Raw genomic sequence first — 56337 nt, 5'->3', positions numbered from 1 at the left:
TCAAGGGCCGGACAGAAGCCGGGGACGGTCCGGCGGAGGACTGACGCCGCCACGCGACCGAGCCCCCGCGCCGCCCGGCCAACAAAAAACCCCCGCCGGGGCGGGGGTTCTTCGCGTCTCGATCCGAAGGACGGCAATCAGCCGTCGTAATCGCCGCCGACATTCTGGTTGCGCGCCGGGGCAGCGGCGGTCAGGCGCAGCGCCTCTGCCGTGCTGGCCAGGTTGCCGATTTCGTCCGGCGCTTCCTCATCGTCGATCTGCACGCGCTGCAGCGAACCGACCAGTGCATCTTCCAGATGATCCGGACGCACCGTCTCCTCGGCAATTTCACGCAGGGCAACGACCGGGTTTTTATCGCGGTCGCGATCCAGGGTCAGCTCCGCACCGCCCGAAATCTGGCGGGCGCGCTGAGCGGCCAGCAGCACCAGATCGAACCGGTTCGGAACCTTGTCGACGCAATCTTCGACGGTAACGCGCGCCATTCAACGCTTCCTTTAATGCGACTGATGTCTTGGAGATGTCACGGTATAGGTGTGCATGACCGAAAAAGTCAATGTTTGCGGATTCGAACTAACGGCTCTTGCCCTGCGCCAGGTTCGGGCCTTCTTTGGACAGCCATGACAGGACCGGACATCAAAGCCGCAGCGCTGACCGCCTATCGCCGCGGCGATCCCGCTGCGGCGACCCTACTGCGCGATGCGGTGCTCAGTGATCCGCATGACGGCGCAATCCTGATCGCCGATGCTGTCCTTGCCGTTCAATCGCGCCGGCCGGGTCCCCTCGCCCGGCTGGATGCCATGCTGGAACTGGCGCCCGACTGGATCGACGGGCATGTAGCGCGCGCCGAACTCGCATGGGCAATGGGCGACCGGCATGGCTGGCTCGACAAGATCGAGGGTGCACTGATCCGTCTACCCCGACATGGCGCGCTCTGGGTGCGCCTGATGAGCCTGCTTGCAGGCACGGGTCAGTCCGGCAGAGCTGCCGACATCGCGGCCAGGCTTCGCCGCGAAGGGGGCGACGCACCTGCCCTGCGCTTGATCGAGGCTCGGCATGCCGGAACCGAAGGGCAGTCGGAACGGGCCGGCGCCCTGCTAGCCAGCATTCCGCCCGACATGCCGGAATCGTGGGTCGATCGGGGCCGTCACGCCCTTCGTCTGGGCCATCCCGAACATGCGGATTTCTGGCTGGCGCGTGCCCGTGAAGTCATCGATGGCGATCCGGCAGCTTGGGCGCTGACTGAATTGGTCTGGCGGGCTACGGGCGATGCGCGGCATCGCTGGCTGCTCGATCCCGAAACCATGATCCGCCGAGTGTCGATCCTGACGGATCATCGCGAGCTGGACCGGCTCGGCATGGTGTTACGAGCGATCCATCGCAACGCCCTGCCGCCGATCGGCCAGAGCGTCCGATCAGGGACGCAGACCCGCGGCTCGCTTGCCGACCGGGGCGAACAGGAAATCGGCGACCTTTTCCGCGATATGACATCGGGTCTCGACGATTTCAGGCGCAATTTGCGCCCCGCCGATCCATCGCATCCGATCCTGCGCCATCGCAACCGTCCATGGAAGATTGCGGCCAGCTGGTCGATCCGGCTCACGGACGGCGGCTACCATGTCAGCCACCTTCACAACCACGGTATCTTGAGTTCAGCGCTTCATGTCGCCGTCCCGCAACCCCAATGTGACAAGCAGCAGGAGGGCTGGCTGGAGCTTGGCCGACCACCCGCCGGCATTGATCTTGCCCTCGGGCCGATCGCGACCGTCAAGCCGGAACCGGGCACGCTGATCCTGTTTCCAAGCTTTCTTTATCATGGAACGCGACCGTTTCCGTCGGGTGAGCGTCTGACTGTCGCCATAGACGTCGCACCGTCCAATTGACTTCAGGCGGTTTTGCTGCCATGTCCTCGTGCGCAGCGCGGACTTTTTGCAGCGTGATCGGGTGGCATCAAACCATCCAGGCTCCACCGCACTGTTCACCGGCTTCCCATATCACGCGGGTTGTCACGTTGTTGACACCCAGCCCTTCGCTCCGCGTGCGTCCTTTTGCATCCGGGTGAAGAAGCCGATTATTCAAGGATTCCCATGACATTTCAATCGCTCGGGCTTTCGCGGTCCGTTCTCGACGCGCTTGCGCAGAAGAATTACGACACCCCGACCCCGATCCAGCAACAGGCCATTCCGGCCCTGCTCGATGGCAACGACCTGCTCGGCATCGCACAGACCGGCACCGGCAAGACGGCGGCCTTCATGCTGCCGTCGATCGACAATCTGGTTAAGGCGAATATCCGCCGCAAGCCGATGCGCTGCCGGATGCTGGTCCTTGCGCCGACCCGCGAACTGGCCAGCCAGATCGCCGACAGCGCCCGCGCCTATGCCAAGCATACCAAGCTGACCGTTGCCACCGTGTTCGGCGGCGTGCCGATCGGCCGCAACCGCCGCGATACCGCGGCCGGTGTCGACATCCTGGTCGCAACGCCGGGCCGCCTGATGGACCTGATCGATCAGCGGTGCATGAGCCTGGCCGATCTCGAAATCCTCGTCCTGGACGAGGCGGATCAGATGCTCGACCTGGGCTTCATCCACACGCTGAAGCGCATCATCAAGATGCTGCCGGTCGATCGCCAGTCGCTGTTCTTTTCGGCCACCATGCCGAAGGAGATCAAGGCGTTGGCCGACGGCTTCCTGACCGATCCGGTCACGGTTCAGGTGACGCCCGTCGCCTCTACCGCCGAGCGCGTCGAACAGTTCGTCACCTTCGTCAATCAGCAGGAAAAGCAGGCACTGCTCACCCTGTTCTTTCAGAAGAACGAGATTGATCGCGCGCTGGTGTTCACCCGCACCAAGCATGGCGCCGACCGCGTCGTGAAGCTGCTGGCATCGAACGGCATCGTTTCGCACGCCATCCATGGCAACAAGAGCCAGCCGCAGCGGGAAAAGGCGCTGGCCGATTTCCGCGCCGGCCGGGTCAAGATCCTGATCGCCACCGATATCGCGGCGCGCGGCATCGACGTGTCCGGGGTCAGCCATGTCATCAATTTCGAACTGCCCAACGTGGCCGAACAATATGTCCACCGCATCGGGCGCACCGCGCGTGCCGGGGCGGACGGCGTGGCGTTCAGCTTCGTCGCGGATGATGAAAAGGCGTATCTGCGCGGTATCGAGAAGCTGACCCGTCAGAAGATCGAAATCGTACCGCTGCCCGCCAATTTCATGGCCGAGGTGGAGCGGATCAAGTCGAGCCGCGTCGGGCCGGTTCCGGCGGAACGCCCCGATCGCCCCATGCGTCCGCGCCAGGAACAGGGGCCGCGCCGTCCGCGCGCGACCCACGCCGCGCGGCCGGCGGGTTCAAAGCCTGCCGGGGACAATCGCGGCGGTCGCCCCGGCGGCAATCGCCGTCGTGGCGGCGGCGGCGGCCGTCCGCAGCGCGCCCAGGGCTGATCCAGCAGACGGCCGGCGCCGGTGACGGCGCTGGCTATCGGGACAGGGGGGATGCTATGCAAGCGCTCACATCCGAATGATGGAGCGTTTCATGGCCAAATCCCCCCTGCCCGGCGTCGCCGCCCTGGCTGCTGCCACCCTGTTTCCCGCCGCAGCATCGGCGGACGCACCGGCGCAGGCGCCGTTCATCCATCATGTCTATTTCTGGCTGAACAATCCCGACAGTGCCGAGGACAAGGCAAAGCTGGTCGCCGGTCTGCGCAAGATGACGGGCATCGCCACGATCAAGAGCTGGCAGATCGGCCAGCCCGCCGGCACGCCGCGCGACGTCGTCGACAACAGCTATCAGGTCAGCTGGACCGTCAGCTTTGCCAGCGCCGCGGATCAGGACGCCTATCAGGTCGATCCGGTCCATCTTCAGTTCGTGAAGGACAATGCCGCGCTGTGGCGCAAGGTCGTCGTGTACGACACCGTCCCTGCGGCGGAATAACCCCCCAAAAACCCCAGCTTGCGCGCCACTGACGTCGGCCTATACCTTTTCCCTTCCTGGCCCTGCACGGACCGACAGAGTCCGGCAGGCCGGACAGCAGGGGAAGGATGCCAATGACAATCGTGACGATTGCCCTGACGTGCGGCGTCATTGCCGTACTCTATGGGGTTTTGACCAGCCAGCAGGTGCTCAGGGCATCGGCGGGCAACGAAAAGATGCGCGATATCGCCGCCGCCATTCAGGAGGGGGCACAGGCTTATCTGGGCCGGCAATATCGAACCATTGCCATCGTCGGCGTGATCGTCGCGGTGATCCTTGTTCCGGCTCTCGGGCCGCTTTCCGCCATCGGCTTTGTCATCGGCGCGGTCCTGTCGGGCGTGGCGGGCTATGTCGGCATGAACATCTCGGTCCGCGCCAATGTCCGCACGGCAGAGGCGGCGCGCAGCAGCCTTCAGGGCGGGTTGACACTCGCCTTCCGCTCCGGCGCGATTACGGGGATGCTGGTCGCGGGGCTGGGGCTGCTGTCGATAACTGGCATCTTCTGGTATCTGACCGGCCCCGGCGGCCATGCGCCCAATGACCGCGAGATCATCGAGGCGCTGACCGCGCTCGCCTTTGGCGCATCGCTCATCTCGATCTTCGCCCGGCTGGGCGGCGGCATCTTTACCAAGGCCGCCGATGTCGGCGCCGATCTGGTCGGCAAGGTGGAGGCGGGCATCCCGGAGGACGATCCCCGCAACCCCGCCGTCATCGCGGACAATGTGGGCGACAATGTCGGCGACTGCGCCGGCATGGCGGCCGATCTGTTCGAAACCTATGTCGTCACCCTTGGCCTGACCATGGTGTCGATCGCGCTGCTGGTCACCGGCAGCGATGCAGAGCTGACGGCGCTGATGAGCCTGCCGCTCGGCGTGGGCGGGGTGTGCATCATCACCTCGATCATCGGCACCTATGCCGTCCGGCTGGGTGGCGGCACCAACATCATGGGCGCGCTGTACAAGGGGTTCTGGACCACCGCGATCCTGGCCGTCCCGGCGATCTGGTGGATCACCAGCTATGCGCTGGGCGACCTTAGCGCCACGATCGGCAGCGCCGGGTTCCTGGATGCGGCCAGCGACACGCTGTCGTCCGAACCGCTGGGCACCAGCGTCGCGGATGCGGGCGCCAGCTTCACCGGATGGGACCTGTTCTGGTGCATGATGATCGGGCTGGCCGTCACCGGCCTGCTCGTCTGGATCACCGAATATTATACCGGGACCAATTTCCGCCCGGTCAAATCCATCGCCCATGCCAGCCAGACCGGCCATGGCACCAACGTCATTCAGGGGCTGGCGATCAGCCTTGAATCGACCGCGTTGCCGACGCTCGTCATCGTGGTGGCAGTCATCGCCACCTATCAGCTGGCCGGGATCATCGGCGTCGCCTTTGCCGCCACCTCGCTGCTGGCGCTGGCCGGCATGGTCGTCGCGCTCGATGCCTATGGCCCCGTCACCGACAATGCCGGCGGCATTGCCGAAATGGCCGGCCTCGACGACAGCGTTCGGGAAAGAACCGACGCGCTGGACGCGGTCGGCAACACGACCAAGGCGGTGACCAAGGGCTATGCCATCGGCTCCGCCGCGCTTGCCGCGCTGGTGCTGTTCGGTGCCTATACCGAGGATCTGAAACGATACTTCAGCGGTGTCGAGGTCGATTTCAGCCTGTCCAACCCGTATGTCATCGTCGGGCTGCTGCTCGGCGCGCTGCTGCCCTATCTGTTCGGGGCGTTCGGCATGACGGCGGTGGGCCGCGCGGCAGGCAGCGTGGTCGAGGATGTGCGGGATCAGTTCGCCAGGGACCCAGGCATCATGGCGGGGACCAGCCGGCCCAATTATGCCCGCACGGTCGATATCGTGACGCGCGCGGCAATCAAGGAGATGATCGTCCCGTCGCTGCTGCCCGTCCTGTCCCCGATCGCGGTCTATTTCATCATTACCGCCGTCGCCGGACAGGCCAATGGCTTTGCCTCGCTGGGCGCGATGCTGCTGGGCGTCATCGTGTCCGGCCTGTTCGTCGCGATATCGATGACCAGCGGCGGCGGGGCATGGGACAATGCCAAGAAATATATCGAGGACGGCCATTATGGCGGCAAGGGTTCCGAAGCGCACAAGGCAGCGGTGACCGGCGACACGGTGGGCGATCCGTACAAGGATACGGCAGGCCCGGCGGTCAATCCGATGATCAAGATCACCAATATCGTCGCCCTGCTGCTGCTGGCGGCACTGGCGGGCGGCGGCGCCTGAGGGGTGGACAATTCGCCCCGATGACAAGCCGGGGCGAAGCCTTTAAGGGCGCGGACGTGGCAACGCTCCGCGCCCTTGTTTCGTCCAGCCCGCGCGTCCTTTTCGCGCTGATGCTGGCCGTGCTTGGCGCAAAGCTGCTGGTGCCTGCCGGGTACATGGTCATGCCCGCCACGCCGGGCGCGCTGTCGTTCAGCGTCGGCGTGTGTAACGCCATGGGGCCATCGACGCTGACCGTGACCATCCCGATGGACGAACCGCATCCCTCGGATCAGGACGGTACGACAGCGGAAAAGCCCTGCGCCTTTGCCGGACTGGGCCAGCCGATGCTGCCAGGCACTGACCCGGTTCAGCTTGCGCTGGCCATCGCTTTCATCATCGCCCTGGGCTTTGCCGCGCTTCCGGTCCTGCGCCTTGCCGCAAGTCCGCGCATCCTGCCGCCCAGCCACGCACCGCCCATCCTGAACTGAGCCCTTATCGCTTGTCCTTCGGGTGCTGCCAGGCGGCATCCGGCAGGGCGGATTTCCATGCCGCACCATCGGGCACGCCCGGGCGCGGCATGAACGAAGCCACTGGCTTTTTCAGTTCAGGAACACCCAATGTCCTTCTCCACCCTTGCGCTGGCGGCCGCGCTGGCCGCGCCCGCCACAGATCCCGTCGCGGTCGAAAATACCGACACTCAGGTCATCATCGTCACCGCACCAGAGGCCCGCGATCAGGCCGAGCGCGAAACCGCCCGCACACCCGGCGGCGCGGATACCGTCGGCTATCAGGATTATGCCGACCGGACGGTCATTTCGCTGCGCGATGCGCTGGCTTTCTCGCCCGGCGTCTATCTTCAGCCGCGCTATGGCCAGGAAGTGCGGATCAGCATCCGCGGATCGGGCATTTCGCGCGGTTTTCACATGCGCGGGCTGACGCTGCTTCAGGACGGCGTGCCGATCAACCTGGCCGACGATAACGGCGATTTCCAGGAACTGGACCCGGTGTTCTTTTCCAGCCTTCAGGTGTTTCGCGGATCGAACGCGCTGCGCTATGGCGCATCCACGCTGGGCGGCGCGGTCAACGGCATCACGCCGCGCGGCACTGAGGCGGAGGGCGTTTATGCCCGCGCCGATGGCGGCAGCTTCAATACCGCGCGCCTGCTGCTGACCGCTGGCGGCACGTCCGGCCCCGGCGATTTCTGGGTCGGGGTCAGCGGCGACACATCGGACGGCGACCGCGATCATGCCCGGCGGCGATCCGTCCGGTTCAACGGCAATGCGGGGATCGAGGTCGCACCCGGCCTGACCACCCGCTTCTATGGTTCGGCCAATGCCATTTACCAGCAGCTGCCCGGCGCGCTGACCCGATCTGTGGCGCTGACGGATCCGACGCGCGGCAATTTCGTCGGGGACCAGCGCCGCGACATCGCATCGATCCGCATCCAGAACCGCACCACGCTGACGCTGCCCGATGGTGAGCTGAATGTCGGCATCTTCATGAACGACAAGCAGCTGTATCACCCCATCTTTGAAGTGATCGACAATGACAGTTTCGACCGCGGTGCCTATGCCCGCATGGAATGGGCGCGTGGGCCGTTCGAACTGACCGTCGGCGGTGAGTTCCGGATCGGCAACACCGACGCCAAGCGGTACGTCAACGTCAATGGCCGTCGCGGCGCGCCGACATTCCAGGCGGATCAGCGGGCACGCACCAGCAATGTCTATGGCGAGCTGCGCTTCCGCCCTGTCGATCCGCTCAGCCTGATCGCCGGGGTCGTCTGGACGGACGGCTGGCGCGAACAGCAGATCAAGTTCAGCCGCGGCTTCACCAACCAGTTCGGCCGGGCCGAATTCAGCGAGGTCAGCCCAAAGCTGGGCGTCCTGTTCGATATCGGCCAGGATATCCAGCTTTACGGCAACATCAGCCGGTCGGCCGAATTGCCGGGTTTCAGCGAACTGGGTCAGATCACGACCTTCGTCAATCTGGATGCCCAGCGCGGCTGGACGAAGGAAGTGGGCACCCGCGGCACTCTGAACGGCCTGGAATGGGACGTCAGCTATTACCGCGCCGACCTGACCGGCGAACTGCTGCAATTCACGGTGGATCAAAGCATCCCGGCCAGCACCTTCAACGCCGATCGGACGCTGCATCAGGGGGTCGAGGCTGGGCTGACGGTCGCGCCCAGCGACTGGCTGCGCCTGCGCGGTACCTATTTATGGTCGGATTTCCGCTTTGATGGCGACCGCCAATATGGCGACAACCGCCTGCCCGTCGTGCCGGTCCATATGCTGCGCGCAGAGGTGCGGATCGGAACCGATTCGCTGCACGTCGCGCCCAATGTCGAATGGGTGCCAAGGGGCGCGTTCGCCGATTATCGCAACACCACCCGCGCGCCCGATTATGCCCTGCTGGGCGTGACAGCGGGGGCCAGCGTGACGCGCGGCGTCGACGTGTTCCTCGATGCCCGCAACCTGACGAACAAGCGCGCGATCGGCGATATCAGCGCGGTCGTGCTGGCAAACACCGGATCGGCGATCTATCAGCCCGTCGAGCGGCGCGCCCTGTTCGGCGGCATCCGGACCCGCTTCTGATGGGCGCGGGCCTCTATCGCACGATCTGGCGCTGGCATTTCTATGCCGGGCTGTTCGTCGTGCCCTTCATCCTGATGCTGTCGGTGACGGGCGCGGTCTTTCTGTTCAAGCCGCAGCTGGACCGGTGGCAGGAACGCGAATGGCTGGCGATGCCGGTCCCGCAAACCGCCAGCCCGGACGATCAGGCCCGCGCCGCGCTGGCCGCCAATCCGGGCGCGCGCATCCGCCATTATCGCCTGCCCCAGGCACCGGGCGATGCTGCCATGATCCAGCTCGACCTTCCGGGCGGCGGCATCCGCAACGTCTATGTCGCGCCGGACGGACGCGTGGCGGGCGCGATGGCCCCGGCCGACCGGATCAGCGCCATCGTCTCGCGCATTCACGGCACGCTGATGATCGGCACGGGCGGGCGATTGCTGGTCGAACTGGCGGGCAGCTGGGCAATCGTCATGGTCCTGACGGGCCTCTACCTCTGGTGGCCGCGCGGGCGCGGCGCGGCGGGCGTTGTCTGGCCGCGCCTGCACCTGGGCGGCCGCACGCTGCTGCGCGATCTGCATGCCGTTACCGGATTCTGGGTCGCTGGCCTTGCCCTCATCCTCCTGTTCACCGCCCTGCCCTGGACAGAGGCATGGGCGACGGCGTTCCGCGCCGTGCGGGCGGAAATGGGATGGGTGAAACAGGCGCAGCAATGGGAAGGGGGAGACGACCTGCACGGCGATCATGACCATGAAGCGATGCTGCGCGCCGCCGCCGCCCCGGCAAAGGCCCCTGTCGAACAGCAATCGCTGACCGCCATCGTCGCTCGCGCCCGGGGGGAGGGGATGCCCCATCCCGCCATCCTGTTGCCGCCCAACGCGCCGATGCGCTTTGGCCCGCCCAACGGCCCCAACTGGCGCCTGACCAGCGAAACGCAGGACCGGCCGGAAATCCGCACCGTCGAATATGATGCCGCAACCGGCACGGCCGTCGCGCGCAGCAGCTTTGCCGATCAGCATCCCATCGACCGCGCGGTCAGCATCGGCATTGCCTGGCATGAGGGGCAATGGCTGGGCTGGATCAACCAGGCGATCGGCGTCCTGACCGCGCTTGCCCTGATCGTGCTGGCGGTATCCGGCACGCTGATGTGGTGGCGCAGGCGCCCGACGGGCCAGCTGGGCGCGCCGCCCGCCCCGCGCAATCCGGTGCGGATGCGCGGCGTCGCTGTCATCACGCTGGTGCTGGCGATCTTTCTGCCGCTGCTCGGCGCATCGCTCGTCGTCCTGGCGGTGATCGACCGGCTGGCGCTGCCGCTGTGGCGGCGGGCGCGGATCGCTTGAGCCGAACCGCCCGGTGGACGGCTTTCCTTTTGCCCGATTCGGGCTTATGGGCCGTCCACCTTTATTTTCGAACGACTGAGGACGATTTTTGGCCAAGGAAGAACTGCTTGAGATGCGCGGACAGGTCGTTGAGCTGTTGCCCAACGCCATGTTCCGGGTCCGCCTGGAAAACGATCACGAGATTCTGGGCCACACCGCCGGCAAGATGCGCAAGAATCGCATCCGCGTGCTGGTCGGTGACGAGGTGCTGGTCGAACTGACGCCGTATGACCTGACCAAGGGCCGCATCACCTATCGCTTCATGCCCGGTCGCGGCGGCCCCGGCCCGTCGTCCTGATTCCCGCCTGAGGCTTCGGTCCCGTGCGGCTTGTGCTCGCCTCCACTTCGCCCCGCCGGTTGCAGCTGCTTGAGCGCATCGGCGTGACGCCGGACCGGGTCGTCGGACCCGATATTGACGAGGAACCGCGAAAGGGCGAGCTTCCTCGCGTCTATGCAACCCGTCTTGCCGAAGAAAAGGCCCGCGCCGTCCCGCGTGAGGCGGATGAAATCGTCATCGCCGGCGACACCACAGTCTCGGTCGGTCGCCGCATCCTTAACAAGCCTGCCGATGCCGACGATCATCGCCGGATGCTGGAGCTGATGTCCGGCCGCCGCCATCATGTCTGGTCGGGCGTCTGCGTGATCGACCGCGACGGCCGCGCCCGCACGCGGCTGACCGACAGCATCGTTGCCTTCAAGCGGCTGAGCGCAGCTGAAATCGACTGGTATCTCGCCAGTGGCGAGGGCTGGGGCAAGGCAGGCGGCTACGCCATTCAGGGACGGGCAGAGGCGCTGGTCCGCTTCCTGTCGGGCAGCCATTCCGGCGTCGTCGGCCTGCCCCTGTTCGAAACCCGCGCCTTGCTGGAAGCCAGCGGCTATCGCTTTGGCTGACTGGTGGGTCGAACGCGGGATCGGGGAAACCCGCGCGATCCTGATCGGCGGCGACCGCATCCTTGAAGCACGCATCGAACCAGACGGCGGGCTGACCGCCGGGACGGTGATCGACGCCCGGCTGGTCCGGCGCATCCCCGCCCGCAATCAGGGGATCGTCGAATGGGCGGATGGCCAGGCGCTGGTCAGCCCGCTGCCCCCCGGCATCACCCAGGGCGCGATGTGCCGCATCGAAATCACGCGCCCCGCCACGCCAGAACCCGGCAAGCCAAAGCGTGCCCGTGCGCGCCCGGCGGCCCATGACGCCGTGGTCGGCCCCGCCCCCACCCTGGCCGATCGCCTGCCCGGCGCGCGCGTGCCGCCCCGATTCGGGCCGGACCCGTTCGAGCAGGCGGGCTGGAGCGAGGTGCTGGAGGAAGCGGAAACCGGCCTGATCCGCTTTGCCGGCGGATCGCTGTCGATCCACCCAACCCCTGCCATGACGCTGTTTGATGCCGATGGCGAACTTGCCCCGCTTGACCTTGGCATGGCCGCTGCGCGCGCCGCCGGCGCGGCGATCCGGCGGCTCGACATCGCCGGGTCCATCGGCATCGACCTGCCCACTGTCGAGGACAAAGCCGCCCGCATCGCCATGGCAGAGGCGCTGGATCAAACCGTACCGCCGCCGTTCGAACGAACCGCCGTCAACGGGTTCGGCTTTGTCCAGATCGTCCGGCGGCGCGAGCGGCTGTCCCTGCCCGAACTTTACGCGCTCGATCCCGCCGCATGGGCTGCGCGCGCGCTGATTCGCCGTGCCGAACGCAGCATCGGCCATGGCGAACGGCTGATCGCCGCGCATCCCGATGTCGTGGCCGCCATCGCCGCCAATCCGGGCTGGACCGACCGCCTCGCCGCGCGGCTGGGCGCGCCGGTGACCTTGCAACCCGATCCGGCGCTTCGCATATCCGGCGGCCATGTCCAGCCCCGCCACGCCTGATCCCTGCCCGCTTTGCGGCAAGCCTGTCCTCACCCGCGAACACGGGCCGTTCTGCTCGCGCGGATGCAAGGACCGCGATCTGCTCAACTGGTTGGGCGAAGGGTATCGCCTGCCCGGCCGCCTTGCCGATCCGGACGAAATCGCGAATGAACGAAGCGGGCTGGACAGGGGCGACGACCCCGACTAAGAGGCCCGCTCTCCGGTCGAAAGCCCGGCGTGCCCGAGTAGCTCAGTTGGTAGAGCATACGACTGAAAATCGTAGTGTCGGTGGTTCGATCCCGCCCTCGGGCACCATTTTTGCCCCATCCTTGCTGGTAATGGCAAACCATGCCGACTAAGCGCGTGGCATGACCAGCCGTCTGTCGCTCGCCGCGCTTGCCACCCTGCCCGCCGCCGTTCGCCGCCCCGGCTATGATCCCGGCACCATCGGGGTCGGCATCGTCCATCTGGGCATCGGTGCGTTCCACCGGGCGCATCAGGCGGTCTATGCCGATGATGCCATCGCCGCCGGTGCTGGTGACTGGCGCATCCTTGGCGTTTCGCTCCGCTCGGCAGGCGTCAGGGATCAACTGGCGCCGCAGGACGGCCTGTTCACCCTGGTGGTGCGGGATGGGGACCGGACGGCGGATCGTATCGTCGGATCGGTCGCAGGCGTGCTCGTCGCGCCGGAGGATCCCGAATCGGTCATCGCCGCCATCGCCGCACCCGCCACGCGAATCGTCGGCCTGACCATCACGGAAAAGGGCTATTGCCACGATCCCGCCTCTGGCGAACTCAACCGCGATCATCCCGATATCGTCCATGACCTGGCGCATCCGGACCGGCCGCGCAGCGCCATCGGTTTCATCGTGGCTGGCCTGGCCCGCCGCTTTGCCGCCGGCACAGGGCCGCTCACGCTGATGAGTTGCGACAATCTGCCGCATAATGGCGCGGTGCTGCGCGGTGCGGTAACGGCCCTGGCCGCGCTGACTGATCCCGCGCTCGCCGACTGGATCGCCGGAACCTGCGCGTTTCCAGCGACGATGGTCGACCGGATCGTTCCGGCGACGACCGATGCCGACATCGCGGCGCTGGCCGACCGGATCGGCGCCGATGACCGCGCGATGGTGAAGGCGGAACCCTTTACCCAATGGGTGATCGAGGATGCGTTCGCCGCGGGCCGCCCCCCTTATGAGGCGCATGGCGCGCAACTGGTCGGCGATGTCCGCCCGTTCGAATTTGCCAAGCTGCGGATGCTGAACGGCGCCCATTCGACGCTCGCCTATCTGGGCCTCGCCAAGGGGCTGGCGTTCGTTCACGAGGCGATGGCCGACCCCGCGATCCGCGCCACAGTGGAGGCGCAGATGGCAGAGGCGGCGGCAACCGTCGGCGACGTGCCGGGCCTTGATCCCGTCGCCTATGCCGCCGCGCTGCGCGAACGGTTCGACAACAGCGCGCTTCAGCACCGGCTGGCACAGATCGCGATGGACGGATCGCAGAAACTGCCTCAGCGGCTGATCGGCACCATCGTCGATCGCCATGGCGCGGACCAGCCATCCCCTGCCTGTGCGCTGGGCGTTGCGGCGTGGATCGCCCACCTCTCCGGCCCGTTCGTCAACGATCCGCTGGCGGATCAGCTGCGAAGTGCCGGGACCAATGCCGATCCGGTCGCCGCCGCGCTCGCCATCCAGCCGGTGTTCGGCACGCTGGGCAGCGAGGCGTGGTTCGCCGATCAGGTGCGGGCAGCCTGGGCCACCCTGCACCCCTGACCGGTCACTTTGCCGCCGCGTCCTCCGCCGCCTTTAAGACACGCAGCATGTTGCCCGACCAGATCTTCTCGATATCCGCCTCGCTGTAACCGGCCTTGACCAGCGCCTCGGTAATGCGGGGCAGCGCGCGGATATCCTGCATCCCCCGGGTGCCGCCGCCCCCGTCCCAGTCGAGGCCAATGCCGACATGGTCCGGCCCGACCAGCTTCAGCGCATGGAACAGATGCGCCAGGAAATCCTCGAAACTCGCCTCGTCCGCCGGATATTTCGCGTCGATCTCCCGTCGCTTGGCCAGCATCTCCGCCCGCTGCGCCGCCGTCATCTCGCCGCGCGGCATCGCCTCGCGCAGCGCCCGCAGCGCCGCGTCCCGCTCCGGATTGGGCTTCAGCGCGCGCAGATACCCGCCATAGGCATTCATCTGAATGACCCCGCCCTTGGCCGCCAGCGCCTTCAGCCGCGCATCGTCGACATTGCGGGGATGGTCGTAAATCGCCTTGCACCCCGAATGGGTCAGGATCAGCGGCGCGGTCGACAGGGCCAGCGCATCGTCCAGCGTCGAATCGGCGCTGTGCGACAGGTCGGGCACGATCCCGCGCCGGTTCATCTCCGCCAGCAACTGCTTGCCCAGCGGCGACAGCCCGCCCCATTTCGGCGCCTTGCTGGGGTCGGTCGAACTGTCGCCGAACTGGTTGTGCGCGAAATGGGTAAACCCGATCACCCGCACGTCCATCTTCTGGAACAGGTCGATCAGGCTCAGGTCCTCGCCCAGCGGATAGGCGTTTTCCATCGACAGATAGACGACGCGCTTGCCCGCCTTCGCGATCGGCGCGGCATCGGCGGCCTTTGTCGCCAGCGCAAAATCGCCGGGGCTGGCCGCGACCATCTTGTGAATGGAAAGCCCGCGCATCACCGCAAAATTGCGCGATTGCTGATACCCCTCCGGCGTCAGCGGCCCTTGCGGGGTATAGATCGCCCATAACCCGCCATCCAGGCCGCCGGCTTTCATCCGCGGCAAATCGACCTGGGTATAATCGTCGTGCACCTCATGCTCGTCCAAAATCGACCAGCCGGGCAGGTCGAGGCTGGCGGGCGTATCGAGGTGCGAATCGAGCGTCAGGATGCTCTGATGCAGCGCCGCCGCCTTGCGATCGACACGGGGTGCGTCCTGCGCGTGCAGCGGCACCGCCGTGCCGGCCAGCAGGAACAGGGCAAGCGCGCGAATGGGTGGCATCGGGGGAACCTCCGGAAAGCATCGGGCAGCCGGACGATCGCTCCCCCGGCTGCCAGCATGATGGGTCAGATTTCGGCGCGCAAGCTCAGCTGCCACGTCCGGTCGGGGCCGGGCCGGAACGTCGCCAGCCCGTTGGTCGATACGTTGATCGTGCCCAGATAATCCTTGTTGAAGATGTTATCGACATTGGCGCGCAACCGGATCGCCTTGAACGGCCCGACATCGATGCCCTCGCCCAGGTCAACATAGGCGTTGAAGATCGTGTAGCCGGGCAGTTCCTGCGTGTTGATGAAATTGGTGTAGCGACTGGACAGGTATCGCCCGCTGAAATTGGCGACGATCCAGTCGGCAGGCTCCACCGTCACGCCCGCCTGGATCAGCCAGTCGGCATTGTCCGGCACCCGGTTGCCCGCAATGGCCAGACTGGAATAGCTGTCCTTGAACTTGGCGATGTTATACGTGACGTTGGCGTTGACGTAGAAAAAGCTCGACGGCTTCACGATGCCGGAAAGCTCCGCGCCATAGCTTTCGACTGCGCCGACATTCTGGAAAAACGTCTCCAGCTGCGGCGATCCCGGCACTGGCGCTGCAAAGGACTGCAGCCGGTTGTCGAACCGGGTATAGAACAGCGCCAGTGATGCGTTGAACATCTGCCGGTTGGTGCGGAACCCCAGTTCGGCGTTCTTTGCGGTTTCCGGCAACGGGCCGGGCGCCAGCGGGCTGGCGGCGGAAAAAATGTCGTCTGCGCCGCGCGGCAACGCCAGGTTCTCGGAATAGCTGGCAAAGATCTGTTCGCGGTCGGTGATATCGAACACCAGGCCGACCTGCGGCAGGAACAGGTCCTCGTAATTGTCGGTGATCCGCGGCGTCCGGCGGGCGATATAATCGCCGGGGTTGCGATATCCGGCGATGGCATAATCGATCATCGTGCCTTTGAAACCCAGGTCGAGCTTCAGCGCCTCGTCCAGCAGCTTGAACGTCAGCTTGGCATGATACTGAAACGTCTCGCGCTTTGACCGGTAATCGCGCTGGCGATGCACGGGTTCGTTCAGCAACGGGTCGCCATCGGGATTGCCGTCGGCGTGATTGAACCGGTCCTGCGTCCGGTGATAATCGTCATTCTCGGCCCAGAAACCGAATTGCAGCGCATGGACGCCCAGCTCTGCATTGAAATTGCCGACCATGCCGTACCGTTCGCCCTCGATCGTCGACAGGCCGTATTGCAGCCCCTTGGGCGCGGTCAGGCCGGGCACGATCAGCCGCTGCGCGTTATAGGCGGCGATGGACGTGGCATAGGCCTCTGGCGACACGCCATAACCCTGCTTGTCCTCGTAATAGAGTGTCGGGCTGAACGTAAATCCGGGGGTCAGCTCGAAATCGCCGTGCAGGCTGTACAGGTAATCGGTCCGCGAATTGACCGCCTGCTTGAAATACTGGTTATACAGGGTGTTGGAATAACGGATGCCGGGCGTCGTCACCGGCAGGTCTGGCACCTCGCCCAGATACGCAAAATAGCGGCCCGACCGGCCGAACGCATCGCCGGCCGTCCCCTCATATTGCGCGATCGAAATGGCGGGCGAATCGTAATCGAAATAGTCGTTGTACAGAAACCGGAACGCCAGTGAGTGGGGCCCGAATTCATACCGCGCCTTCGCCTCGACATGGTCGCGCTCGATAAAGCCCGGCCCGCGCCACACATCCGCCTCCAGCCGCGAATAGCTGGCATAGGCCGAAAATCCGCCCACGTCCCCGGTGTCGAGGCGCAGGAACCCGCGCCGGAAATCGTCCGCGCCGACGGTGAACTGGGCCACCGCGCCCAGCTCCTTTTCGGGATCGGTCGTGATGTACTGAACGATGGGACCAAGCGAGGAATAGCTGGGCAGCGATACATCGCCTGCGCCCGGGCTGGCGGTCACGCGCGACAGATTCTCGTTTTCGACATAGCGAAAGATGGGGCTGCCGCCGAACTGGTCCGAACGGCCCATCGGCACGCCGTCCAGCACGAACCCGATCTGCTGAAAATTGAACGCGCGCACGAACACCGAATTGCCGAATTCGTAGAGGCCAAGGGCATCGTTCGCCTGCACGTTGAAACCGGGCAGGCCCTCCAGCATCTTCAGGCCGGAAATGCCCGCCGGCGCGGACAACAGCGCCTCGCGCGTGATGGAAATGGTGGCGGTGGTCTCGTCAGTGCCGATCGCGGTTTCGGCGGTCGAAACGCGGCGTCCGGTGACGACGATCTCGCTGCTGGCGGTCTGGTCCTGTGCGGCTTCATCGGCGGCAGCCGCCGGTTCGGGGTCGGCACTGGGGCCGGACTGGGCATGGGCAGGCACCGCGAATGCGACCAGCGCGGTAGAGGCGAGCAGAACAGCGATATTGGGCATGGATCCCCCTCTTCAAGGTGTGATTCCAGGCCTCTCCGGGCATCCGACCTTATCCGGCCGCACCCATTTATGGGGTTGTCAGTCCGGGTGGCGGCTATCTGTCGCTGTCATCCGCCCGACGGACGACAACGGCTCGATGGGCTGCGACAACCATCGAACGGCTACAGGCTTTATCAAACAGCTTTATTACGCAACCCGGCAGGACGAATTGCGTGGAATTGCGCGGAGCGTGTTGCTGCATTGCAACACGCTCCGCCAGCAGGTCACTGGACGATGCCGCCCGCCGCCAGCACGGCCAGCGTCACCAGATCGCTGGCAGTCGAACTCATCGGGGCGATCTGCACCGGCTTTTCCATGCCGACCAGCATCGGACCGATCGTGGCGTCCCCGCCCAGTTCGCGCAGCAGCTTGGCGGAAATATTCGCCGATTGCAGGCCGGGCATGATCAGCACATTGGCCGGGCCGGACAGCCGGGCAAACGGATAATTGGCCAGCTGCCTGGGGTTCAGCGCCACGTCCGGCGGCATTTCGCCTTCATATTCAAAGCCGGGGTTTTGTTCGTCGAGCAGCTTCACCGCGCCCCGCAGATTGTCGATCCAGCGGCCCTCCGGGTTGCCGAACGTCGAATAGGAAACGAACGCCACGCGCGGCTCCACGCCCATCCGGCGCGCCACCGCTGCGGTGCCCTCGGCAATCTGGGCCAGTTCCTCGGCGGTCGGCCGCTCGTTCACCGTCGTGTCGGCGATGAACACCGTATGCGACTGACCGACCAGCACATGGATGCCGAACGGGATCCGGCCGGGCGACGGGTCGATGACGCGGCGGACCTGACGCATGGTTTCGGCCCAGGTCCGGGTGGTGCCGGTGATCATCACATCGCCCTCGCCCATCTGCAGCAGCAGCGCGCCAAAGATGTTGCGATCGCGATTGACCAGCCGTTCGATATCGCGGCGCAGATAGCCGCGCCGCTGCAACCGGGCATAGAGGAACTCGACCATGCGCGGCACCAGCGGCGAATGGGCGCTGTTGTGCAGTTCGAAATCATCGGGATTGGCGCCCAGCGCCTTCAGCCGGTCGAGCGTCGAATCGCGGCCGACCAGGACCGGCGTGCCATAGCCGCCTTCCTTGAAGGCGATGGCCGCGCGCAGCACCACCTCTTCCTCGCCCTCGGCAAAGACGACGCGCTTGGGCTTGGCCCGCGCGCCTTCATAGGCAAGGCTGAGCACCGATGTCGTGGGATTGAGCCGCGCCTTCAGCGACTGGCGATACGCGGCCATGTCAAGAATGGGCTTGGTCGCAACCCCCGAATCCATCGCCGCCTTGGCGACGGCGGCGGGCACCACCTCCATCAGGCGCGGATCGAACGGCGCGGGGATGATGTATTCGGGACCAAAGCTGTGCTGGACGCCATAGGCCAGGGCCACTTCCTCCGGCACCTGTTCGCGGGCCAGTTCGGCGATGGCATTGGCCGCCGCAATCTTCATTTCATCGTTGATGCCCGTTGCGCGCACATCCAACGCGCCGCGGAAGATGAAGGGAAAGCCGAGGACGTTGTTGACCTGGTTCGGATAATCCGACCGGCCCGTCGCCACAATGGCATCGGGCCGCGCCGCCTTGGCCAGTTCAGGGCGGATTTCCGGCTCCGGATTGGCCATGGCAAAGATGATCGGTGCAGGCGCCATGTCCTTGACCATCTCCGGCTTCAGCGCGCCCGCCGCCGACAGGCCCAGGAACACGTCCGCCCCCGACAATGCGTCGGTCAGCGTCTTGCGGTCGGTGATCGCCGCGTGCGCCGACTGCCACTGGTTCACATCTTCGCGGTCGACGGTGATGACGCCGGTGCGGTCGCACATCAGCACGTTTTCGTGCCGGACGCCCATCGCCTTCATCAGTTCGGTGCACGCAATCGCGGCAGCGCCCGCGCCGTTCACCACCACCTTGATATCGGCAAAGCTGCGCCCGGTAAGAAGGCACGCGTTGATCAGGCCCGCGGCGGTGATGATCGCGGTTCCGTGCTGATCGTCGTGGAACACCGGAATGTTCATGCGCTCGCGCAGCGTCTGCTCGATGATGAAACATTCCGGCGCCTTGATATCCTCAAGGTTGATGCCGCCGAATGTCGGCTCCATCAGTTCGACCGCATCGATGAAGCGGTTCACATCCTCGGTCTTCAGCTCGATGTCGATCGAATCGACATCGGCAAAGCGTTTGAACAGGACCGCCTTGCCCTCCATCACCGGCTTTGACGCCAGCGCGCCCAGATTGCCCAGGCCCAGGATCGCCGTGCCGTTGGAAATCACCGCCACAAGATTGCCCTTGGCCGTGTAATCATAGGCGGTGGCCGGATCCTCGGCGATCGCCTTTACCGGCACGGCGACGCCCGGCGAATAGGCCAGTGCCAGGTCGCGCTGCGTCGTCAGCGGCTTGGACGCGACGATCTCGATCTTGCCGGGGCGACCCTCGGCATGAAAGCGCAGGGCCTCGCGGTCGGAAAACTGGTTGGTCTCGTCGGTCATCGACATCCTCTGGGTACGGCTTTGCCATGGTCCTTAACCGGCCAATTCCGCCACGTCACCCGCCATTCCATCCCGCAGGTGCGAAATTGTTAGCGATATCATCACTGACACCGCTTGCCTGCCCCCCGCCACCGGCTATTCGAACCGGATGGCCGACGCCCCAGCCCCCACCCCGATGATGGCGCAATATCTGGCGCTGAAGGCAGAGGCGGCGGATTGCCTGCTGTTTTACCGCATGGGCGATTTTTTCGAACTGTTCTTCGACGATGCCAGGGTGGCGGCCGCGTGCCTCGACATCGCATTGACGGCGCGGGGCGAGCATCAGGGCGAAAAAATACCGATGTGCGGCGTGCCGGTCCATTCGGCGACGGCCTATCTGCAGCGACTGATCAAGGCGGGGCACCGCGTCGCGATTGCCGAACAGACCGAAACGCCGGAACAGGCGAAGAAGCGCGGCGGCAGCAAGGCGCTGGTCGGGCGCGCCATCGTGCGGGTGGTGACGGCGGGCACGCTGACCGAGGAAGCGTTGCTGGATGCCCGCGCGGCAAACTGGTGCGCCGCGGTGGGGGAGGCAGCGGGCGGCATGGCCATCGCCGCTGCCGACATCTCGACCGGACGGTTCGAGATCATCGAGACATCGGCCGAGGGCGTCGGGGCGGCCATTGCCCGCCTGTCCCCGGCAGAGCTGATCGCGGCGGAGGGATCGGCCGTGGATGCCGCCGCCACGACGCTGCGCGCGCGGACCGATTTCGACAGCAGCCGGGGCGAGGCGCGGCTGAAATCCCTGTTCGGCGTGGCGACGCTGGATGGTTTTGGCCAGTTCAGCCGGGCGGCGCTGGCGGCGGCGGGTGGCCTCATCGCCTATCTCGACCACACGGCAAAGGGGTCACTGCCTTTCCTTCGTCCGCCCCGTATTCAGTCGAGCGAGGCGACGATGGCGATCGACGCTGCCACGCGCGAAAGCCTTGAACTGACCGTCAGCCAGTCCGGCACGCGGCGGGGCAGCCTGCTCGACGCTGTCGACCGCACCGTCACCGGGGCGGGCGCGCGATTGCTGACCGCCGACATCGCCGCCCCGCTGATGGACCGGGCGGCCATCGCCGAACGGCTCGATCTGGTTCAGCATTTCCATGACGATGCAGGACGGCGCGATCAGCTTCGCTCGGCCCTGCGCGCCATGCCCGATATCGGCCGCGCCATCGGCCGGATCGCAGCCGGCCGCGGCAGCCCGCGCGATCTGGGCCAACTTCGCGACGGGCTGGACGGCGCATGGCGGCTGGCCGAGCGCCTGGAACGGGCGGGCGGCCCGCTGCTGCTTGCCGTGCTGCTGCCCGATATGCGCGGCCATGGCGCGCTCATTGACCTGCTCCGGCGCGCGCTGGTGTCCGAACCGCCCATCGACGCTGCTCAGGGCGGGTATATTGCCGAGGGGTTCGACGCTGCGCTCGACGATCTGCGCCGCACGGGCGCCGGCGGACGGCAGGCGATTGCCGGGCTGGAGGCCGAATACCGCGCCCGCACCGGCATCTCCGCGCTCAAGGTGCGGCACAACAATGTCCTTGGCTATCATATCGAAGTGCCGGCCCGGCACGCCGATGCGCTGATGGCGCCGGACAGCGGCTTCATCCATCGACAGACCATGGCGGGCGCAGTCCGGTTCAACGCCGCCGATCTGCACGATGTGGCGATGAAGGTGGCTCAGGCTAGCAGCCATGCCCTGGCCGCCGAGGCTGCGCATCTTGAGGAACTGACCGAACAGGCGCTGTCCAGCCGGGAAGCGATTGCCCGCACCGCCGACGCCGTCGCTCGGCTGGACGTGGCCGCCGCGCTTGCCGAACGCGCGGCAGAGGGCGGCTGGGCCCGCCCCGACATTGCCGACCATCCGTGTTTCGAGGTGACGGGCGGTCGCCATCCCGTCGTCGAATCGGCGCTGGCCCGGTCCGGCGAACGGTTCGTCGCCAATGACTGCGGCCTGTCGCCCGATAACCGGCTGTGGCTGGTGACCGGCCCCAATATGGGCGGCAAATCCACGTTCCTGCGTCAGAACGCGCTGATCGCCGTGCTGGCACAGGCCGGCAGCTACGTGCCCGCGGCAACGGCCCGGCTCGGGCTGGTCGACCGGTTGTTCAGCCGGGTCGGCGCGTCGGACAATCTGGCACGCGGCCGATCGACTTTCATGGTCGAAATGGTCGAAACCGCCGCAATTCTGGCGCAGGCGACACCGGACAGCTTCGTCATTCTGGATGAGGTAGGGCGCGGCACCAGCACCTATGACGGCCTTGCCATCGCCTGGGCGGTGGTGGAGGCGGTGCATGACGACAATCGCTGCCGCTGCCTGTTCGCCACCCATTATCACGAGCTGACCCGGCTGGCGGAACGCTGCCCGGCCCTGTCGCTCCACCATGTCCGTGCGCGCGAATGGAAGGGCGATCTGGTCCTGCTGCACGAAGTGGCAGAGGGGCCGGCGGATCGCAGCTATGGCCTGGCCGTCGCACGGCTCGCCGGTCTGCCGCCTGCAACCCTTGCCCGGGCAAAGGCCGTGTTGGCCCGGCTGGAGGCGGGGCGTGAGAAGACCGGCGGCATTGCCGCTGGCCTGGACGACCTGCCCCTGTTCGCCGCGATGGCGGATGCGGAGCCGGAGGCCGCGGACCCGCTGCGCGAGGCACTGGCCACGCTGGACGTCGACGCGCTCAGCCCGCGCGACGCGCTGGACCAGCTTTATCGGCTAAAGGGGCTGCTGGACTGACCGGATCACCGGCCGGGCAATTCAGCCCAGTCGCCGCATCAACCCCTTGCGCAGTCGTTCGTGCGCGCTTTTCTTGATCTGACAGATGCGCGCCGAACCGACGCCCAGCACCTCGCCAATCTCCTCAAGGTTCAGTTCCTCGACATAATAAAGCTGGATGACCAGCGCCTCGCGCTCGGGCAATTCGGCGATCGTCGCGGCCAGCGCCTCGCGCTGATCCCCCTCGGCCAGCGCTTCGAACGGATCGGGCGCGTCCGACATGAACCAGGGCGCTTCGTCGTCGTAAAGCTCATCGATCGAATCGAACCGCAACGCCTCTGCCCCGGCATAGTCCGTGCGCAGCTTGTCCAGCGTCACGCCCAGCCGTGCGGCAACCTCCGCATCACGCGGCGGCCGGCCCAGATCGGTGGTCAGCATCGCGATCGTCTCCCGATATTCGCGTTTCCGGCGCATCGCGCCGCGCGTCATGGTCGCGTTCCGGCGCAGCGCATCGATCATGCTGCCGCGCACCCGCGTCGTCAGATATTGCTCGAACGTCGCGGTGCCCCGCTCCTCGAACTGGTCGGCCGCCTCGATCAGCGCGACCAGCCCGATCTGGATCAGGTCCTCCACCTCGATCAGCGTGCTCATCGCGCCGTGCACGTGCCACGCGACCCGGCGCACCAGCGGCAGATATTTGCGGGCCAGCGCATCCTTGTCCCGTGCCTGTGCGGCGGCGGAGGAATAGGTCAGCGGCCGGTCGGGGAAAAAGGGCGCGTTCATGCGGGCAATGCCTCCGGCGCACCGATCACGGCCACCACCTCGACGGGCTTGTCCTCGGGCACCTCGAAAAAGCTCATGACCGGCGTGTCGGGCAGCACGGTCCGAACCAGCTTGCGGATCGCCAGGCGGATGCCCGGCTGAACCACCAGCGCGAACGGCTTGGCATCGGCGACCAGCGGCTGGGCGGCGCGTTGCAGCGCATCGGCGATGCGGCGGCCCAGTTCGGGATCGATGGCGTGGCGGCGGCTCATGTCGCCGCGCACGGCCTGGCTCAACAGCGCCTCCAGCTGTCCTTCCAGCGTCATCACGCGCAGCGGCTCGCGCACGCCGCACAGCTTCTGGATGATCAGCGGGCCAAGGTCGGGCCGGATCAGCTCGATAATCTCCTCCGCATCGATGCTGCGCTGGGCAGCCACGGCGATGGCGGCGGCGATGCGGCGGAATTCCTTCAGCGGAATATTCTCGGCCAGAAGCCCCTTCAGCACCTGGGTCAGCGTGGTCAGCGGCAGCGGATTGGGGCTGAGCGATCCGACCAGCGCGGCATGGCGCTCCTTCAGTTCGTCCAGCAGCGACTGCACCTCGTCCGGGCCAAGCAGGTCGGCGGCGTGCTGGATCAGCAACTGGTTCAGATGGGTGGCGATCACCGTCGCCGGATCGACCACCAGATAGCCCTGACCCGTCGCCGCATCGGCATCGCCCGCGCGGATCCAGACCGCGTCCAGGCCAAAGGTCGGGTCCTTGACCCGCTTGCCTTGCACCGCTCCGATCGCCTGACCGGTGTCCAGCGCCAGCATCTCGTCGGGCGACACGCTGTCCTCACCGACGATGACGCCGCCGATCAGCACGCGATATGCATAGGGGGCAAGGTTGATGTCGTCGCGCACCCGCACCTGCGGCACCACGAAACCCAGTTCCTTGGACAACTGGCGGCGCACGCCGGTGATGCGGCCCATGACGGGGCCACCGCGCCGCTCGTCGGCCAGCGGCACCAGACCATAACCGATATCCACCTGGATCATCAGCGTGTCGGCAACCTCGTCCCATCCGATGCGCGACAGGTCGGGCTGCGGCGCGACCGGCTCTGGCGGCGGCGGACGGCGCTCGGCCCGACGCAGGCGATAGGCGGCAAATCCGGCGGCAGCCGCTGCGGGCAGGATGATCAGCGTCGGCATCCCGGGCAGCACGCCCAGCAACGCCAGGATCGCGGCAACCGGGGTCCAGGTGCGCGACGATCCGAACTGGCCGCCAATCTGTCCGGCCAGGTCCTGGCTGGACGTGACGCGGGTCACGATGGCGGCGGCGGCAATCGACAGCAACAGTGCCGGCACCTGCGCCACCAGCGCGTCGCCGATGGCCAGCATGATATAGGTGCGGGCCGCATCGCCGATGCTCAGCTGATGGCTGACCACGCCCAGGATCAGGCCGCCGATGATGTTGACCGCCAGGATCAGCAGGCCCGCAACGGCATCGCCCTTCACGAACTTGGACGAACCGTCCATCGCGCCATAGAAATCGGCCTCGGTCGCCACCTCGACCCGCTTGGCCCGCGCCTCGTCGGCGGTGATCAGGCCAGCGTTCAGATCGGCGTCGATCGCCATCTGCTTGCCGGGCAGGGCGTCCAGGGTAAAGCGCGCCGACACTTCCGACACGCGGCCCGCGCCCTTGGTCACGACGACCATGTTGATGATCATCAAGATCGCAAAGACCAGCAGACCGACGACATAATCGCCGCCGATCAGGAACGTGCCGAACGCCTCGATCACATGGCCGGCCGCGGCCTCGCCCTCATGCCCGTGGACCAGCACGACGCGGGTCGATGCGACGTTCAGGCCCAGGCGAAACAGCGTGGCGAACAGCAGCACGGACGGAAAGGCGGAGAAATCCAGCGGCTTTTGCGCATTCAGCGCAACCATCAGCACCGCCAGGCTGATGGCGATGTTCAGGATGAAGAACACGTCCAGCAGGAATGCCGGAATCGGCACCACCATCAACAGGACGAGCAGCAGGATCGCCAGCGGCAGCGCGCTGTTGCGGACGATCGGCATGAAATTGCGGTGGGTGGCCAAGGCTGCGAACATGATCGATCAGGCTCCCAGATTGGCGAGCATCAGATAGGCGAGCCGCGCCGTTTCCGGCGTCGGGCGATAGGCCGCGGTGCGGATGGGATCGCCCATCGCGCCCGGCGTCTGCTGGCCGCGAACGACGTTCAGATTGGCCAGCGTCGTTTCCACCCAGGCGCGGTCATTGCCCTCCGCCTCGTTGCCCAGCAGCACCTCGACACCCGGGTCCAGGTTCTGGAACGGGCTGCCCGGCTGCGGGCCGGTTGATCCGGCGGCCATCGCGCCCTTGTCCAGCTTGGCGGCAAACCGCTGATAGATGTCGGACAGGCTGCGCGGCTGTCCGCCGGCGGTGTAGAAGATCGACCGGTTGGCGCGCGCGGCGGCGGGAAACATGGCCGCGCCGCTGCGGTCGGGATTGGCCTCCATCGCGCTCAGGAACTGACGCGCGCCGCCCAGGCCCAGGAAATGCGCCATATACAGGTCCGTGCCGCCCGCCTGGCGGCCCAGCGTCTGTTCCAGCGCGGCCTTGTTGTCCGATGCGTGCTCCGCCGCCATCAGCGACGCGACCTCAGGATCGTTGCGCAGGTTCAGGATCGCGCGGCGGACGCCGGGGTCGCTGACGATATAGCGGCCGTTCGCCGTCTGGCCGATGGCACCGGCGGCCCAGCCAAGACCGTGCTCGCCGCCATGCCGCTTCACCACGCCCAGCCAGCTTTGTTCGATGAACTGATAAAGGCCGGTCGCGCTCGACGTGCCGGCGCGGGCATCGGCGCGCAGACCGCTTTCGACCTGCGCCTGGCCCAGCAGATAGTGGAAATCCATGCCGGTGCGCTGGCTTGCCTGCGCAATGGCGGAATGGACACTGGATCGCGATGCGACTGGATTGACTAGGTTGGTCGGCATCAGTCCTGGCTCGATTGCTACGTTACGGAAGCATCACAGCAAGGAGTGTGCCAAAATGACCCGTTGTGCGGGTTCAGGCCCCGTAAGCGGCGGCAACCCGGCCCGCCGCGCCTGCCGGGCGCAGGGCGGCACCCGTGGCACCGGCAAGATCCTGCAGGCGGCGGCGAACATTTGCCGCCATCAGGTTGACGTAGATGCGCGCCGTCTCGTTCAGCTTGTGCGCTTCCTCGGCCAGCGCGCGCAGCTCGGCATCGGGGGCGGCGCCATTGTCGTTGGCGGCCACGATTTCCAGCGCGCCCAGCTTGGCCTGGGTCGCCGCCTCCAGCGCGGCGACGTCATTCGCCTTCAGCGCGTCGATTTCGGCGTGCAGGCACTCGATCACCTGGCACAGGGCGTCCTTGCGGGTCATCGGACGTCAAGCCAGTCCAGCCGCAGCGCAATCAGCTGATCGGCGATGGTATAGGGCAGGATGGGAAAGTCGCCGCGCTCGATCGCGCGCTTGACCTCGGCCACCCGCTCGGCGCGAACCTCCGGCTTTTCCGCTGCCTGACGGGCCAGCGTCCGCACGCCCGGCTGGGCCGTGCGCGCCGCATTGTCGGCGGTCGGCTCCGGCGTCCGGGCAGGCCGCACGGCCGTCACCGGCCCGGCGCGATCGCCGGTCTGGATGGGCTTGATGCCGATCGGATCCACCATGTCCACGCTCCGAATAAGCTGCTGACACAGGAGGAAACGACCGAAGCGGAAAAGGCTTTAGGGTTTTGTTCATCGCTGAAGACATTTTTTCTGCCGGGCCCTTTCGGGGGCCATCAGCGGCTCCAGCCGGGCAGGGTTGCGACGCCCGGTTCGACGGCCACCGCCTGAATCGGCGGCTTTTTGTCGTCCACGCGGATCAGCACGCGACCGCCGACAGCAGCATCGCCCATCGCCACACCGTCTCGGCTGATGGCAAAGCCGGATGACATCGCCTGAACCCGCACGGCATCGCCGCGCTTGATCACCGGTTCTGCCTTGGACTCCGGCGCTGGCCGGCCGGCCATGCCGGGGGATGATGTCGCGGCCACGGGCTGCTGCACCGGCTGCGACCGGTTGACCGGCACGAAGATGCGCCAGGCCGGCGCCATGCAGCGCACCACCACCGTGTCGCGCGCGGGCGTGAACCATTCAAGCTGGGGCAACTGGCACGATGCCAGCCGCAGCCGGGGATCGACGGTCGTGCGCGCGCCCCCTTCCTGTCCGACGGGCACGCCGGTGAACTGCGCCACCGCCGTATCCAGGATCTGGGTCGACTGGACATCGCCGGGGCCGGCCAGCGCGGGCAGCGACAGGCTGAGGCACAGCGGCAAAAGGATCATCCGCATGGATCGTCTCCTGCTTGGAACATGAACTGGAATGGTTGTCATCGAGCGGCCTCCGGCGGCGTGCCGGCAAAGCCGATGGTCACGATCACCTGCGCCTCGCGCGCGGGCTGGCCGTCATGGGCGGCGATGCGCAGCTGTTCGGGGCGCACCGCGCGCGCGGCGACCAGCGCCTGTGCAACGGCCAGCGCCCGTGCCTGTGCCAACACCGCGATGCTGCCCGTATCGGGATCGACATCCTCGCCCCCCGTCGCGCCGCCGCTCAGGGTCAGGGTGACGCGTGGATCGGCGGCCGCCGCCCTTGCCCAATCGGCAATGGCCATGCCCGCATCGGGAATCCCGTCGTCGCCCGCCAGGAACCCGCGCACCCGCGCCGTTTCCAGCGGCATGGGCGCGGGGCGCATGGGCGCCGTCCCCTCTGCCTCGACACCGAACGCCGCCCGCATCCCCGCAGCCAGCCGGGTCCGGTCCTGCCCCTCTGTTGCCATGACCAGCACGAAAAAGCCGAGCAGCAGCAGCGATAGATCGGCCAGCGTCGTCAGCCAGACCGGCCGGGCATCCGGCGTCTCGAACGGATCGGCGGCGGCAATCATGCGGTCCGCTCCTGAACCGGGCGCAGACGCGGCTGTTCGCGCGCGGCCAGTTCGGTCAGCGGCGGCACCAGCCGGGTCCGCTCCATCCATTCCGCCCGCGCCAAGGCGCGCAGGCGCGAGGCAACCGGCAGCGCAATCAATGTCGCGATCAGCGCCCCGTACAACGTCGTCAGCAGCGCGATCGCCATGGCCGCGCCGATCGCACGCGGATCGCTCATCGTCGTGAACATGCGGACCAGGCCGATCAGCGTGCCGATCATGCCCATGGCGGGCGCGATTTCGGCCATGCTTGCCCAGACGGCGATGGCTGCCTGATGCCGTTCGGCCCGCGCGGTGCGGCGCTCGTCCAGCAACTGCGCGACCCGGTCGGGTGCGCCGCCATCGACGATCACGGCAATCGCCGCGCCCACATCGGGATCATCGATCACGGACTGATCCAGCTGCATCACGCCATGCCGTTTCGCGATCCGCGACAGCGCATCGATTTGCATCAACAGCGCATCGGCACCGAACCGCCGCCGCGGCGCAAGCGTCAGCGCAGCGATCGCCCGGCCCAGGTCGCCCAGCGGATGGCGCAGCGCCAGCGCGATCGCCGTGCCGCCGCCGACAATGGCGATGGACGGCCAATCGACGAACGGCGCCATCAGCGCAGCGGTCTGGGAAAGGTCGGTTCCGATCATGCGCGATAATAATGCAAGGGTCGGGCCAATCCGCACGTGCTCGGCAAAGCTGCGGCACGGGCGGCGGCGGCGGCGGGCGGCGGGCGGCAACCGGCTGCCGCAACCGGCAAGATCTTGCCGCCCGGCTTGCCGCTTTGCCCCCTGCATACCCGTTTCGGCAAATTGGCACGGCCATTGCTTAGTGAACCGGCGAACGACTTTTCGTGGAGACCGCTTATGGCTCAGGATCGGCTTTTCGGCGTGCATGGCGCGGCACTGGCGGTGCGCGCTCAGCGCATGCACGTGCTGGCGTCCAACATCGCCAACTCCTCGACGCCGGGCTACAAGGCGAAGGATATCGATTTCCGCGCGGCGATGGCTGCGGTGGAACAGCCGGGCACCAGCAGCCAGGCCGCAATCAATGGCGCGACGCTGTACCGCGTGCCGCTTCAGCCGTCGCTGGACGGCAACACCGTCGACCTGCCGCTGGAACAGACCGCCTTTGCCGAGAACGCCGTCGCCTATCAGACGACGCTGGCGTTCCTCAACGGCCGCATCGACACGATCAAGCGCGCGCTGAAGGGTGAATGACCATGGCTGACGCTCCGCTCAATATCTTTCAGGTGTCCGGCCGGGCGATGTCCGCCCAGATGGTGCGGATGAACACCACGGCGTCGAACCTGGCCAATGCCGGGTCGATCGCGAATTCGCAGGCCGCTGCCTATCGCACGATGAAACCGGTGTTCCGCACCCATTTCGATCAGGCGACCGGCATGGCCACGGTCGATGTCGAGCGCGTCGTCACGGCGGGCGAGGAACCGACCAAGCGGTACGATCCGGGCAATCCCCTGGCCGACAAGGACGGCAATGTCTGGGAAAGCGCGGTGCAGGAATCCCGGGAACTGGTGGATATGCTGGAGGCAGCCCGTTCCTATCAGAACAATGTGGAGGTGATGCAGACGGCCAAGTCGCTGATCACCGAAACGCTCCGGCTGGGACGCTGATCATGGCAAGCGCATTCGATACGACACTTGACGGGCTGGGCATCAAGCGCAGCGACACCAGTAGCGCGGCGATGGCGAACGCCACCGGCAAATCGTCGCTGGGGCAGCAGGATTTCCTGTCGCTGATGACGGCGCAGCTGCGCAACCAGGATCCGTTCGAACCGGTCGACAATACCCAGATGGTTGCGCAGATGGCGCAATTCTCCTCGCTGGCAGGTCAGCAGGAAATGAATTCGACGCTCAAGGCGATTGCCGACAAGCTGGGCGCGACCAGCCCGGCAGAGGCGCTGTCCTGGGTCGGCCGCACCGTCCTCACCGAAGGCAGCACCGCCTATGCCCGCGACATCGGCGGGATCGAGGCCGGGATCGAGCTGGACAAGGATGCCACCGGCGTCACCGTCACCATCGGGGATGCCGACGGCAACCCCGTGCGCACCATCGAAATGGGCAAACAGGCCGCCGGCACCGTCATGTTCGACTGGGACGGCACGCTGGCCAATGGCGAGCCTGCCGGCACCGGCCCATATACGCTCAGCGTCGAGGCGCGCGGCGCGAGCGGCGCCGTGCCTGCCCGCGCGCTCGTCTGGGCGCCCGTCACTTCCGTTTCGCTGCCGGCAACCGGCGGCCCCGTCCTCAACCTGCCCGGCATCGGTCAGGTGTCCGCATCCGCCGTCCGCCGGATCGGCTGACCCCCCTTTACGTACAGGAGCATCGTTTCATGTCCTTCTACACCTCGCTTTCCGGCCTCAAGGCAGCCCAGACCGACATGTCGACCATCTCGCACAACCTGGCGAACGTGGTCACCAACGGGTTCAAGAAAAGCCGCGCGGAATTTGCCGATGTGATGGCGTCCAACCTGTCGCAATCGCCCAACATGGCGATCGGATCGGGCACGGTCACGCGCGCCATCCAGCAGCAGTTCAATCAGGGCAACATGACCCAGACCGGATCGTCGCTGGATATCGCCATTGCCGGCGACGGCTTTTTCGCGGTCAAGCCCGACCTGTCGGGTCAGCGGGTGAACTTCACCCGCAATGGCGGCTTCATGGTCGATGCCCAGCGGTTCGTCGTCGATGCCCAGGGCGGGCACCTTCAGGTGTTCCCGGTCGATGGATCGGGCACGGTGGTCGCCACGGGACTCGATCAGGCGGTCAGCCTGCGTCTGCCGGAAACCAGCGGCACGCCGGTTCCGACCAGTGCGGTGACGCTCGGCGTCACGCTGAACAGCGGTTCGGCCATCCCGTCGGGGGCGTTCGACCGGTTCGATCCGGCGACCTATAACCAGACGACGCAGACGACCATCTATGACGCGGGCGGCAGCCCGATGACCCTGTCGTCCTATTTCGTGAAGACCAGCCCGACGACGTGGGATGTGCACAATTTCGTCGGCGATGCCGGGCTTGGCACCGCCGCGGGTACGCCGTCGCCGGTCGAACTGACCTTCGATGCGTCGGGCGCGCTCGTCTCGCCGACCGGTGCGACCACCTTTGCGCCCTTCTCGCCCGCATCGGCCCCCGGCGATCAGACGATCAGCCTGCAGTTCGCCAGCGCCACCAACCAGGGCGTCCGTCCGTTCAGCGTCAGCGAGCGGAGCCAGGACGGCGTCGCGGTCGGCCAGCTGGAAGGCGTGACCGTCGATCCCGACGGCTTTGTGAAGGCAAGCTTTTCCAATGGCGAAAGCACGATCCTGGGCAAGGTGATGCTGGCGAATTTCGCCAACCCCACTGGCCTGCGTCAGATCGGCAACAGCTACTGGACGGCATCCGGCCTGTCGGGCGAACCGATTGTCGGCGAACCCAATGGCGATGGCTTCGGTTCGCTGATGAGCGGCATGATCGAAGGGTCGAACGTCGACATCACCGAGGAACTGGTCGGGCTGATCGCCGCGCAGCGCGCGTTCCAGGCGAATGCCAAGGCGCTCGATACCGCCAGCCAGATCTCTCAGACCATCTTCAACATCAACTGATAGCCGGCACCAGGGGGGCATAGGCGATGGACCGTTTGATCTACACCGCACTGTCCGGGCTGAAGAGCCGGATGGCCGCGCAGGCGACGATCGCCAACAACATCGCCAATGCCAACACCACCGGCTATCGCGCGGACCGGGTGTCGTTCGAACAGGCCATGCTGAAAGGCGGCGGCCAGTTCGAATCGCGCCGGCCCGCGGCAGAGGAAGTGACCGATATCGACCGCAAGGCCGGTGCGATCATCTCCACCGGCCGCGACCTCGACGTCGCCATCGCCACCGACAGCTGGATCGCGGTCCAGGCCGGTGATGGGACGGAAGGCTATACCCGCCGGGGCGACCTGCACATTTCCGATACGGGGATGCTGGAAACGGGCGACGGTCACCCGGTGCTGGGCGAAACCGGGCCGATCACGGTGCCCCCGCACGAACGCATCGCGATTGCCGATGACGGGTCGATCTCGATCGTCCCGCTGGGCGCAGAGCCGGGCGCGGCGCCACAGGAAATCGGCAAGATGAAACTGGTCAGCGATGCCGGATCGAAAACGGTCAAGGGGCTGGATGGCCTGATGCGCGTCGAGCGCGGCGGCGTGCTGCCCACCGACCTCAAGGGCCGGGTGATGAGCAAGTCGCTCGAACAGTCCAACGTCAACCTGACCCAGGCACTGGTCGACATGATCGAAAACCAGCGCGCCTACGAGGTGCAGGCCAATCTCGTCAAAGAAGCGAAGGAAATGGACGAGAAGTCCGCCTCGCTGATGCGAATCCAGTAAGGAGCAAGACCATGGGCAACGCCGCAATGCACATCGCCCGCACGGGCCTGGACGCCCAGGACATGCGGATGCGCGTGATTTCGAACAACCTGGCCAACGTCAACACGACCGGGTTCAAGCGCGATCGCGCCGCGTTCGAGACGCTGGCCTATCAGGTGGTGACGGCGGCCGGTTCGGCCAGCACGCAGCAGACGCAATATGCCACCGGCCTGAACCTCGGCACCGGCGTCCGCATCCAGGGGACGGCACGCATCGACACGCAGGGGTCGCTGGCCACCACCGGCAATTCGCTGGACATGGCGCTGGACGGTCAGGGCTATTTCCAGATCCAGATGCCGGACGGCACCTTTGCCTATACCCGCGCCGGCAATTTCGCACGCTCGCCTCAGGGGCTTCTGGTGACGAGCGAGGGATATCAGCTGATGCCCGGCATCACCATTCCGGAAGGCGCGACGTCGATCACCATCGGCGGCGACGGCACCGTATCGGCCCAGATCGCGGGCCAGACGGAATCCAGCCAGCTTGGCCAGGTGCTGGTCGCCGGCTTTCCCAACCCGTCGGGGTTGCAGGCCAGCGGCGACAATTACCTCATTGAAACCGCCGCCTCCGGCCCTGCCAATATCGGCATCCCGGGCGAGCTTGGCCGCGGCACCATCCGGCAGGGGATGCTGGAAGGATCTAACGTCAATGTCGTCGAGGAACTCGTCAACATGATCGAAACGCAGCGCGCCTATGAGGTCAATTCCAAGATGATCTCGGCCACCGACGAAATGCTGCAATATGTCAATCAGACGATCTGAGGGCGTGATGCGCACACTCATCCTGATGCTGGCCATCGCCGGCACCGCCCTGCCCAACGGCGCACAGGCCGGCATCTTCGGCAAGAAGAAGCCCAAGGAGGATTTCACCGCCGCCATGCCGGCGCCGGTGCCGCCCCCGCCGCCGCCCGTCGCCAATGGCAGCATCTTTCAGCCCGAGAACGGCTATGCCGCGCTGCACGAAGGTGCGCGTGCGGCCCAGGTCGGCGACCCCGTCACCATCGTGCTGGTCGAACGCACCACCGCGACCAAATCGTCGGGATCGCAGCTCGACAGCAATGGCAGCACGTCGCTGATCCCGCCGACCACCGGCGCGCTGGCGCTGTTCAGCCAGTCCGACGCCACCGTCGGCGGCCGCCGCGCGTTCAAAGGCGAGGGGTCGGCGGAACAGTCGAACGCGCTGTCCGGCGAATTCAGCGTCACGGTGACCGCGGTCTATCCGAACGGCACCATGCTGGTTCAGGGTCAAAAGCGCGTCACGCTCAACCGCGGCGACGAGTTCGTCCAGATCAAGGGGCTGATCCGCCGGGCGGATGTGGATGCGAACAACCGCGTTCCGTCCACCCGCGTCGCCGATGCCCGCATCGCCTATACCGGCAAGGGCGATATCGCCCGCGCCAGCCGTCAGGGGTGGCTCAGCCGCTTCTTCCAGGTCATCAGCCCTTTCTGACGCGGAGCACGATCATGCGCTTCTTCCTGCTGCTCATCGCCCTTTTCGGACTGGCGGCGCCCGCATATGCGGAACGGGTCAAGGACCTGGGCCAGTTCCAGGGTATCCGGTCCAACCAGCTGACCGGTTACGGCATCGTTGTCGGTCTGCCCGGCACGGGCGACGACAATCTGGAATACACGATCCAGTCGGTGAAATCCGCGACCTCGCGCCTGGGGCTTCAGCTGCCGGCCGGGATCAATCCGGGCCTGAAGAACGCGGCCGTCGTGATGATCACCGCCGACCTGCCCGCCTTTGCCAAGCCCGGCCAGCGAATCGACGTGACCGTGGCATCGATGGGCAAGGCGAAGAGCCTGCGCGGCGGCAGCCTGATCCTCACCCCGCTGATCGGTGCCGATGGCCAGATCTATGCGATGGCTCAGGGCACGCTGACGGTGTCCGGCCTGGGGGCAGAGGGCGCGGACGGATCGTCCGTCGTCGTGAACATCCCCTCGTCGGGCCGGATTCCGGAGGGCGCAACGGTCGAACGCACCGTGTCCACCGGCTTTGCCGATACGCCCGCGCTCACCTACAATCTGTCGCGGGCCGATTTCACGACGGCCCAGCGCGTTGCCGACGTCATCAACATGCGCTTCGGTGCGGGCCGGGCGACGGCGCTGGACGCCGTGTCCGTGTCGGTCAGCGCGCCGCCCGGTGCCGACATTCGCGCGATGCTGATTTCGGAGATCGAAAATCTGCCCGTCGAACCGGCAGAGGCGCCGGCGCGCGTCATCATCAATGCCCGCACCGGCACCGTGGTCATCAACTCCGCCGTGCGCGTGTCGCCGGTCGCGGTCAGCCATGGCAATATGACCGTGCGCGTCGATGAATCCCCCCGCGTCAGCCAGCCCGCCCCGTTCAGCCGCGGCCAGACCGCGGTCGAGGAACAAAGCTCGGTCGGCATCAGCGAGGATCTGCGCCCGATGTTCCTGTTCGAGGCGGGACCGAAACTGGCCGATATCGTCAAGGCGGTGAACGCCATCGGCGCGTCGCCGGGCGATCTGGTCGCCATCCTTCAGGCGCTGAAGGAAGCGGGCGCGCTCAAGGCCGATCTGGTGATCCTGTGATGAACCCGCTTTCCGCCCCCGCGCCTGCCGCGTCCAACGCCGGCGTGTCGATCGACACCAGCCGACTGTCCAGCCGCGACAATCTGAACAAGGCCGGACAGCAGTTCGAATCGCTGTTCGTCGGCATGATGCTGACGTCGATGCGCAAGGCGAACCTCGCCAAGCCGCTGTTCGACAGCCAGGCCATGACCCAGTTCCGCGATATGCAGGATCAGCAACTGGCCAAGACCATGGCGGCGTCCACGCCGCTGGGCATCGGCCGGGCGATGACCGATTTTCTGTCGCGCAGCCAGCCGACGCTGGCCGAGCCTCCGGGCGCGGCCACGGCGCCGGATGCAAAGGAATAAGCCATGAGCAGCGACCTGCTTTCCATCGGTGCCAGCGGCGTCCGCGCCTATCAGACGGCGCTGGGCACCACGTCGGAAAACATCGCCAACACCGACACCGCCGGCTATGTCCGCCGCACCGCCAACATGACCGAAATCGGCGCGGCGCAGGGCATTGGCGGGTATGGCGTCGTGTCCGACGGCATCCGCCGGATGGGCGACATCTTTCGCGACGCCGATGTGCGGGTTGCCACGGCCGATCTGGCGCGCAGCGAAGCAGGGATCGTGTGGCTTGAGCGGCTGGACGTCGCGCTGGCCGGGCCTCAGCTGGCGGAACGGATGGGCCAGTTCTTCAATGCCGGCGCGCAGGCGGCGGCCGACCCCAGCGCCACTGCGCCGCGCATCGTCATGCTGGAGCACGCGATCAGCATTGCACAGGCGTTCACCACCAGCGCCGACACGCTGGAACGGATGACGGCCGAGGTGGATGTTGCCGGTCAGGGCGCGGCAAGCGACCTTGAATCCCATTCCCGCGCGCTGGCTCAGGTGAATGCCGCGATCGGCCGGACCCAGCCGGGCAGCAGCGGCCAGGCCCAGCTGCTCGACGAACGGGACCGGTTGATCGACGCCATGTCCGCCTATGCCGATCTCAACGTCGCCACCGACGATGTCGGGCGCGCGACGGTGCGGGTCGGCGGCCCTGGCGGTCCGGTGCTGATCACCGGCGACCGGGTGTCTTCCGTCGCCTATAATCGCAGCAACACCGGCGCGGCACAGTTCATCGTGTCCAGCGTCGGCGTCACCTCCGTCCTTCCGGCGACCAGCGGCAAGCTGGCCGGGATCGTGGAGGGCGCGGGCCGCATCGCCGACGCGCAGATCGAACTGCGCATCATGGCCAACGAATTTGCTGATGGCATCAACACGCTGCAGGCGCAGGGCCGCGACCTTGACGGCAATGCCGGGCAGCCGCTGTTCATCACCGACCCCGCCGATCCGTCGCGCATGACGGTTGGCCTCACCGATCCGCGCGGCATCGCCGCATCCGGGGTGGGCGGCGGCCCGCGCGACAACGCCACGCTGCTGGCGCTGGACGAGTTTCGCCGCACTGCTGCGTTCGAGGATCGCGCCGCCAGCATGATCGCGGGCAACGGCGCGGCGCTTCAGGCCCGCAAGTCGGTTGCAGAGGCGCAAGCATCGATCAAGGATCAGGCGGTCAGCAGCCGGTCCAACGCCGTCGGAGTCGACCTTGACCGCGAGGCCGTCGACCTCATCCGTTTCCAGCAAGCCTATCAGGCGTCGAGCCGCGTCATCCAGGTGGCGCGCGAGACGATCGATAGCATCCTCCAGATCCGGTAAGCGCCATGTCCATCGCCACCGCCAGCTTTTACGATCGCTCCACCTCGCTGATGCTGCGGATGAGCAGCCGCGCCGAAACGCTGCAGACGCAGATTGCGACGGGCAAGAAGCTGCTGACCGCGGCCGACAATCCCGGCGGCTATCAGCGGCTGGGCATGCTGAAGCGCGAATCGGTCGCGGCGGAAACGACCACAGCCAATCTGGCGCTGGCACAGGGCCTGCTGGCGCAGAGCGACAGCCTGCTCGGCAGCGTGGACGACCGGCTGCAGCGGGTCAGCGAACTGACCGTGCGGGCGCGCAGCGGCATCCTGTCCCAGGGGGACAGGGAAGCCGTGGCAACCGAACTCGATACGATCCGCGACGAATTGCTCAGCCTGGCCAATAGCCGCGATTCGCGCGGTGCCCCGATTTTCGGCGGCAGCTCGACCGGCGATGCCTTTACCCAGGCGGCGGACGGCACGGTCAGCTATACCGGTGACGGCGCGCCGGTGCCCATTCCGATCGGTGAAGGGCGCAGCGTGATCGCCAGCGAGAATGGCGAACATATCTTCATGCCCGCGGGCGGGACCGATATCTTTGCGACGCTGGCGGCGGTGTCCGCATCGATCAGGTCCGGCGATGCCGCTGCGACGGCCGGCCATAATGACGATATTCTGGCCGCGCTTGATCACGTCGCGGCTGCGCGCGCGTCGGTGGGCGCCCGCGAAATGCGGGTCGAACTGGAAACCCAGCGCCGCAAGACCGAGGAAACCGACCGCGAAATCGCCATGTCCTCGATCGAGGATGTCGATGTGACCAAGGCGGTGACCGAGCTTCAGAAGACGCTGACGATTCTTCAGGCGACGCAGTCCAGCTTTACCCGGCTGTCGCAGCTGACCCTGTTCGACCAACTGCGCTGATCGCCGGATCGCCTCGGTAACCATTTTTTTCCGCCTTGCTGGCAAACAGGGTCAAATCGCCCCCCTTCCGATGTGAAGGGCCAGTCAAAACCGGGAGTGCCGCTGTTCCATGTTTCCGCTGATCGGTCTTGTCGTGCTGATCGCCATGGTGTTCGGCGGCTTCGCCATCACCGGCGGTGCGCTTGGGCCTGTGCTGCACGCACTGCCCCACGAAATGCTGATCATCGGCGGCGCGGCGGTCGGCGCGCTGATCATCGGCAATTCGATGAAGGAGCTGAAGGCGCTGGGCGGCGGCGTCGTCAAGGTGCTCAAGGGGCCGAAATACAAGAAACAGGATTATCTCGACACGATCTTCCTGGTGTCCAAGCTGATGAAGCTGTTGCGCACCGAAGGGCCGATCGCGCTGGAGCCTCATGTCGAGGATCCGAAATCATCCGCGATCTTCTCCGAATACCCTCGCCTGCTCGCCGATCACACGCTGATCAACCTGATCGCGGACACGCTGCGCCTGGTCGTCGTGTCGTCGGGCACGCTCGACGTCCATGCGGTCGAAGAAGTGATGGATAACGCCATCAAGACCCATCATCACGAGGTTCAGGGTCCGCAGACGACGCTGCAGGGTCTGGCTGACGCCCTGCCCGCGCTGGGCATCGTCGCGGCCGTGCTGGGCGTGGTGAAGACGATGGGCTCGATCGACAAGCCGCCCAGCATCCTGGGCGCGATGATCGGTTCGGCGCTGGTCGGCACCTTTCTGGGCGTGCTTCTCGCCTATGGCATTGTCGGCCCGCTGGCGACCCGCCTGCAACAGGTGATCGACGCCGATGCCGCCATCTATCATGTCGTGAAACAGATCATCATCGCATCGCTGCACGGCCATCCCCAGCCGCTGGTGATCGAGGCCGCGCGCAGCGGCATCGCCCACCACAACCAGCCCGGGTTCGGCGAAGTATTCGACGGACTGCGGGGCCGCTGATGATGCTGTTTGATCGGCTTGCGCCGATAAGCGGCACCGGCGCGCCAAAGGGCGCTCTGTAATGCCTTCCTCCCGCGCACCGCACGGCAACAATCAGCCGCCAAAGATCGTCATCGTCAAAAAGATCATCGCCGATGGTCATGGCGGGCATCATGGCGGTGCGTGGAAGGTCGCCTATGCCGACTTCGTGACGGCGATGATGGCGTTCTTCCTTCTGATGTGGCTGCTGGGCGCGACGAACGAGAAGCAGCGCAAGGCGCTTGCCGACTATTTCTCGCCCACGCTGATTCAGAAGAAACAGAACAGCGCCGGTTCCGACGGCCTGCTTGGCGGCAGTTCGCTGAACGAGCCGGACAATTATCCCAACCGTGCGGGCCAGACCGGCACCCGGTCGATGACCATTCCCGTGGACGCATCCGGCGGACGTCAGGTGGGTTCAGGCGAAAAGGGCACGCTTAAGGACAAGCGCGCGCTGGCGGCGGAGGACGAAAAGAACTTCCGCCGCATGAAATCGCGGGTCGAGGCACAGATCCAGTCGAACCAGAAGCTCGCCAAGCTGGGCAAGCATGTCCGCTTCGTGAAGACGCGCGACGGGATGCGCATCGACCTGATCGACGATGCCGATTATTCGATGTTCGACCTCGGCACCACGGCCTTTGCCGGGGATGCCAATCAGCTGATCGGGCTGGTCGCCGCATCGATCGCGCCGCTCGACAATCCCATCATGATCCGCGGCCATACCGACAGCCTGCCGTTCGGCGACCCGCGCGCCATGAATAACTGGATGCTCTCATCCGGCCGGGCAGAGGCGACGCGCCGCCGGTTGCTGGCCGGCGGGGTCAAGGAAGCGTCCTTCGAACGGATCGAGGGCGTGGCCGACCGCGAACCCTTGATCGTCAAGAACCCGTCCGATCCGCGCAACCGCCGGGTCGCGATCACCCTGCTCTATCGCCGCGGAGCGTTCGGCGAATAACCGTTCGTTTGTCCGGTCAGCTGAACAGCTTGCGCAGCGTGATCGACACCGTCCGGCCCAGCGGATCGACGAACCCCGGCTGATAGGTCAGCGGCACCTCGCCATTGGCATCGGTCACCCGCTGGCGCGTGTTGAACAGGTTGGTGACGTTCAGCGAAACCCGGGCATTGCGCGCCCATCGCTCGCCACGCGCGATGAAGGATTGCCCCAGATCGACCTGAGCCTGGGCATTGAAGCGCGTCAGGCTTGAAAAATCGAGCCGGCCATCGGCGGCGACACCCCCGTTGACGAAAGTCGGGCCGGCATAATTGCCCTCCAGCCGGAAATTAAAGCCGTTATAGCGACCTCGCGCCTGCACCCTCACCTCGTGGCGGGGCGATCCGCCCCGCGAATTCTGGGCATCGCCGTTGAGCAGATCGAGTTCGGGCAGTCCCTCGCGGATCAGCAATGTCTGCGCCAGCCGATAGGTGTGGGTCAGGTCAATGCCGATGGAATTGCCGCCGCCGCGACCGCCGAACCGGCCACCGCCACCGCCGCCAAAGCCGCCACCCGGGCCACGCTGGCCGCCCTCGCCGCGGGGACCCGCCTGGCCCTGCTGTCCGCCGTCACCGCGCGGGGGGCCTTCCCCGCCCGGTTGCCCCTGGCCGACCATCTGGCGCCAGCGTTCGTCATCACCCCGACCTCGCGGCGCAGGGAAGCTCTTGTTAAAGCTGATCCTTGTGCGCAGCTCCTGGCGCTCGCTCCGGTCGAAATTGACGGCGCGGGTATCGATGGCCAGCAACCGGCCGGTTGCATCGCGCGTGAACCGTTCGGGAAAGGCCTGCGCAATCGCGGCGGTGATCGCCGGAAAACCCTGGGTCGGATCGTCGATCCGGTCGCGGGTATAATCCATGTTGACGTCGATCCGCGTGTTGTTGGCATCCAGCAGCCTCAGGTTGCCGCCCAGGCTGAAGGACCGCCGGTTGTCCGCCCGCAGATCGGGGTTGCCGCCGGTAGTCGCCGTCACCGCAACGCTTTCGCCGCGCACGAAATCGAACACCACCACGTTGGGTGTGACGATCACCGGAGCGGCCAGCTGATTCTGGGAAGGCGCGTTCTGGTCTCCGGCAAAGGATGCCCGGATGCTCAGGATCGGCACCGGATCCCAGTTCAGGCCATAGCTGTATTCAACCAGCCGGCTGAAATCCGACAGCTCGGTCACGCCGCCAGCGGCATTGAACGACAGGCGGCCAAGGAACGGCAGCACATTTTCCCGGTCGCTGGCGATCGGCACATTGATCCCGATTCGTCCCGTTACCTCGTCCCGTCCGCGGCTTGCCACCTGTTCGATCCCGCTTCGAACCGATCGGCTGTCGATGCTGCTGCTATTGGCGCGCAGCCGGATATTGGTCCGCACATCACCCGCGGGCAGGCGGAATGCGGCACCCGAAACGACCGCATCGCCGGACAACGCGTTGCGCACCTCCCGGTTGGTGTCGATGATTGGTGCCAGCGGGAGCAGCGGCCCAAACGGGTTCACGCCCGGATCACCCGCCGTCAGCGCCGCCTGAACCGGCGCAATGGCAAAGCCGCGATCCGTGGTGCCGCTCCGCTCGGTGCGCTCGACATTGCCGTTGAACGACCAGCGCCAGTTGCCGGGGATAGTGCCGTTCATCGACACCGCGCCATTCACTTCCCAGGTGCGGCTCTTCGCCAGCAACGCCTCCTCGCCCAGCGTGCGCAGCAACCGGACGTCGCTGTCGAACGGCGAAAACGGATTGCTGCGAGGGACGGTCAGCGTCGCTTGCGCCAGCCCCTGTTGAGCGGTCGTGTCGGTCAACTGGGAACCAACGGTAAAGGTCGTGTCGATATCGCCGAACAGCGTCCGGGCAATGACCGCATTGCCCTCAATCGAATCGCTGGCAGAGCGCAGCGTACGGAACGGCGTGATGTCCGTGGTGTTCGGATCGTTCGCCCCGGCGACGAAATCGTTCAGCGTCGGCGCGGCGGTCGCGGCGGTGACGGGCACGCCCGCGATCGTCACCGGTTCACCGACCAGCGCGCTCAACGCCGGGTCGATCTGTGCGCCGCCAATGCCGGTCACATTGCCCAGCCGGTCGAACTGGCCACCGCGGGTCGATATCAGGCCGCGTTCGCTTTCCAGCAACGGCGTCTGCCGATTATATTCGACCTCGATATTGTTGCGCCCGCTCGGCCGGATCTGGGTCAGCGTCGCTTCGGCCCGGATCGCGTTCGTCCCCCCTTCGGTCGGCACCGTGTCGGCCAGTTCGACCGACAGCGACCGGAACCGCTGACGCACCACGAAATTGACCACGCGCTGATCCGCACCATAGCCATAGGCAAGCGCGGCTTCGGGCGGCAGGATATCGACCCTGACCAGCGCCTCGCTGGGAATGCTCGAAATCTCGCGCGGGCTGCCGATGCGGCGACCGTTCAGCAGGAAGACTGGCCCGCCGCCCCGCCCGCGCCCGCTGTCGGTCAGCGGCGATAGCGCGGCGATCAGCTCGGCGATGTTGCTGGCGCCATAGGCCCGGATTTCGGAGGGCGACAGCTGAACCTCCGGCTTCACGTCCCCCTCGACCGCGCCGGGCAGGCGCTGGCCGACAACGACGATTTCCTCGGCCTCGGCTGCCGGTTCGGCCGGGGCACCGCCTGCCGAACCGTCGCCCGGCAATTGCTGCGTGGCGGGCGTGTTCTGACCATTGCCAGCCTCCTGCCCGGGCGGCGTGGTCTGGGCCCCGGCCAGCGTCGGGCACGCCAGGGTGGACAGGGCCGTTGCGGTCAGCAGAACGAATCGGGCGAAGGGACGCATGGCGATCCTGACACAGGAGGAGGGTGAAGCCTCCTACGTCCCAAATGTCGCAAAACTATACCGTATTATGGCACCTGCAAAAAATCGTTGCGGCCACCAAACGGAAACGGCCCGCCACCCCGGTGGGATGGCGGGCCGATCCTGTCGTCCCGGGTCGGATCAGGCGCGCTTGCCGCTCATCGGAAAGCTGCCGAACACGCCGGCGCCGACAGTGCCGGTGATGGTGTCGCCATCAACGGTCGCCTCGCAATCCAGCGTCATCGGCATGGGGACGACGATATCGACCTTCCAGGTCAGCGTATCGCCGGCCACCTTGCCGTCCTTGACCTCGGTCGTGCCCATGGCGCCCGAATAGGTGCCGGTAAAGGTATCGCCATTGCTGGTGACGGACAGCGTCGCCTGCTGATCGCCCATCGGCGATTTGGTGACGGTGTCCCAGCTTCCATCGACATTCGCCATGGCATCCACTCCTATCTCGTTTCGATCACTTGGTGGCCGCGGCCTTGCCCTGCGGCAGGGCGGTCAGCTCGGCCATCGGCTTGACCTCAACCGGCAGGCCAAGCGAGTCAAGCTGGGGCTTTACCACCTTGGCATCGCCAACGACGACCCAGACGAACTTGGCCGGGTCGAAAGTCGAGCGTGCCGCAGCGTCAAGCTGCTGCGCGGTCAGCGCACGATATTTTTGCGCGATCGTGGTGTAATAATTGTCCGGACGGCCCAGCTCGTCATTCTGGATCATCGCGGACAGGACCGAGCTGGCGCGCTCGAAATTGCCTGCCAGTTCGCGCGTCTGACCGTTGATCGTCCGCTCGAACTCGTCCTTCTGCACACCGTTGGTGGTGAGGAACTCGGTGACTTCGCGCTTCAGCGATTCGATCGCCGGACCGGTCTTGTCCGCCTGTACAGGCGCACTGACGACATAGGTCACGGCATTGTCCAGCTGATTGAACCGGCCGCCTGCGCCATAGGACCAGCTCTTTTCCTCACGCAGGTCCATGTTGATTCGCGACAGGAACGATCCGCCCAGAACCTCGTTCGCGGTCTGATAGGGCAGCAGGTCCGACTTGGGGTCCAGCTTGGTCAGCTGCGCGCCCAGGATCAGCGACTGCGGCGATTGCGGCCGGTCGATCAGCAGGATGCGCGGGCTGGCCTGCTCGTTGGTGCCGGCTACCTTGGTGCCCGCCGTGCCCGCCGCCTTCCAGTCGGCAAAGGCGCGGTCCATCTCTGCCTTCACCTCGGCCAGCGGACGATCGCTGACGACGAAGATCTTGGCCTTTTCCGGGCGCAGCCATGCCTGATGGAATGCGGCCAGATCGGCCGATTGCAGGCTGGCGATCACCGCCGGATCGCCCGTTGCCGCCGCCAGCTTGGCATAGGCCGACTTGTCGCCGTACAGCAGCTTCGGCATCGCGCGCTGGCCCAGGCCCTGCGGGCTGGACAGTTCCTGCTTGATGCGGGCCAGCTGCTGCGCGCGCACGCGGTCGACCTCTGCCGGGGCAAAAGCCGGGTTGCGCACCACATCGGCGAACAGCGCCACTGATCCGGCCATGTTGGCGCTCGGCGTATATAGCGTCACCGCCGTCCGGTCGGACGAGCCATTGGTGCTGATCCGCGCGCCCAGCCGCTCCTGCGCCTCGGCCAGCTGGACGGAATTGAGCGACTTGGTGCCCTCGTCCATCACCGCCAGCATCATCGCCTGCGTGCCCAGCTTGTCGTCGGGGTCGGCCACGGCCCCCGCATCGAACTGCATCACCACCTGCGTGATGGGCAGCGCAGTGCGCTGGGCATAGACCAGCTCGATCCCGTTGTTCAGCTTCGCGCGCTCAACCTTGGGGAACTCAAGCGCGCTGACGTCGCCCACCTGGGGCAGCGGTCCGCGCGTGCCCTTCACCGCTTCGTCCTTGGCGGGCGCGGCGGCCGGCTTGGCGGCCGGGGCCTGCGCCTCGGCATAGGCGGGGCGCTCGCCCGGCGTGGTGACGATGGTCAGCGCCGGCTTGCCGATCCACTTGTTCATCGCCGCCTTGACCGTGGCGGGCGTCGCCGCCGCCATCCGCTCCAGCTGCACCTTGTAATAGCCCGGATTGTCGGAATAGAGCGCGCCCTCGGCCAGGGCGACCGCCTTGCCGCCGAACCCGCCAACCGCCTCCAGTCCCGACAGGCGACCGGACACGGTGCTGGTCGTCACGCGCGCCACCTCGTCCGCCGTCGGCCCTTCGGCCAGCAGCTTGGCGACCACTTCGTCCATCCGCTTTTCGACCAGCGCCGGATCGACGCCTGGGCGCACGTCGGCGCTTACCGAGAAAAAGCCGACCTGCGCAAAGGGCGATTCGCCCGCGCTGACGCTGACCGCCAGCTTGTCTTCGCGGACCAGCGCATTGTCGAGCCGCGACGACGCCAGCCCGCCCAGCGCACTGCCGCCGATCTGCAGCAGAGTAGCCTCCGGATCGTTCAGGCCCGGCGTCGGCCAGTAGCGGCTGATGCGGGTCGTTGCCACGCGGTCCTTCATCTCGACCCGCTTCGGCGCGCTCAGCGGCACGACGGGCGCGTCGGGGGTGCGCGTTTCCGGGCCGCGCTTGATCGCGCCGAAATATTTCTCGACCAGCGGCCGCGCCTCAGCGGCGTTGATGTCGCCCGCCAGCACCAGCACGGCGTTGTTCGGGCCGTAATGGTCGGTGAACCACTGCTTCACATCGGCCAGGCTGGCCGCGTCCAGATCGGCCATCGAACCGATGGTCGAATGGGAATAGGGGTGACCTTCGGGGAACAGGCCCTTCAGCACCTCGTAAAACGTCAGGCCATAGGGGTTGTTGTCGCCCTGGCGCTTTTCGTTCTGCACGACGCCGCGCTGCTCATCCAGCTTGCCCTGCGTCACCGCGCCGAGCAGATAGCCCATGCGGTCGCTTTCCAGGAACAGCGCCATGTCCAGCGCGGGGAGGGGCACGGTCTGGAAATAATTGGTGCGGTCGAAAAAGGTGGTGCCGTTGAGGTCGGTGGCGCCGATCTGCTGCAGCGGCTCGAAATATTCGCCGGGCGAATTTTCCGTGCCGTTGAACATCAGATGCTCGAACAGATGGGCAAAGCCGGTCTTGCCCTTGGGCTCGTGCTTAGACCCGATATCGTACCATACGCTGACCGCAACCACGGGCGCCTTGCGATCCTCGTGCACGATCACGCGCAGGCCGTTGGCCAGGGTGAATTCCTGATACGGAATGTCGATCGACTTGACGAGCTGGCTGAGCGGCGCGGGCGCAGGCTTTGTGGCCTGGGCGACCGGCTCGGCCGATGCGGGGGCAACAAGGAACGGAACGGAAATCGCAACCGCGATCGCCGTCATGCTGGTGCTGATTCTACGCATGGATAGTTCCCGTGAATGGGGTGTCGGTTCAGGTCGGCCGGTCGGCCTCTTGCCCGGTGTGTTCCCGGACCATGACACCATCATTGCCACCGAATCCGGTGATGGCAAGAGTGAACAGATTGGCCAGCTGCTTGACCAGCGCCGTCGCCACCATCAGCGCGGACAGCGTCGCCGCATCGACCCCCGACCCGCCGACCAGTTCCAGGCTGACGGCCAGGTACAGGATCTCGCGATTGGGAACGAAGGGCAGCTGATTGATCACCGCCTGCGCCGTCACGAACAATAGCCATGTTTCCATCGGCACCATCGGCAGCACCACCCACCACTGCACCACCTGCAGCGCCAGCACCGCCCATGCGCGGGCAAGGTGGATGGCAAAGATGCGGATCGCGCGCGCGCCGTCGATCCAGAACACGGCCCGCCGGAACAGCACGGCCAGCACCGCCACCGCCAGCGCCGCAAGGGCCAGCCCCACGAACAGCGCGGTCTGGCCGCCGATGATCCGGTCGACCAGCCCCTGCTGGCCCAGCCCGATCAGCGCCGCGACCAGCAGCAACGTCGTCAGCGTCGCGCCCATCCCCGACAGGATCGAGCTGTCCTTCAGCCCCGCTATCGCCCGACGTGTCGGGATGCCCAGCGTGGCGCTGGCCCAGACAAAGAACCAGGCATCGCCGGAATATCCGATGACGACGGCGTTCAGCGCGCGCTTGCGCAGTACCGGCCCCAGCGGCACCGGCTTGCCCCAGATCATCCGGAAAATGCGCTGTTCGGTCAGCGGCAACAGCATGAAACTGACCGCATAGACGATGTAGAACCACGGGCTGACCGGCAGCCGGGTCAGCACGTCACGCCAGCCAAGGTCGGTCAGTTTCCAGCCGACATAGCCAAGGATCAGGGCCATCCAGATCCAGTGGAGCGGCCGGGCATAGGGCCGCCCCCATGCGATCAGCCGGTCGAACCAGCCGCGCGCCGCCTCCGGCTCCTCCGTCAGCGGGGCAGCGTCGGTCATCCCTGCTTGTCCCAGCTGCGCTGGCGCAGCACCGTGTCGCGCTGTCCGCGCGCGGCGAACCGCCCCGCCAGAAAGCGGTAGAAGAACCAGTCCTTCGCCGCGTTTGGCGTGAAATGGTACATCAGCCGCTCGAACAGCGTCCACCGCACCCCGCGCCGGTCGTCGCGCCGGGACGAGCTGACGCACCACAGGTCGGGATCATAGGCCTGCTGGCCCAGCTTGAGCACCCGGTGCGCCAGCTCGTGATCCTTCAGGACATAGGGCCAACGCGCCGGATCATATCCGCCCGCCCGGCGCAGCGCCTCGGTCCGGAACAGCTGTGCCGCGCCGCTGGTATGGTTCTGCCGCGGCCAGACGGCGGCGGCGGTCAGCCTGTGGCGGCGCGCGCGCATCGCATGATCAGGATCGCCGTCATCCGGCTTCAACCACGCGCCCAGCATCACCCGCCCCGGCCCGCCCGCATCGAACAGTTCGCCGGCCCGCTTCAGGTAATGCGGCGGATAGACGGTATCGGCATCGCAAACCGCGACGAACTCGGTTTCCACCGCGTCGATCCCGCGACGCAGGGCATGGACCTGCCCCGGCGTCGGTTCATCGAGGAACAGGATATCGGCCCCCGCTGCCTGTGCCTGCTGGCGCGCTGCATCGATGCAGCCATCGGTCGATCCGTTGTCGACCACGATGATCCGCACAGGCTCGTCCTGCGCGATCAGCGAGGCGAGTGTCGCGGGCAGATAATCCGCTTCGTTAAAGACGGGGATGACGGCAGACCAGCGCATCCCCCGGCCCTTGCCGAGCGGCGCTGGCACGTCAAGGGGAGGCCGCGGCTTCCGCTGCGCCGCGCCTGCGGGATCAGCGGTCGCGCCGACCCAGCAGGCGCAGGCGAAGCGCGTTCAGCTTGATGAATCCCGCCGCATCGCGCTGGTCATACGCGCCCTGATCGTCCTCGAACGTCACCATCCGCTCGCTGTACAGCGAATGGGGCGACTTGCGACCGACGACCGACGCATTGCCCTTGTACAGCTTCAGGCGGACGGTCCCGGCCACCTTTTCCTGGCTGTAATCGATCGCGGCCTGCAGCATCTCGCGCTCCGGCGCGTACCAGAACCCGTTATAGATCAGCTCGGCATAGCGCGGCGCCAGTTCGTCCTTCAGATGCGCGGCACCGCGATCCAGCGTGATCTGCTCGATGCCCCGATGGGCCAGGTGATAGATGGTGCCGCCCGGCGTTTCGTACATGCCGCGCGACTTCATGCCGACGAAGCGGTTCTCGACCAGATCCAGCCGGCCGATGCCATGCTTGCGGCCCAGTTCGTTCAGTTCGGTCAGCAGCGTCGCCGGCGACATCGCCTGTCCGTTCAGGGCAACGCCGTCGCCCTTCTCGAAATCAATGGTGATATATTCCGGCTGGTCCGGCGCATCTTCCGGATTGACGGTGCGCGAATAGACATAATCCGGCACTTCATCCCACGGATCCTCCAGCACCTTGCCCTCGGACGAGGTGTGCAGAAGGTTCGCGTCGGTCGAAAACGGGCTTTCGCCGCGCTTGTCCTTGGGCACCGGGATCTGGTGCGCCTCGGCAAATGCGATCAACGCGGTGCGGCTGGTCAGGTCCCATTCGCGCCACGGCGCGATCACCTTGATATCGGGGTTCAGCGCATAGGCGGACAGCTCGAACCGCACCTGGTCGTTGCCCTTGCCCGTTGCGCCATGGCTGACCGCATCGGCGCCCACTTCCGCAGCAATCTCGATCAATCGCTTGGAAATCAGCGGCCGCGCGATCGACGTGCCCAGCAGATACTGCCCCTCGTACAGCGCGTTGGCGCGCATCATCGGGAACACGAAATCGCGGACGAACTCCTCGCGCAGATCGTCGATATAGATATGCTCCGGCTTCACCCCCATCAGCTCGGCCTTGGCGCGCGCCGGGCCAAGCTCCTCCCCCTGCCCCAGATCGGCGGTAAAGGTGACGACTTCGCAGTTATAGGTCTGCTGCAGCCATTTCAGGATCACGCTGGTGTCCAGCCCACCGGAAAAGGCAAGGACGATGCGGTTGATCTTGTCGGACATGGGCACGGCTCCGCAGGTTCGGTGCATGAGGAATCGCCGCGCGCCTTATGACCCATTGCCCGCCCGCGCAAGCTAAGCGCTTGCAGCGACTCGACGAGCGGGCGCAGCATCACTGCAAGGGGGACAGCCATGACCGAAAACAAGACCCTGCCGACGGACGCAGCCGTCGCCGCCTTTCTGGACGCCGTGCCGGATGCCGCGCGCCGCGCCGATGCCGTCGCCGTCACCGAATTGATGGCACAGGCGACGGGCCAGCCGGCCGTCCTGTGGGGACCGTCGATCATCGGCTTCGGGCGATACCGATATCGCTATGCCAGCGGGCGAGAGGGAGAGATGTGCCGGGTGGGCTTTTCCCCGCGCAAGGCGGAGCTGGTCTTCTATGTCGGTGCCGGGCGGCCCGAACAGGCCGGCGCGCTGACCCGGCTGGGCAAGCACAAGACCGGAAAGGGGTGCCTCTATATCAAGAAGCTCGCCGATGTGGACACCGGCGCGCTGGGGGAAATCGTCCGCACCGCCTATGCCGCGCCGGGCGAGGGCGAGGTGGCGGATTAATCCTGTAGCCGCGCCTCTGCCTCGGCGATGTAATCGCGGGTGATCGGCAATGCCTCGCGCGATCGGGCGAACTGCACCTGATAATTGACCAGCCCGCCATGGCGAAAACTGACGCAGCTGCCCGCCAGATAATATAGCCACATCCGATAGAAGCGTTCGTCGTACAGCGCGACGATCTGCTGCTTCGCCGCGACCGCGCGGTCGTACCAGTGCTGCAGCGTATGGGCATAATGCAGCCGCAGCACCTCGACATCCGTCACGAACATCTTGTTGCCCTCGTTCGCGCGCAGGATTTCGGACAGGGCGGGGATATAGCCGCCGGGAAAGATGTATTTCGCCGTGAAATGGTCGGTCACGCCCGGCCCGCCCGCGCGCCCGATCGTGTGCAGCAGCATCACGCCATGCTCCGGCATCAACGCGCGGCATTTGGCCATGAAGGTGCGATATTGCGGCGTGCCGACATGTTCGAACATGCCGACCGATACGATCCGGTCGAACGTGCCCGTCACCGCGCGATAATCGATCAGGTCGAACGTCACCTTGTCCGCAACGCCGGCCGCCGCCGCCCGCTCGCGCGCGATCTTCAGCTGTTCCTCGCTCAGCGTGATGCCGTGGACCGCAGCGCCCGTCTTTGCATGGATGTACAGCGCCATGCCGCCCCAGCCGCAGCCGATATCCAGCACGCGCATCCCCGGCTCGATCGCCAGCTTGGCGACGATATGCGCCTTCTTGTCCGCCTGCGCCTGTTCCAGGCTGCGGCCCGGATCGGTGAAATACGCCATCGAATATTGGCGGTCGGCATCGAGGAACAGGTCATAAAGCCGCGCCGACAGGTCGTAATGATGCGCGACGTTCCGCTTCGACACCTGCGCCGCATTATGGCGCTTGATGCTCTGGATCAGCCGGTCCCGCGCCCGCGCCAGCGGCCCGGCGAGCAGCGTCGTCTTGCTCTCCTCCCACCGGTTGTTCGCGGAAATCAGGTCGAGCAGACCCATCAGGTCATCGTCCGCGATGGTCAGGCGGCCGTCCATCCAGGCCTCTGCCGCGCCCAGGCCGGGATCGGCGGCGATCTGGCGAGCCACGCGATCATCGGCAAACCGCATGGTGACGGGGCGAATGGCGGGATCGGCGGTGCCGAAAACGGCGGTGGTGCCGTCCGGCTTGATCAGGGTCAGCACGCCCCGCCTGACCGCGCGCGACAGGAACAGATCGATCAGGGCCATGCCCGACTAGATCGCGTCCCAGTGCGGCATTTTCATGTCACAGCGCGGCATACCATTCATATCCGGCCGCATCCTCCCAGAAACCGCCCTTGCCGCGATACACCTGATCCAGGCTGGCAACCGCCTCCACCCGCATGACGAACTTGGCCTGCTTGTACCCCAGGTGCCGCTCCGCGCGCAGCCGCACCGGCGCGCCATGCCCGACAGACAGGGCATTGCCGTTCAGCGCCAGCGCCAGGATCGTCTGCGGATGGAATGCGTCGATCAGGTCGACCGATTCATAATATCGCCACGCCCCGCCGCGATAATTGTCGGCACAGTGAAACACGATGAACCGGGCCGACGGCGCCAGTTTCGCGGCATTCAGGATCAGGCCCAGCTGCGGTCCCGTCCAGGTGCCGATCGCGCTCCAGCCCTCGACACAGTTATGCAGCGTCGTCTGCGTCTTCAGCGGCATCTGGCGAAGCTGCGCCAACGACAGGCGCAGGGGATTGGCAACCAGCCCGTCGACCACCAGCCGCCAGTCAGCAAATTGGTTCGCCACCATCGCGTTATAGTCGGCCGTGTTCGGCTTGGCCGTGCCGTTGACCCGGAACACGGGCGAGCGTTCGTCCAGCCGAAAGGTCGGGGCCAGGCTGTCCTTCGCCGCCAGCGACCGCTGCAGCGCGCGGTGCCAGTCGTCGCCGCGGAACAGGAACTTGCGGAACGCCTCATTCTCGCCCAGCGCATCGCATCCGGTCAGCAGGCCGCCCGCCCCCAGCGTCAGCCCGGTCAGCGCGCGGCGGCGGGACAGCAGCAACCGGCTCATCAATGGCCTCCCTTCGGTGCGTGCCACCATCCGGTGATCATCGACCGCACCTCGCGGATCGGCCCGGCCAGGATGACCAGCGTCAGATGGACGATGATGAACAGCGCGATTCCCATCGCCGCAATGAAATGGATGGACCGCGCCGACTGCCGCCCCCCGAATATCTCGTTCAGGAACGGCCAGGCGCTGACCATCCCCGGCGACATCGCAAGGCCGGTAAAGATGATCAGTGGCAAGGCGCCGAACAGGATGCTGGCATAGGCGATCTTCTGAAGCACGTTGAACGCGCCCGGATTGGCCGGATCGTGAAAGCGCAGCGCTAGATGTTCCTTCACGTCATGCCACAGATGCGATGGCGCCACCTCTGCCGCACGGATGCGCAGGTCGCGGGCGAAATGCCGGTTGATCAGGCTGAACAGCATGAAACCCAGCAGCGCAAAACCCAGGATCAGCGCAAAGGTGAAATGCCACCGCCGAGCCAGCGCCAGATTATAGGTGGACGGAATGGTCAGCCATCCCGGCACGCGCCCGCCCTCGAACACCCAGGAGACGCGGAACCAGGGCTGATCGAAATTGGCGCCATAATCGCCCCAGTACAGCATGGGGTGCGCATTCAGGATCATCAGGCCGGACCCGAGCATCACGAAGATCGCGACGGCATTGATCCAGTGCCAGACCCGCGTGGGCAGGCGGTGCTTGTACAGGCGGGTCGGGCGCGCGTCGCTCATGCCGCCGGGTTCGCTGCCATCGGCCGGATGGTTACGCGCCGCGCCCGCCATGGCGATTATTCCACCAGCCGGTCGATCGCCTGCGCCATGTCGATGTCGCGGGCGGACAGGCCGCCGGCATCGTGCGTGGTCAGCAGGATTTCGACGCGGTTATAGACGTTCGACCATTCTGGGTGATGATCCGCCTTTTCGGCGAGCAGCGCGACCTGCGTCATGAACCCGAATGCCTGGCTGAAATCGTCAAAGGTGAACTCGCGGACGATGGCGTCGCGGGCCTCGTCGAAATCCCAGTCGGGAAGGCCCTCCAGCGCATCCGTCCGTTCCGCCTCGTTCAACGCGTCGATCATCCATCCATCCCGCTGCTTGCCGCGATCCTGTGGTCCGGCCTATGGCGAATTGTATGGACGAGCAAGCCGCCCGCAACTGGATCGCGCCCACCCCGGCGCAAATGGCGGCCATGGCGCGGCGAGTGCTGGCGACGATTCCCGAACCCTTTGCCGCGCATCTGGCCGACGTCGTGCTGATCGTCGACGAATTTGCCGATGACGAAACGCTGGCCAGCTTTGGCATGACCGATCCGTTCGAGCTGACCGGCCTCTATCACGGCCGACCGCTGGGCGACAAATCGGTGTGGGAAAGCGGCGCGATGCCCGACCGCATCCACCTGTATCGCCAGCCGCTGCTGGCCGAATGGTGCGAAACCGGCGTCACGCTGGGCGACCTGATCCGCCATGTCGTGATTCACGAGGTGGGGCATCATTTCGGCCTGTCCGACGACGATATGCACGCGCTGGAGGATGCGGCGGGCGAATGACCGCCCCCGCCCGCCTTGCCGCCACGGGTCTTGCCTGCCGGCGCGGCGGGCGGTTGCTGTTCGCCGACATCGCCTTCGACCTGTCGCCGGGTCAGGCGCTGCGCGTCACCGGGCCGAATGGTGCTGGCAAATCCAGCCTGATCCGCGTGCTGGCCGGGCTGTTGTCGCCCTATGCCGGATCGGTCGAGATCGCGGGAACGCGCGCGCTGATGAACGAATCGCTGGCGATGGACGAGGATCGGTCGCTGGCCGATGCGCTTGGCTTCTGGGCCGCGATGGACGGGACGGGCGACAGTGATGCCCGTGTCGGCGCCGCGCTTGCCGATGTCGGGCTTGCCGACCTGGCCGAGGTGCCGGTGCGCCTGCTGTCCACCGGCCAGCGTCGCCGCGCCGCGCTGGCCCGCGTGGTGGCCAGCCGGGCGGCGGTCTGGCTGCTCGACGAACCCGCCAACGGCCTCGATCTGAAGTCAGTGGACCGGCTGGCTGCCCTGATCGCCCGTCACCGGGCGGGCGGCGGCATTGCCGTTATCGCCACGCATCAGCCCATCGACCTGACCGATGCCGCCGAACTGACCATCGAGGCTGCGGCATGATTCCCGCGCTGATCCTGCGAGAGGTGCGGCGCGGCTATGCGGGCGGCGGTGCGGGCCTTGTCGTCGCCTTTTTCCTGCTGGCAGTGATCCTGTTCCCGCTCGCCATCGGGCCGGACCGCGAATTGCTCGCCCGGATCGGCGGCGGGGTGATCTGGGCCGCCGCGCTGCTCGCCGCCCTTCTGCCGGTCGAGCGGCTGGTCGCGCCCGACATGGACAGCGGCGTCACCGATCAGCTGGCGCTGCGCGGTACGTCGTTAAGCCTGGTTGCCGCGTGCAAGATCGTCGGCCACTGGCTGGCCTTTGCCCCGCCGATTGCACTGGGCGCGGTGATCGGCGCGGGGCTGCTCAACCTGTCCGGCGAAACGCTGGCGCTCGTTCTGACCGGCCTTGCCATCGGCACGCCGGGGCTGGCGGCGCTGGCCGTCGCAACCGGCGCGCTGGTCGCTGGCCTGCGCGGGGCAGGCGCAGTCGCCGGGCTGATGATGCTGCCGCTGGCCATCCCCATCCTGATCTTCGGCGCGGGGATGCTCTCCGGCGGTGCGGGCGCGATCCAGCTGCTTGCCGCGACCAGCCTTGCCATCACCGCCGCCGCACCCTTTGTCGCCGGGGCAGCCATGCGGTTCGGCAGGGGCTAGTCCCGGCTCCACCGCGCAAAGATCGCCGTCGGCAGGGTCAGCCCGCGCGCTTCCTCGCGCACGCCCAGCTCGCCCGCCTCCACGCGCCCGCCCTTGCCCGCAAACGCCTGAGCCATCAGTTCGCCGATCGCCAATGCCGACATCCGCACCGCATAGACGGTCAGGAACACCGCGCGCGATTCGCCGTCGATCAGCGCCGCGACATCGCGGATCAGGCCGGGCAGCCCTTCCTCCAGCTTCCACAGCTCGTTGTTCGGCCCGCGTCCCCATTTCGGCGGATCCAGCAGGATCGCGTCATATCGCCGTCCGCGTCGCACCTCGCGCGCGGCAAATTTGGTCGCATCCTCGACCAGCCACCGGACGGGCTTGTCCGTCATGCCCGACAGGGCGGCATTGGCCCGCGCGGCCTCCACCGATTTCTTGGACGCATCGACATGGACGCAGTGCGCGCCCGCCGCCGCCAGTGCCAGCGTGCCGACCCCGGTATAGCCGAACAGGTTCAGAAACTGCGGATCGCGCGTCCCCGCCAACTGATCGCGCAGCCAGGTCCAGACCGGCGCCATGTCGGGAAAGAACCCAAGATGCCGGAACGGCGTCGGCGATGCGGTATAGCGCACCTCCTGCCATGCCAGCGGCCATCCGCGTTCCGGCACCGGCCGGTCGAACCGCCAGCGCCCGCCGCCATCCTCGTCCGCGCCGGGCACGAATTCGCCATGCGCGGTCCACTCGCCGCTCGCCGGTGCCCATAGCGCCTGCGGCTCCGGCCGGACGAAGCGATAGTCGCCATATCGTTCCAGCTTGCGGCCATGGCCGCTGTCGATCAGGCCATAGTCGCGCCACGGCTCGCCGGTCAGGGTGATCAGATTCATGGCCTGCGTCTTAGGCGCTGGCGCTGCCTTGCGAAAGCGGGGGAAGCGATCAGGATCGCGCCACCGCCCGCTCGGCGATATATTCCGTCACCGCCTCGAACGTCGCGGGCAACTGGTCATATCGCTCGGTCCGGTCGAACAGGTCGCCGACGCGCGGCGGCAGGGTCGGCCGGATGCCGGTCGACCGTTCCACCGCGTCCCGGAACTTGGCCGGATGCGCCGTGGCCAGCGTGACCATCGGCGCGGCGTCGTCGGCACTTTCCTGCGCCGCGGCCAGGCCGATGGCGGTATGGGGATCGATGATCTGCCCCGCCGCCTCATGCGCCCAGCGCAGCGCCTTGGCCATGCCGTTTTCGTCCACCCGCACGCTGGCGAACAATGCGCCCGCGCCCTCGCGCTGCGCATTGGTCAGCCGCATCGCCCGGCTCGCCTCGAACCCCTTCATCTGCGCCGCCATCGCGCCGCCATCGCGCCCGCCCAGGTCGAACAGCAGCCGTTCGAAATTGCTGCTCACCTGAATGTCCATCGACGGGGTCGCCGTCGCCGTCACGCTGCCGGTCGAATAATCGCCGCTCGACAGCGCGCGATGCAGGATGTCGTTGACGTTGGTCGCCACGACCAGCTTCGCCACCGGCAGGCCCATGCGCGCGGCGACATAGCCTGCGAACACATCGCCGAAATTGCCCGTCGGCACGGAAAAGGCGACGGCCCGGTCCGGCGCGCCCAGCCGGACAGCGGCATAGAAATAATACACCACCTGCGCCATCAACCGCGCCCAGTTGATCGAATTGACCGCCGACAGCTGGAACCGCCCGGAAAAGCCGGGATCGTTGAACATCGCCTTCACCATCGCCTGGGCATCGTCGAAACTGCCGTCGATGGCGATGTTGTGGACATTGGGGGCCAGCACCGTCGTCATCTGGCGGCGCTGTACGTCGCTCACCCGGCCGCGGGGATGCAGCATGAAGATGTCGATGCCCTCACGCCCGGCCACCGCATCGATCGCGGCCGATCCGGTATCCCCGCTGGTCGCGCCGACGA

At 66.3% G+C, this 56337-nt stretch carries 56 protein-coding genes and 1 tRNA gene (2 of these 57 running past the window's edge); 32 read left to right on the top strand and 25 right to left on the bottom strand.

What is annotated here, in order from left to right; translation table 11 throughout:
- Positions 1 to 44 carry the final stretch of an RlmE family RNA methyltransferase gene (locus tag NYR55_RS10325; RefSeq protein WP_260021203.1) on the top strand. 652 nt of this gene lie to the left of the window's left edge, so the window shows 44 of its 696 coding nt (coding positions 653–696); its start codon lies beyond the left edge, outside the window; the stop codon is at positions 42 to 44.
- Between the two features lie 93 nt (positions 45 to 137).
- On the opposite strand, the gene rpoZ is transcribed toward NYR55_RS10325, so the two are convergent.
- Entirely contained in the window at positions 138 to 482 is a 345-nt protein-coding gene (gene rpoZ / locus NYR55_RS10320; protein WP_260021201.1) for a DNA-directed RNA polymerase subunit omega, read from the bottom strand.
- A 204-nt stretch (positions 483 to 686) separates the two neighbouring features.
- On the bottom strand, positions 687 to 833 hold the full coding sequence (locus NYR55_RS10315; protein WP_260021199.1) for a hypothetical protein: 147 nt from the start codon (positions 831 to 833) through the stop codon (positions 687 to 689).
- A gap of 27 nt (positions 834 to 860) precedes the next feature.
- Here NYR55_RS10315 and NYR55_RS10310 point away from each other — a divergent pair, with 27 nt between their 5' ends.
- From NYR55_RS10310 to NYR55_RS10250, 13 genes are all read left to right on the top strand, one after another.
- Entirely contained in the window at positions 861 to 1880 is a 1020-nt protein-coding gene (locus NYR55_RS10310) for a 2OG-Fe(II) oxygenase family protein (protein WP_260021197.1), read from the top strand.
- 204 nt (positions 1881 to 2084) lie between these two features.
- The gene (locus tag NYR55_RS10305; RefSeq protein ID WP_260021196.1) at positions 2085 to 3440 is read left to right on the top strand and encodes a DEAD/DEAH box helicase; all 1356 of its coding nucleotides are present in this window, start codon (positions 2085 to 2087) and stop codon (positions 3438 to 3440) included.
- 91 nt (positions 3441 to 3531) lie between these two features.
- Positions 3532 to 3930: a Dabb family protein gene (locus NYR55_RS10300; RefSeq protein ID WP_260021195.1), complete on the top strand. Its 399-nt coding sequence runs from the start codon at positions 3532 to 3534 to the stop codon at positions 3928 to 3930.
- Positions 3931 to 4043: 113 nt separating this feature from the next.
- Positions 4044 to 6212 (top strand): sodium-translocating pyrophosphatase, encoded by a 2169-nt coding sequence (locus NYR55_RS10295; RefSeq protein ID WP_260021194.1) that lies wholly within the window; start codon positions 4044 to 4046, stop codon positions 6210 to 6212.
- 20 nt (positions 6213 to 6232) lie between these two features.
- Positions 6233 to 6679, top strand: a complete 447-nt coding sequence (locus tag NYR55_RS10290) for a hypothetical protein (protein WP_260021193.1) — start codon at positions 6233 to 6235, stop codon at positions 6677 to 6679.
- Positions 6680 to 6808: 129 nt separating this feature from the next.
- Positions 6809 to 8785 carry a TonB-dependent receptor gene (locus NYR55_RS10285; RefSeq protein WP_260021192.1) on the top strand — a complete coding sequence of 659 codons (1977 nt, stop codon included), beginning with the start codon at positions 6809 to 6811 and terminating at the stop codon, positions 8783 to 8785.
- Positions 8785 to 10101, top strand: a complete 1317-nt coding sequence (locus tag NYR55_RS10280; RefSeq protein WP_260021191.1) for a PepSY domain-containing protein — start codon at positions 8785 to 8787, stop codon at positions 10099 to 10101. Before NYR55_RS10285 ends, NYR55_RS10280 begins: the two co-directional genes overlap by 1 nt.
- A gap of 88 nt (positions 10102 to 10189) precedes the next feature.
- Positions 10190 to 10438, top strand: coding sequence for a translation initiation factor IF-1 (gene infA / locus NYR55_RS10275; RefSeq protein WP_260021190.1), 249 nt, complete (start codon positions 10190 to 10192; stop codon positions 10436 to 10438).
- 23 nt (positions 10439 to 10461) lie between these two features.
- Positions 10462 to 11031, top strand: a complete 570-nt coding sequence (locus NYR55_RS10270) for a Maf family protein (RefSeq protein WP_260021189.1) — start codon at positions 10462 to 10464, stop codon at positions 11029 to 11031.
- Positions 11024 to 12007: a ribonuclease gene (locus NYR55_RS10265; RefSeq protein WP_260021187.1), complete on the top strand. Its 984-nt coding sequence runs from the start codon at positions 11024 to 11026 to the stop codon at positions 12005 to 12007. The genes NYR55_RS10270 and NYR55_RS10265 overlap by 8 nt, the downstream gene beginning before the upstream one ends.
- A complete protein-coding gene (gene yacG / locus NYR55_RS10260; protein WP_260021186.1) occupies positions 11985 to 12194 on the top strand; it encodes a DNA gyrase inhibitor YacG in 210 nt (69 codons plus the stop codon). Before NYR55_RS10265 ends, yacG begins: the two co-directional genes overlap by 23 nt.
- Before the next feature lie 31 nt (positions 12195 to 12225).
- Positions 12226 to 12301: transfer RNA gene (locus NYR55_RS10255), tRNA-Phe, on the top strand.
- Between the two features lie 53 nt (positions 12302 to 12354).
- On the top strand, positions 12355 to 13755 hold the full coding sequence (locus NYR55_RS10250; RefSeq protein ID WP_260021185.1) for a mannitol dehydrogenase family protein: 1401 nt from the start codon (positions 12355 to 12357) through the stop codon (positions 13753 to 13755).
- Positions 13756 to 13759: 4 nt separating this feature from the next.
- Here the strand turns inward: NYR55_RS10250 and NYR55_RS10245 are convergent, their stop codons facing one another.
- From NYR55_RS10245 to NYR55_RS10235, 3 genes are all read right to left on the bottom strand, one after another.
- A complete protein-coding gene (locus tag NYR55_RS10245; protein WP_260021184.1) occupies positions 13760 to 14986 on the bottom strand; it encodes a membrane dipeptidase in 1227 nt (408 codons plus the stop codon).
- Positions 14987 to 15051: 65 nt separating this feature from the next.
- On the bottom strand, positions 15052 to 17370 hold the full coding sequence (locus NYR55_RS10240) for a TonB-dependent receptor (RefSeq protein WP_260021183.1): 2319 nt from the start codon (positions 17368 to 17370) through the stop codon (positions 15052 to 15054).
- A gap of 263 nt (positions 17371 to 17633) precedes the next feature.
- Positions 17634 to 19886, bottom strand: coding sequence for an NADP-dependent malic enzyme (locus NYR55_RS10235; protein WP_260021182.1), 2253 nt, complete (start codon positions 19884 to 19886; stop codon positions 17634 to 17636).
- A 175-nt stretch (positions 19887 to 20061) separates the two neighbouring features.
- Between NYR55_RS10235 and mutS the strand changes: the two genes are divergently transcribed.
- A complete protein-coding gene (gene mutS, locus NYR55_RS10230; RefSeq protein WP_260021631.1) occupies positions 20062 to 22632 on the top strand; it encodes a DNA mismatch repair protein MutS in 2571 nt (856 codons plus the stop codon).
- Positions 22633 to 22653: 21 nt separating this feature from the next.
- On the opposite strand, the gene fliA is transcribed toward mutS, so the two are convergent.
- From fliA to NYR55_RS10190, 8 genes are all read right to left on the bottom strand, one after another.
- Positions 22654 to 23394: an RNA polymerase sigma factor FliA gene (fliA, locus tag NYR55_RS10225; protein ID WP_260021181.1), complete on the bottom strand. Its 741-nt coding sequence runs from the start codon at positions 23392 to 23394 to the stop codon at positions 22654 to 22656.
- Positions 23391 to 25439, bottom strand: a complete 2049-nt coding sequence (gene flhA, locus NYR55_RS10220) for a flagellar biosynthesis protein FlhA (RefSeq protein ID WP_260021630.1) — start codon at positions 25437 to 25439, stop codon at positions 23391 to 23393. Before flhA ends, fliA begins: the two co-directional genes overlap by 4 nt.
- A gap of 39 nt (positions 25440 to 25478) precedes the next feature.
- The gene (locus NYR55_RS10215; RefSeq protein ID WP_260021180.1) at positions 25479 to 26357 is read right to left on the bottom strand and encodes a lytic transglycosylase domain-containing protein; all 879 of its coding nucleotides are present in this window, start codon (positions 26355 to 26357) and stop codon (positions 25479 to 25481) included.
- Positions 26358 to 26430: 73 nt separating this feature from the next.
- Positions 26431 to 26766: a flagellar protein FlgN gene (locus tag NYR55_RS10210; protein ID WP_260021179.1), complete on the bottom strand. Its 336-nt coding sequence runs from the start codon at positions 26764 to 26766 to the stop codon at positions 26431 to 26433.
- The gene (locus NYR55_RS10205; protein ID WP_260021178.1) at positions 26763 to 27050 is read right to left on the bottom strand and encodes a flagellar biosynthesis anti-sigma factor FlgM; all 288 of its coding nucleotides are present in this window, start codon (positions 27048 to 27050) and stop codon (positions 26763 to 26765) included. The genes NYR55_RS10210 and NYR55_RS10205 overlap by 4 nt, the downstream gene beginning before the upstream one ends.
- A 113-nt stretch (positions 27051 to 27163) precedes the next feature.
- Complete coding sequence (locus NYR55_RS10200; protein ID WP_260021176.1) at positions 27164 to 27715, bottom strand: flagella basal body P-ring formation protein FlgA; 552 nt, start codon at positions 27713 to 27715, stop codon at positions 27164 to 27166.
- A gap of 38 nt (positions 27716 to 27753) precedes the next feature.
- Entirely contained in the window at positions 27754 to 28305 is a 552-nt protein-coding gene (locus NYR55_RS10195; RefSeq protein ID WP_260021174.1) for a flagellar motor protein MotB, read from the bottom strand.
- Positions 28302 to 28985: a MotA/TolQ/ExbB proton channel family protein gene (locus tag NYR55_RS10190; RefSeq protein ID WP_260021172.1), complete on the bottom strand. Its 684-nt coding sequence runs from the start codon at positions 28983 to 28985 to the stop codon at positions 28302 to 28304. The genes NYR55_RS10195 and NYR55_RS10190 overlap by 4 nt, the downstream gene beginning before the upstream one ends.
- 216 nt (positions 28986 to 29201) lie before the next feature.
- Here NYR55_RS10190 and flgB point away from each other — a divergent pair, with 216 nt between their 5' ends.
- From flgB to NYR55_RS10125, 13 genes are all read left to right on the top strand, one after another.
- A complete protein-coding gene (gene flgB, locus NYR55_RS10185; protein WP_260021170.1) occupies positions 29202 to 29555 on the top strand; it encodes a flagellar basal body rod protein FlgB in 354 nt (117 codons plus the stop codon).
- Positions 29556 to 29557: 2 nt separating this feature from the next.
- A complete protein-coding gene (flgC, locus tag NYR55_RS10180) occupies positions 29558 to 29968 on the top strand; it encodes a flagellar basal body rod protein FlgC (protein ID WP_260021168.1) in 411 nt (136 codons plus the stop codon).
- Between the two features lie 2 nt (positions 29969 to 29970).
- Positions 29971 to 30657: a flagellar hook assembly protein FlgD gene (locus tag NYR55_RS10175; protein WP_260021166.1), complete on the top strand. Its 687-nt coding sequence runs from the start codon at positions 29971 to 29973 to the stop codon at positions 30655 to 30657.
- Between the two features lie 29 nt (positions 30658 to 30686).
- A complete protein-coding gene (locus NYR55_RS10170) occupies positions 30687 to 31934 on the top strand; it encodes a flagellar hook protein FlgE (protein WP_260021164.1) in 1248 nt (415 codons plus the stop codon).
- Between the two features lie 26 nt (positions 31935 to 31960).
- Entirely contained in the window at positions 31961 to 32707 is a 747-nt protein-coding gene (locus NYR55_RS10165) for a flagellar basal body rod protein FlgF (protein ID WP_260021163.1), read from the top strand.
- Positions 32708 to 32718: 11 nt separating this feature from the next.
- A complete protein-coding gene (gene flgG, locus NYR55_RS10160) occupies positions 32719 to 33507 on the top strand; it encodes a flagellar basal-body rod protein FlgG (RefSeq protein WP_260021162.1) in 789 nt (262 codons plus the stop codon).
- A 7-nt stretch (positions 33508 to 33514) separates the two neighbouring features.
- Positions 33515 to 34195, top strand: coding sequence for a flagellar basal body L-ring protein FlgH (locus NYR55_RS10155; protein ID WP_260021161.1), 681 nt, complete (start codon positions 33515 to 33517; stop codon positions 34193 to 34195).
- A 14-nt stretch (positions 34196 to 34209) separates the two neighbouring features.
- Complete coding sequence (locus tag NYR55_RS10150; RefSeq protein WP_260021160.1) at positions 34210 to 35301, top strand: flagellar basal body P-ring protein FlgI; 1092 nt, start codon at positions 34210 to 34212, stop codon at positions 35299 to 35301.
- Positions 35301 to 35648: a rod-binding protein gene (locus NYR55_RS10145; protein WP_260021159.1), complete on the top strand. Its 348-nt coding sequence runs from the start codon at positions 35301 to 35303 to the stop codon at positions 35646 to 35648. Before NYR55_RS10150 ends, NYR55_RS10145 begins: the two co-directional genes overlap by 1 nt.
- Before the next feature lie 3 nt (positions 35649 to 35651).
- Positions 35652 to 36983 (top strand): flagellar hook-associated protein FlgK, encoded by a 1332-nt coding sequence (gene flgK / locus NYR55_RS10140; RefSeq protein WP_260021158.1) that lies wholly within the window; start codon positions 35652 to 35654, stop codon positions 36981 to 36983.
- 5 nt (positions 36984 to 36988) lie between these two features.
- Positions 36989 to 37882, top strand: coding sequence for a flagellar hook-associated protein FlgL (gene flgL / locus NYR55_RS10135; protein ID WP_260021157.1), 894 nt, complete (start codon positions 36989 to 36991; stop codon positions 37880 to 37882).
- 109 nt (positions 37883 to 37991) lie between these two features.
- The gene (gene motA, locus NYR55_RS10130; RefSeq protein ID WP_260021156.1) at positions 37992 to 38855 is read left to right on the top strand and encodes a flagellar motor stator protein MotA; all 864 of its coding nucleotides are present in this window, start codon (positions 37992 to 37994) and stop codon (positions 38853 to 38855) included.
- 61 nt (positions 38856 to 38916) lie between these two features.
- Positions 38917 to 39828 carry a flagellar motor protein MotB gene (locus NYR55_RS10125; protein WP_260021155.1) on the top strand — a complete coding sequence of 304 codons (912 nt, stop codon included), beginning with the start codon at positions 38917 to 38919 and terminating at the stop codon, positions 39826 to 39828.
- Positions 39829 to 39844: 16 nt separating this feature from the next.
- Here the strand turns inward: NYR55_RS10125 and NYR55_RS10120 are convergent, their stop codons facing one another.
- The 6 genes from NYR55_RS10120 to NYR55_RS10095 all read right to left on the bottom strand — a co-directional run bounded on the left by NYR55_RS10120 (position 39845) and on the right by NYR55_RS10095 (position 49074).
- Entirely contained in the window at positions 39845 to 42640 is a 2796-nt protein-coding gene (locus tag NYR55_RS10120; RefSeq protein ID WP_260021153.1) for a TonB-dependent receptor, read from the bottom strand.
- 159 nt (positions 42641 to 42799) lie between these two features.
- Positions 42800 to 43099 carry a hypothetical protein gene (locus tag NYR55_RS10115; protein ID WP_260021152.1) on the bottom strand — a complete coding sequence of 100 codons (300 nt, stop codon included), beginning with the start codon at positions 43097 to 43099 and terminating at the stop codon, positions 42800 to 42802.
- 25 nt (positions 43100 to 43124) lie between these two features.
- Positions 43125 to 45995, bottom strand: coding sequence for a pitrilysin family protein (locus NYR55_RS10110; RefSeq protein ID WP_260021151.1), 2871 nt, complete (start codon positions 45993 to 45995; stop codon positions 43125 to 43127).
- A gap of 28 nt (positions 45996 to 46023) precedes the next feature.
- Complete coding sequence (locus NYR55_RS10105; RefSeq protein ID WP_260021150.1) at positions 46024 to 47004, bottom strand: hypothetical protein; 981 nt, start codon at positions 47002 to 47004, stop codon at positions 46024 to 46026.
- Positions 47001 to 47783 carry a glycosyltransferase family A protein gene (locus tag NYR55_RS10100; RefSeq protein ID WP_260021149.1) on the bottom strand — a complete coding sequence of 261 codons (783 nt, stop codon included), beginning with the start codon at positions 47781 to 47783 and terminating at the stop codon, positions 47001 to 47003. Before NYR55_RS10100 ends, NYR55_RS10105 begins: the two co-directional genes overlap by 4 nt.
- A gap of 73 nt (positions 47784 to 47856) precedes the next feature.
- Positions 47857 to 49074, bottom strand: a complete 1218-nt coding sequence (locus tag NYR55_RS10095) for an argininosuccinate synthase (protein WP_260021147.1) — start codon at positions 49072 to 49074, stop codon at positions 47857 to 47859.
- A 129-nt stretch (positions 49075 to 49203) separates the two neighbouring features.
- Here NYR55_RS10095 and NYR55_RS10090 point away from each other — a divergent pair, with 129 nt between their 5' ends.
- The gene (locus NYR55_RS10090) at positions 49204 to 49626 is read left to right on the top strand and encodes a DUF1801 domain-containing protein (protein WP_260021145.1); all 423 of its coding nucleotides are present in this window, start codon (positions 49204 to 49206) and stop codon (positions 49624 to 49626) included.
- On the opposite strand, the gene NYR55_RS10085 is transcribed toward NYR55_RS10090, so the two are convergent.
- Genes NYR55_RS10085 through NYR55_RS10070 form a run of 4 tightly spaced genes read right to left on the bottom strand, consistent with a single transcriptional unit; the run spans position 49623 to position 52732 of the window.
- Entirely contained in the window at positions 49623 to 50849 is a 1227-nt protein-coding gene (locus NYR55_RS10085) for a cyclopropane-fatty-acyl-phospholipid synthase family protein (protein ID WP_260021143.1), read from the bottom strand. The two genes, NYR55_RS10090 and NYR55_RS10085, sit on opposite strands and share 4 nt — an antisense overlap.
- Before the next feature lie 37 nt (positions 50850 to 50886).
- Positions 50887 to 51657, bottom strand: coding sequence for a molybdopterin-dependent oxidoreductase (locus tag NYR55_RS10080; RefSeq protein ID WP_260021142.1), 771 nt, complete (start codon positions 51655 to 51657; stop codon positions 50887 to 50889).
- Positions 51657 to 52385, bottom strand: coding sequence for a cytochrome b/b6 domain-containing protein (locus NYR55_RS10075; protein ID WP_260021629.1), 729 nt, complete (start codon positions 52383 to 52385; stop codon positions 51657 to 51659). Before NYR55_RS10075 ends, NYR55_RS10080 begins: the two co-directional genes overlap by 1 nt.
- 56 nt (positions 52386 to 52441) lie before the next feature.
- On the bottom strand, positions 52442 to 52732 hold the full coding sequence (locus NYR55_RS10070) for a 4a-hydroxytetrahydrobiopterin dehydratase (protein ID WP_260021141.1): 291 nt from the start codon (positions 52730 to 52732) through the stop codon (positions 52442 to 52444).
- Positions 52733 to 52785: 53 nt separating this feature from the next.
- Here NYR55_RS10070 and NYR55_RS10065 point away from each other — a divergent pair, with 53 nt between their 5' ends.
- Genes NYR55_RS10065 through NYR55_RS10055 form a run of 3 tightly spaced genes read left to right on the top strand, consistent with a single transcriptional unit; the run spans position 52786 to position 54427 of the window.
- Positions 52786 to 53199, top strand: coding sequence for a metallopeptidase family protein (locus tag NYR55_RS10065; RefSeq protein ID WP_260021140.1), 414 nt, complete (start codon positions 52786 to 52788; stop codon positions 53197 to 53199).
- A complete protein-coding gene (ccmA, locus tag NYR55_RS10060) occupies positions 53196 to 53792 on the top strand; it encodes a heme ABC exporter ATP-binding protein CcmA (RefSeq protein WP_260021139.1) in 597 nt (198 codons plus the stop codon). The genes NYR55_RS10065 and ccmA overlap by 4 nt, the downstream gene beginning before the upstream one ends.
- Entirely contained in the window at positions 53789 to 54427 is a 639-nt protein-coding gene (locus NYR55_RS10055; RefSeq protein WP_260021138.1) for a heme exporter protein CcmB, read from the top strand. The genes ccmA and NYR55_RS10055 overlap by 4 nt, the downstream gene beginning before the upstream one ends.
- Here NYR55_RS10055 and NYR55_RS10050 read toward each other — a convergent pair.
- Both NYR55_RS10050 and thrC read right to left on the bottom strand, forming a co-directional pair.
- The gene (locus NYR55_RS10050; protein WP_260021137.1) at positions 54424 to 55296 is read right to left on the bottom strand and encodes a class I SAM-dependent methyltransferase; all 873 of its coding nucleotides are present in this window, start codon (positions 55294 to 55296) and stop codon (positions 54424 to 54426) included. The two genes, NYR55_RS10055 and NYR55_RS10050, sit on opposite strands and share 4 nt — an antisense overlap.
- 49 nt (positions 55297 to 55345) lie before the next feature.
- Positions 55346 to 56337 carry the 3' portion of a threonine synthase gene (thrC, locus tag NYR55_RS10045; RefSeq protein WP_260021136.1) on the bottom strand. It continues 406 nt past the right edge of the window, so only the last 992 of its 1398 coding nucleotides appear in the window; its start codon lies off the right edge, out of view — the gene reads right to left on this strand; its stop codon occupies positions 55346 to 55348.

Origin of the sequence: Sphingomonas sp. BGYR3 (assembly GCF_025153455.1) — a bacterium.
GTDB lineage: Bacteria > Pseudomonadota > Alphaproteobacteria > Sphingomonadales > Sphingomonadaceae > Sphingomonas.
The sequence above is the reverse complement of the archived record's forward strand: the minus strand, read 5'-3'. Positions and strand labels throughout refer to the sequence as shown.

Bases quoted from the DNA above. Each gene is read 5' to 3' on its own strand.
- rpoZ (WP_260021201.1), bottom strand. From the start codon at position 482: ATGGCGCGCGTTACCGTCGAAGATTGCGTCGACAAGGTTCCGAACCGG.
- NYR55_RS10315 (WP_260021199.1), bottom strand. From the start codon at position 833: ATGCCCGTCGATCCAGTCGGGCGCCAGTTCCAGCATGGCATCCAGCCG.
- NYR55_RS10310 (WP_260021197.1), top strand. From the start codon at position 861: ATGGGCGACCGGCATGGCTGGCTCGACAAGATCGAGGGTGCACTGATC.
- NYR55_RS10305 (WP_260021196.1), top strand. From the start codon at position 2,085: ATGACATTTCAATCGCTCGGGCTTTCGCGGTCCGTTCTCGACGCGCTT.
- NYR55_RS10300 (WP_260021195.1), top strand. From the start codon at position 3,532: ATGGCCAAATCCCCCCTGCCCGGCGTCGCCGCCCTGGCTGCTGCCACC.
- NYR55_RS10295 (WP_260021194.1), top strand. From the start codon at position 4,044: ATGACAATCGTGACGATTGCCCTGACGTGCGGCGTCATTGCCGTACTC.
- NYR55_RS10290 (WP_260021193.1), top strand. From the start codon at position 6,233: ATGACAAGCCGGGGCGAAGCCTTTAAGGGCGCGGACGTGGCAACGCTC.
- NYR55_RS10285 (WP_260021192.1), top strand. From the start codon at position 6,809: ATGTCCTTCTCCACCCTTGCGCTGGCGGCCGCGCTGGCCGCGCCCGCC.
- NYR55_RS10280 (WP_260021191.1), top strand. From the start codon at position 8,785: ATGGGCGCGGGCCTCTATCGCACGATCTGGCGCTGGCATTTCTATGCC.
- yacG (WP_260021186.1), top strand. From the start codon at position 11,985: ATGTCCAGCCCCGCCACGCCTGATCCCTGCCCGCTTTGCGGCAAGCCT.
- NYR55_RS10250 (WP_260021185.1), top strand. From the start codon at position 12,355: ATGACCAGCCGTCTGTCGCTCGCCGCGCTTGCCACCCTGCCCGCCGCC.
- NYR55_RS10245 (WP_260021184.1), bottom strand. From the start codon at position 14,986: ATGCCACCCATTCGCGCGCTTGCCCTGTTCCTGCTGGCCGGCACGGCG.
- NYR55_RS10240 (WP_260021183.1), bottom strand. From the start codon at position 17,370: ATGCCCAATATCGCTGTTCTGCTCGCCTCTACCGCGCTGGTCGCATTC.
- NYR55_RS10235 (WP_260021182.1), bottom strand. From the start codon at position 19,886: ATGACCGACGAGACCAACCAGTTTTCCGACCGCGAGGCCCTGCGCTTT.
- mutS (WP_260021631.1), top strand. From the start codon at position 20,062: ATGATGGCGCAATATCTGGCGCTGAAGGCAGAGGCGGCGGATTGCCTG.
- fliA (WP_260021181.1), bottom strand. From the start codon at position 23,394: ATGAACGCGCCCTTTTTCCCCGACCGGCCGCTGACCTATTCCTCCGCC.
- flhA (WP_260021630.1), bottom strand. From the start codon at position 25,439: ATGCCGATCGTCCGCAACAGCGCGCTGCCGCTGGCGATCCTGCTGCTC.
- NYR55_RS10215 (WP_260021180.1), bottom strand. From the start codon at position 26,357: ATGCCGACCAACCTAGTCAATCCAGTCGCATCGCGATCCAGTGTCCAT.
- NYR55_RS10210 (WP_260021179.1), bottom strand. From the start codon at position 26,766: ATGACCCGCAAGGACGCCCTGTGCCAGGTGATCGAGTGCCTGCACGCC.
- NYR55_RS10205 (WP_260021178.1), bottom strand. From the start codon at position 27,050: ATGGTGGATCCGATCGGCATCAAGCCCATCCAGACCGGCGATCGCGCC.
- NYR55_RS10200 (WP_260021176.1), bottom strand. From the start codon at position 27,715: ATGCGGATGATCCTTTTGCCGCTGTGCCTCAGCCTGTCGCTGCCCGCG.
- NYR55_RS10195 (WP_260021174.1), bottom strand. From the start codon at position 28,305: ATGATTGCCGCCGCCGATCCGTTCGAGACGCCGGATGCCCGGCCGGTC.
- NYR55_RS10190 (WP_260021172.1), bottom strand. From the start codon at position 28,985: ATGATCGGAACCGACCTTTCCCAGACCGCTGCGCTGATGGCGCCGTTC.
- flgB (WP_260021170.1), top strand. From the start codon at position 29,202: ATGGCTCAGGATCGGCTTTTCGGCGTGCATGGCGCGGCACTGGCGGTG.
- flgC (WP_260021168.1), top strand. From the start codon at position 29,558: ATGGCTGACGCTCCGCTCAATATCTTTCAGGTGTCCGGCCGGGCGATG.
- NYR55_RS10175 (WP_260021166.1), top strand. From the start codon at position 29,971: ATGGCAAGCGCATTCGATACGACACTTGACGGGCTGGGCATCAAGCGC.
- NYR55_RS10170 (WP_260021164.1), top strand. From the start codon at position 30,687: ATGTCCTTCTACACCTCGCTTTCCGGCCTCAAGGCAGCCCAGACCGAC.
- NYR55_RS10165 (WP_260021163.1), top strand. From the start codon at position 31,961: ATGGACCGTTTGATCTACACCGCACTGTCCGGGCTGAAGAGCCGGATG.
- flgG (WP_260021162.1), top strand. From the start codon at position 32,719: ATGGGCAACGCCGCAATGCACATCGCCCGCACGGGCCTGGACGCCCAG.
- NYR55_RS10155 (WP_260021161.1), top strand. From the start codon at position 33,515: ATGCGCACACTCATCCTGATGCTGGCCATCGCCGGCACCGCCCTGCCC.
- NYR55_RS10150 (WP_260021160.1), top strand. From the start codon at position 34,210: ATGCGCTTCTTCCTGCTGCTCATCGCCCTTTTCGGACTGGCGGCGCCC.
- NYR55_RS10145 (WP_260021159.1), top strand. From the start codon at position 35,301: ATGAACCCGCTTTCCGCCCCCGCGCCTGCCGCGTCCAACGCCGGCGTG.
- flgK (WP_260021158.1), top strand. From the start codon at position 35,652: ATGAGCAGCGACCTGCTTTCCATCGGTGCCAGCGGCGTCCGCGCCTAT.
- flgL (WP_260021157.1), top strand. From the start codon at position 36,989: ATGTCCATCGCCACCGCCAGCTTTTACGATCGCTCCACCTCGCTGATG.
- motA (WP_260021156.1), top strand. From the start codon at position 37,992: ATGTTTCCGCTGATCGGTCTTGTCGTGCTGATCGCCATGGTGTTCGGC.
- NYR55_RS10125 (WP_260021155.1), top strand. From the start codon at position 38,917: ATGCCTTCCTCCCGCGCACCGCACGGCAACAATCAGCCGCCAAAGATC.
- NYR55_RS10120 (WP_260021153.1), bottom strand. From the start codon at position 42,640: ATGCGTCCCTTCGCCCGATTCGTTCTGCTGACCGCAACGGCCCTGTCC.
- NYR55_RS10115 (WP_260021152.1), bottom strand. From the start codon at position 43,099: ATGGCGAATGTCGATGGAAGCTGGGACACCGTCACCAAATCGCCGATG.
- NYR55_RS10110 (WP_260021151.1), bottom strand. From the start codon at position 45,995: ATGCGTAGAATCAGCACCAGCATGACGGCGATCGCGGTTGCGATTTCC.
- NYR55_RS10105 (WP_260021150.1), bottom strand. From the start codon at position 47,004: ATGACCGACGCTGCCCCGCTGACGGAGGAGCCGGAGGCGGCGCGCGGC.
- NYR55_RS10100 (WP_260021149.1), bottom strand. From the start codon at position 47,783: ATGCGCTGGTCTGCCGTCATCCCCGTCTTTAACGAAGCGGATTATCTG.
- NYR55_RS10095 (WP_260021147.1), bottom strand. From the start codon at position 49,074: ATGTCCGACAAGATCAACCGCATCGTCCTTGCCTTTTCCGGTGGGCTG.
- NYR55_RS10090 (WP_260021145.1), top strand. From the start codon at position 49,204: ATGACCGAAAACAAGACCCTGCCGACGGACGCAGCCGTCGCCGCCTTT.
- NYR55_RS10085 (WP_260021143.1), bottom strand. From the start codon at position 50,849: ATGGCCCTGATCGATCTGTTCCTGTCGCGCGCGGTCAGGCGGGGCGTG.
- NYR55_RS10080 (WP_260021142.1), bottom strand. From the start codon at position 51,657: ATGAGCCGGTTGCTGCTGTCCCGCCGCCGCGCGCTGACCGGGCTGACG.
- NYR55_RS10075 (WP_260021629.1), bottom strand. From the start codon at position 52,385: ATGAGCGACGCGCGCCCGACCCGCCTGTACAAGCACCGCCTGCCCACG.
- NYR55_RS10070 (WP_260021141.1), bottom strand. From the start codon at position 52,732: ATGATCGACGCGTTGAACGAGGCGGAACGGACGGATGCGCTGGAGGGC.
- NYR55_RS10065 (WP_260021140.1), top strand. From the start codon at position 52,786: ATGGACGAGCAAGCCGCCCGCAACTGGATCGCGCCCACCCCGGCGCAA.
- ccmA (WP_260021139.1), top strand. From the start codon at position 53,196: ATGACCGCCCCCGCCCGCCTTGCCGCCACGGGTCTTGCCTGCCGGCGC.
- NYR55_RS10055 (WP_260021138.1), top strand. From the start codon at position 53,789: ATGATTCCCGCGCTGATCCTGCGAGAGGTGCGGCGCGGCTATGCGGGC.
- NYR55_RS10050 (WP_260021137.1), bottom strand. From the start codon at position 55,296: ATGAATCTGATCACCCTGACCGGCGAGCCGTGGCGCGACTATGGCCTG.